This is a genomic window from Eubacterium ramulus ATCC 29099, assembly GCF_000469345.1.
In the GTDB taxonomy this organism is placed as follows: Bacteria; Bacillota; Clostridia; order Lachnospirales; family Lachnospiraceae; genus Eubacterium_I; species Eubacterium_I ramulus.
The window spans coordinates 53,698-98,049 of record NZ_KI271134.1; the positions used below are offsets into that span (position 1 = coordinate 53,698).

Here is a 44,352-nt window from a genome sequence, read left to right on the forward strand (position 1 = left end):
AAGCATTCCCCCGCTTCAAGTGCGCGGAGCACTAAGCGGCGGGTGAGGGGGATGCTTATGTCAGTGGGAGTTGAAAGCTCTCACTGACAGATCGCGAAGCGACTGCGTTCATGAGCAAGTAGCGAAGCGGATTGCGAATGTCCGCTTTACGAGGAAGGTAAATAACGAGAACAAAGATTGTTTCAAGTCAAACGCATGTGAGACGGGTTACGATGGAAGGAGAACGGACCTTTATGAAAAATAAAAAATTACTGGCGAAGCTGATCTTTGTGGCGATTCTGCTCCTGATCATCTGGTATACCTTCAAGGATTCGGCAGAGGACATCGTAGAACAGCTTGGAAAAACATCACTGACTGTGCTGGTGGCCATTATGGCAGCGACAGTGATCTATCATCTGTTCGAGGCATGGATCACCTATTCACTGGCTCGCAGATATAATCCGAAATTCAAATACCGGGAAGCAGTTTACTGTGCTTTCTACTGCTCTTTTTACCGTTTGTCCACATTGGGAAGCGGTTCCGGCGTGGCAGCAATTGTGTATCTGGGAAAAAAGGGCGTGGGATATTCGGAAGCAACCGGACTTTACATGATCCAGTACATGGTGCACAAAGTCAGCGTGGCGCTGTTCAGCGGACTTTTGTTCGTGTTAAACTGGAAAGTAATGTCGTGTAATTATAGAGAATATGGCGTGTACCTTGGTCTGGCATATCTGCTGACTGCTATCATCAGTATTGCGCTGATTATTTTTGCCGTGTCGGCGAAATCACACAAACTGATTCTGGCGATCGTGCGTCATTTCAACAAGGGCGGCAGACTGACACCGGCTTTGACGAAACTGGAGCAGAGTTGTGATATTATGGAGAAATCCACATCAAAATTACTGAAGGACGTGCCATCGTTGATTTCCATGGTGCTGAAAAATATGGCAAAGTTGTGCTTCTGGTACTGTGTTCCATTTTTGATCCTGTTTGGAAGCAATGAAATCTCATTGCTGGATTCCCTTTCCATCACATCTCTGTCTGTCATGACAGCGGCAGTTATTCCGACACCGGCAGGAATCGGAGCCGTAGAGCTGATCATGACGAACCTGTTTGCGGTGCTGGTGGGTGTACACAAAGCGGGAGCGATTACAGTGCTGTACCGTGTGGCAACCTTTATTTTCCCATTTGTGGTAGGTGGTGTGCTGATTCTGATCAGTAAAGTGGTACATCGTCACAAATAAGATGTGTTTTGGAGTTTTCTTTACGAAAAGAATGAAAGTCGGATGGATGGAGATAGAAACAGATAAAAAAGCCGTGTGGAACAGATAAACGTATCTGCGCTACACGGCTCTTTCTTTTTGCAGTGGACTGAGTAAAGCGGGCATTCTTGAATTGAAATTTTTATCTCAGTCGAGAAGACTCCCACTTCTGCAAGTGGTGAGTAATAACAAGTCTTTCTCAGTGGGAGTACAATCTCCGACTGAGATAAACGCTCCGCGAGGATGTGCAGTGATTCTGAGAAGAATATGTCAGCTTTCGCTGACCAGATTCACGCACCAAGTCTCACGTGCGTTCGACTTGAAATAAAATAAGACGAAACAGCGGTCAGGTTCGTGTTATCAGTGAAAGGAGTTAAGGGGGACATGAAGGTACTTACAAAAGAGCAGATGGAAGAAATCTACCGACGCAATTGCGATATGATATACCGTGTCTGTCTGCTTCAGCTGAAACATGAACAGGACGCACTGGATGCGGTGTCGGAGACCTTTGTGCGATTGTTTCAGAAAAAACCGGATTTCGCAGATACGGAACATGAAAAAGCCTGGCTGATTCGCACGGCCATCAATTACTGCAAGGATGTACAGAAAAGTTTCTGGAAGCGAAAGCGCAATGTCTATGATGCAGCGGCAGAGCAGATGCTGCAGTCGGTGCAGACACCTTCAGAGGACAGAGAAGTGCTGCAGGCGATATGGAGACTACCTCCTGCACATGCGGAACTTTTATATCTGCATTATTATGAGGGATACAGTATTGAGGAGATTGCAGTAATCATGCATAAAAATGCGTCAACGCTGCGATCGAGGCTGAGCAGGGCAAAAGAACTGCTGAGAAAGGAGCTGGGAAAAGATGGATAAACGTTGCAGGAATGCTTTTGATACACTCTGTATGTCAGAGGAAAAAAAAGAACAGGTCTTTGAGGATATCTGTGAAAAATGTGAAAAGAGAAAAACGCACCGGTTTCCGAAAATCGCAGTGGCAGCATGTATTCTGGCGGTGGCTGTTCCGACGGTTGGAATTGCGGGAGAGAAGATATCAGCGTATGTTATGTCTTTGAAAAAGGATCAGATGCATGCGGTATTTCAGATATCAGACAGTGCAGATGAGGGCACAGGAGAGCAGAAGGTGGCATTGGAATATGTGAAACTGAATGTGACAGATCTCGTTGGTTATACAAGGGAGCAGGATAAGGGACTGGATGAAATGAAAGTCATTCATTTTCGTTCCGAAGAATATCCGGATACACAGGGACTGTATATTGAAATTTTGCAGATTGACTGCGATACCGATCAGTTTTATGAGCGGAACGTTATGAATACACAGGAGATGGTATGGAACGGACAAAAGGCAGTTTATATGAAACAGAACCATCTGACTGGAAGCCAGTATGAGGCTGGTACAGAAGGAAAAGAAGTGGCGGTCTTTTATGAAGATTATGGTTATGCACTGCTGATTCAGGGCATGGGAATGGAGGAGATGGATGACCAGACATTTCTTACATTGGCGCAGAAATTTACCCTGGTACCTGCCACAGAACAAACTGCGGATGTGGTACAGCCGATGTCAGAGTATATCGCACAGATGAAGCATAGGGAGCAGATTGATGCGGCAGAAAATGAAGAGCTGCGCAGTTTCCCAACAGATAAAATGTGTGATGTGGGGGATACGCAGATATATAATGGTATCAGTTATCGTATAGATGCTGTTGAAGTGCGGGATAATCTGAGAAATCTGGATCAGCATGGATACCAGGATGAAGTATCAGAAAAACTGAAAAAAGGCATTGGGGTAGATGAAAAGCTGAACCTGCAGTCCTATGAGCGCGAAACCATTACATTCGGGAACGGTTATGACCAGCCGCTCACATATGTGGAGAAAACAGAGCATGTGACACCAAAACTGGTGCTTGTAACAATGACGATTCAGAATATATCTTATGAAGATGAAGAGGATATGCTTCCGGTGGCAAATCCACTGACGTACATCAAAAAAACTGCCGATCATACAGAGTTTGACTGGCGGGAGTTTGAGCGTGGCGAGAGGAATCTTTATTACCGGGAGAATATGCCGATATGGATTTCAGACAGCGAAGGCGGAAGCTGGTATTACTGTAAGAAAATGAAAAAGGGAGACTGTGCTACGATTCAGTTTGGCTATCTGGTAGATGAAGATTTGTTAGACGAAATGGTGATGGAACTGAACTTTGGAGATGGATTGCAGGATGGCGCATGGAACTTCATTGAATTGTTTTGAAAACCATTAAAACAAGTGTTTTTTGACTTGAAAAACCATCAAAATAATGGTTTAATAAAAAAGAGGTGGTATGTCATATGAATAATCCAAATTTTGCGATTCAGAAATATGTGACCGGTTCAGATATAAAAAGAGTACGAAAGACATTGCGACTAACGCAGAAGAAATTTGCAGAGTTAGTAGGTGTTTCCAAAGCAACGATGGAACGATGGGAGACGAAAGAAGATAAAATTACAGGACCGGTTGTTTTGCTGTTAAAAATATTAGAAGATCATCCGGAGTATGTTACGAAAATACAGATTCCGGATAAGAAATACGGTTTGCGTATGTGGTATATGCATGAACAGGAAATATGTACGCTGATTGATGTAGATGAACTCAGAAAAAGAGTGAGAATTAAAAATTATACAGATAATATTATGTTCCAGGCATTTGGGAACTTGAAAGAGCCGACTTACGAAGATTATGAGGTTTTTTTGGAGTCACGCTGCTTTCCCAAAAGCCGTGATAAAATGAAACTCATTTTAAAAGATCTGGATCTGCCGTTTTATGATCCGCTGATGATTATTCAGAAGACGGAAGGCAGAATGGCAGAAGATCATTTTTGGATTCAAATAGAGAGGTAACAGACCGATGATTGAGTTGTTTGAACAGAATGAGAGAAAGGCAGACAGACAATCCTCCAAGGGAAATCAGCTGAAGTGGGAAAATAACGGAATCTGGTACAAAGCAGATTGTACCGGATATGAAGGACTTGCTGAGTATATGATCTCGCATTTACTGAAATTCTCTTCTTTACAAAAAGATGAATTTGTTCTGTATGATTATGAACGGATAAAATACAAAAATATATTTTATAATGGTGTAAAGAGTAATAATTTTTTATATGATGACTGGCAGATTATTACGTTGGAGCGTCTGTTCCACAATTTTTTCCAGAAGAGTTTGTATGAGGCTGTATGGCATATACAATCTTCGGTGGAAGATCGGTTCAATTTTCTGGTGACGCAGGTGGAGCGTATTACGGGATTGAAAGATTTTGGAATTTATTTAAATAAATTGATGACGATTGATGCGGTATTTGTAAATGAAGATCGACATATGCATAATGTGGCTGTATTGATGAGTCAGAAGGGTGAATTTTCATATTGCCCCATTTTTGACAATGGAGCTGGATTGCTTTCTGATACAAGTATGGATTATCCGTTGGGAACAGATTTATATGATGCACTTTCGGAAGTGCGGGCAAAAACAATCAGTGGCAGCTTTGAAGAACAAATGGATGTCTCAGAAGATGTATGTGGAATGAATCTGCATTTTAGCTTTACAAAAAAGGATGTGGAACAGATACTAAATGAAATACCGGGTTACTCTGATCAGGAGAAAGAGAGAGTGCGGGATATTTTATTTGAGCAGATGCGTAAGTATAAATATTTGTTTAAAAATTGATTCGCGGTACAAATAGAATATGATACAGCGTAAATTAAAGAATACCGGCTGTTTTTTCCTGTGAAGCGATTATTAGCGCACAGGACAAAACAGCCGGTATTCTTTTTCCATACATCACTTCAACATTTGCCTTTTAAAGTTGCTGGAATTGGTACCTTATCGTGGCAGATTCCACTCAAAATGTTTTGCCAGGTAACGGATGACCAGCACCAGGCAGAATCCGATCAGTGCTGCAGCATTTTCCGGTATGAAATGATACAGAATATAGTATCCGATAATACTGAAGATGCATGCAGTGGCGTAGATGTGTTTTTGCAGAACATACGGAATCTCGCCGGCCAGCAGATCACGCAGAATTCCGCCGCCCACACCCGTGATCAGACCCACAAATGCGATCAGCAGAAACTGATCTGTATTCAGAAAACGGATGGTTGTTTCCATACCGAGGATTGTAAATGCTGCAAGTCCGAGGGTGTCAGACAGAAACAGCAGGTTGTGGTACATAATATCGGTACGGCGGGCAATTTTTTCGGTAACCGTATGGCGGTTGTGGATTTTCCAGATGATAAATACAACCACAGCAGTAATGGATGAAATTACTGTACATTTCGGATTCTGAAACATGGCAGGCGGGGTGTTCCCAATGACGATGTCGCGGATGGCACCGCCACCCACAGATGTGACAATGCCGAGAATTAGAATGCCGAACAGATCCATTTCCTTTTTGATGGCCAGCATGCTTCCGGATATTGCAAATGCTATTGACCCAATGATTTCAAATACAGACATTAAGTTTGTCACGTTAATATTCTCCCCCTCTTGTGTGCATCTGTAAGTGCAATACATTTAACATATCACACTTATTATTTTGCTGTCTACTATAAAATGCAGGCTGTTTTTGTGCCGACGGAAACGAAGTGCAGACTTGCAGAGATGCACAGAAAAAGATGTCATGCATTGCATGACGAGCATCCCGTAGCAAGAATGCCGAGGGCTTTCTTGAATGTTACAGTTTACTCAGAATTGTGTATTTGTAAAAGCGATCATGTATAAGTAAAGGATAAACTGGCATGGTTAAAAATACAAAAACTGGAAGTGTTAAAAATACCAATAGACAGGTAAGATAGACATTAAGTAAATCATCGATGAAAATACAAGTAACAATATAATAATGTACAATCAGTTGTTTTTCTGATCTTTATTGCATTTGTATCTATAAGGAGAAGCAAAGGCAGTGATTGCGAGATAAGGAGTGTTTGTTATGGACAATCATTATAATCATTTTAAAAAGATTGACGTTCATTCCCACATTGGAAAATTTGGCAGTCCGTTCAACATTGACTTTGATCTGCAACGTCTGACAGAGCAGATGGAAGCGTATAATATCGAAAAAACAATTTTATGTCCGGCAGGATGTCATCTGAATGAAGAATTGAAAACAGCTTACCAGGCAGCTCCGGACAAGATCATCCCACTTTGCTGGGTCAATGCCAATGAAGGACAGGAAGCGTATGATATGCTGGAGCATTATCTGCGGGATGAGAATTTTGCAGGTGTGAAGATGCAGCCGTTATTTGATGCGTTTACCGCAGATTCACCGATGGTAGATCCGATCATGGAGCTTGCAGAGGCGTATAAGAAACCAGTATTTATCCACTGTGGACATCCGCCTTTTTCCTTGCCGTGGCAGATCGGCCTGTTGGCAGAGCGGCATCCGCATGTACCAACTGTCATGATCCATATGGGTCACGGACACGGTGTTTATATTGATGGAAGTCTGAATATGGCATATAAATATGACAATCTGTTTCTGGAAGTATCCGGAATGCCGATGGGCTGTCAGATTAAAAACGCCTATGACACCGTTGGCAGTGAGCGTGTGATGTTTGGTATTGATTCGCCATTCCACCATCCGAGCGTGGAAATCCAGCGTGTATATTCCTGTGGTCTGAATGATGCACAGCTGGAAGACGTATTTTATAACAATGCGAAGAAATTTATGGAGTTAAAGACCATTTAACAAAAAATGTGAATTTGGAGAAGTTCCATTTTTGAACCGAATGTAAATGGAGAATGATAAACTGTAATAAGAAAAAGTCAGACATGATTTTTGGGGGTAAATGAGAGGAGAAGACATATGAACGCACAGACAAATGTAAATAATTCCGGACAGAAAATCCGGACCGTAGATATCACAGTGACAGCTGCAATGGCTGCGCTGGTATTTTTAGGAACTTATATTTTTAAAATCCCGACGATCAGTGGTTATGTACATCTGGGAGATTGTATGATCATCCTGACGGTTGCTTTATTCGGTATGAAAAAAGGCGCGGTTGCAGGTGCTATCGGTGGCGGATTATCTGATTTTATCGGGGGATATTTTTACTGGGTAGTTCCGACACTGTTGATCAAATGTATGTGGGCACTGGTTATGGGACTGATCATGCATAAGATTCTGAAAGACAGAAAAGGAGCCTTTCTGATCGGTGCAGTATCAGGCGGTGTCCTTCACATCATTGCCTATACGCTGGTAAGAGCAGCCCTGTATGGCGTACGTACAGCTATTATTGAGATTCCGGCACTGACATTCCAGACAGGTGCAGGTATCGTAATTGGTTTTGTTATTTATATGCTACTGAAAAAATCCGGCGTAGCAGGCCGCTTATCTGGTATGTTAGGTTAAAAAATGTCCGCTTTACCGGATATATGCCCTTTCGAGAAGAAAGGGCATATTTTTTGAAAGAAAAAATACGTTTCGTGTTGCGCGGGCAAGGTTAAGTATGTATAATTACTAAAAGGTAATCAGGGAAAGGTGTGTATTTATGAAAAACGAAATTCAGATTGATTTACAGCCTGTGCAGACAAGAAGGGCGAGTGAAGAAATATATAATCAGATCCGGCAGTTGATCCTGGATGGAGAAATTCATCCGGGGGAGCGGCTTCCGTCTGAGCGAAAGATGATGGATATGATGCATCGCAGTCGGCCGACGATCCGGGAGGCTATGCGTATGCTGGAGCGGGAAGGTTATATTAAGATTTATTCCGGCAGCAGCGGAGCGGTGGTGCAGGAGATTAATGTGGATAATGCGGTGCAGTCTCTTGAGACGATCATCCAGATGAAGCATATGAAGATTGAGGAGATTTTGGAATTTCGTCGTCTGACGGAGTGTGAGGCGGCAAGACTTGCTTCTGAGCGTCGTACTGCAGAAGATCTGGAGAAGATGAAAGAGATTCTGCAGCGTTCCGAGAATGTTCTTGGGGAGTCGGACGCATTCATTGCCTGTGATCTGGAGTTTCATCTGGCATTGGCAGATGCATCCCATAACGCAATGTATTCCATTATGATGCAGGTGTGCAGAAATGTGATCGGAGAATCTTTATCCGATATCCTGATAAAAGGCACAGAGGCAGAACAGAAGATGCGTTACCAGAGAATTCTGGATGTACATAAGGAGACGTATATCGCCATCAAGAATCAGCATGGCGCAGAGGCAGCCCGTCTGCTGACGATACATCTGACAAATGCAGAATCTGATTTTGTGGGAAGGAAGTACTGATTAGATAGAAAATTAGTAGAATAAGTCAAAAAGTAAATATGATAAGGAGAGAAGCATTGATTCTGGCAGAACTGTCAGTTTTGTTGCTTCTCTATTTTTGTGCAAAAGAAGTTGTATTTCTCAGCAAACAGTTCTATAATAGCTATATAACTGGTAAGACCAGACAAAAGGAATCAACACAGAAATAAAGTGCTGCAAAAGTGAGAAATTTTTGAACTACTGTGAAAAACAGTTTCAGCATCTGTCAAGATGATAAGAGGAAATGTTGGTTGAGAGGAGAAGAAGAATGAAGATCGTTGTGTGTATCAAACAGGTTCCGGGTACCAGTCAGGTAGAGATCGATCCGGAAACAGGTGTATTAAAACGTGATGGTGCAGCAGCCAAGATCAATCCGTATGATCTGTATGCATTAGAGACTGCGATGCGTCTGAAAGAGCGCTGCGGGGGAACCGTAACCGCAGTAACGATGGGGCCGCCACAGGCTGAGGCGATGATGAAAGAAGCTTATATGATGGGCGTGGATCAGGCGTATGTATTTACAGACCGTACTTTCGCAGGTGCGGACGTGCTGGCAACCTCCTATACACTGGCTCAGGGAATTACATCCATTTGTGATTATGACATGATCATTTGTGGAAAGCAGACTACGGACGGTGACACTGCTCAGGTAGGACCTGCCATGGCAGAGTACCTTGGAATCCCATGTGCAGCATGGGTTGGTGAAATCACTGATGTAGATGAAGATTTTGTTACTGTCGGACAGGATTTCGTCAATGTACGTCAGCTGGCAAAAATGAAATTGCCATGTCTGATCACTGTGGAAAAAGATATTTACACTCCGCGACTTCCGTCCTATCGCCTGAAAGCAGCAACGAAGGATCGCAAAGTTGAGATGATCACGTTTGCAGACTTTAAGGATCAGGATGTGACACATTATGGATTGAAAGGATCTGCCACTTCCGTAGAACGCATTTTCCCGCCGGAAAGCCACGATGGGCAGATTTTTATGAAAGGATCTGCCGAGCAGACAGCCGGTGAACTGGCAGATATTTTTGCAGAGAGAAAATACATATAATTGTTCAGGCAGAAGCGAAAAATTTGTTATTGCTCATCACTTGCAGAAGTGGGAGCATGTCACGATGTATTCTCGGAAACGGAGGAAAAAGATGGCAACATTAAATTTTAACCAGGAGCAGTGCATCCTTTGCGGGCAGTGTGTAGAAAAATGTCCCTTCGGAGCATTGGAGATCCTAGACAATAAGATAGAAATCAATGCATCCTGTAAGATGTGTAAACTGTGCGTGAAATCATGTCCGGTACAGGCAGTTTCGCTGGTAGAGGATGCAGTGAAACAGACAGTGGACAAAGACGCATGGAAGGGCGTTATGGTTTTTGTAGAGCAGGAGGAGAGCGGTATCCATCCGGTAGCGTTCGAGCTGATCGGAAAAGCGAGAGAGCTTGCTGCAAAGATCAATCATCCGGTGTATGCGGTGCTGATCGGCGGCGGGCAGGCAAAGGAACAGGCGCAGACGTTGCTGGAGTACGGTGTGGATAAAGTATATGTCTATGCACATGAAGCATTGGCACATTTCCGCGGGGATGTGTATACAAACATCATGGAAGATTGCATCAAAACTGTAAAACCGACGGTTGTTCTGGTCGGAGCAACTTCTCTGGGACGTTCCCTGGCACCGGCCTGTGCCACACGTTTCCGTACCGGTCTGACCGCAGACTGTACGGTACTGGATATGAAAGAAAATACCGATCTGGTGCAGATCCGTCCGGCGTTTGGCGGAAATATCATGGCACAGATCATTACAACAAATACCAGACCGCAGTTCGCAACCGTTCGTTATAAAGTAATGAATGTTGCAGAAAAAACAGAACCGAACGGTGAGGTCGTAACCTGCGAAGTAACTGATGAAATGCTGGAATCCGGTATGGAAGTTATCAGTACAGAAATTGTGGAAAAAATAAAAGGGATTGAGGAAGAAGATGTGCTGGTTGTTGCAGGCCGTGGTGTGAAAAAACAGGAAGATTTAGGCCTGCTGCAGGAGCTGGCAGATGCCCTTGGCGGACAGCTGGCAACTACGCGCCCGTTGGTGGAAAAAGGATGGAACGATGTGACAAAGCAGATCGGACTTTCCGGACGTACCGTAAAACCGAAACTGATCATTACCTGTGGCGTTTCCGGAGCGGTACAGTTTGCCGCAGGTATGGATGGAGCGGAGTGCATCGTAGCCATTAATACCGATACGGAAGCGCCGATCTTCAAGATCGCAAATTATTGTATTACCGAAGATTTATACCGTGTGGTACCGGCGCTGACAGCAGCAGTGCGGGCAAAACAGCAGTAAAGGGGGATGTCGAAAATGGAATATCAGGTAATTACACCGGAAGGTGTGGAATATTTAAAAAGTGTGACAGCCCCGGACCGTGTTTTTTACGGGGACGAGATCGAATATGATTATGCGCATGACGAGATGCCGGATTTCGGAACCCATGCGCCGGATGTACTGGTGGAAGTTCTGAGCACTGAGGAAGTGTCCAAAGTGATGCGTTATGCCTACGAGCATTGTATTCCGGTAACTCCACGGGGAGCCGGAACTGGTCTGTCCGGTGGTGCTGTGCCGATTTACGGAGGCATCCTGCTCTGTACGGAAAAAATGAACAAGATCCTGGAGTGGGATCTGGATACAATGACGGTTGTCATTGAGCCGGGTGTGCTGGTTATGGAACTGGCAAATGCCGCACAGGAAAAAGGTGTGTTTTATCCGCCGGAGCCGGGGGAAAAGACAGCTTCCGTTGGTGGAAATGTTATGACAAATGCCGGTGGTATGAAAGCCGTAGGCTATGGCGTTACGAGAAACTATGTGGTTTCCATGGAATGTGTGATGCCAAACGGTGACGTGATGCAGTTTGGAAGCAACGTAGCGAAAAATACATCCGGATATGATATTAAGGATCTGGTGATCGGTTCCGAGGGAACCTTATGTATCGCAACAAAACTGCGCATGCGCGTTATCCCGCAGCCGAAAGTATCTTATACCTTACTTGTACCGTATCCTTCACTGGAGCAGTGTGTGGGAACGGTGCCGAAATTCATCAATTCTGATCTGAATCCGACTGCCATTGAGTATATGCCAAAGTCTCTGCTGGATGAAGCAGCAGAGTATCTGAACAAGATCATGCCGCACCGTACGGCAGATTCTTATCTGATCTTGATGTTTGACGGAAGTACCGTGGAAGATGTGGAGCGCAGATGTGATGCAGCAGCACAGATTTGTCTGGACAACGGAGCAGAAGACGTGTTCCTGTGCAATACCGATGAGCGAAAAGAAGCAGTATGGACCGTGCGAGGAGCATCTCTTGAAGCACTGAAAGCATCCACAACGGATATGGATGAATGCGATATCGTTGTCCCGAGAAACCGTATTGCAGATTTCTCCAAATTTGCCGGAACCAAGATGAAAGAGACCGGGATCCGTATTTCCATCCAGGGTCATGCCGGTGACGGAAACATGCATATCCAGCTGATGCGTGATGATATGGACAAAAAACTGTTCGGGGAGCGCTGCCCGAAACTGATGGAAGAACTGTATGCACAGGCAAAGATCATGGGTGGTCAGGTGTCCGGTGAGCACGGAATCGGCCACGCCCGTGTCGGCGCACTGGAAACATTCATGGGACCGCAGATGATCGCGTTGTATCAGGCGATTAAAAACGCGTTTGATGAGAAGCACATTCTGAATCCGGGTAAGGTCATCCGTTAAGTATGCGGCATGGCAGCTATGTAAAAAATTGTGTTCGTAAAATTAAAAAGAAATGCAGGAATTTCCAATTATGGGGTTCCTGTTTTTTCTATTCACGGAAGATTAAATGGAACGCATAAAAACCATATTTCAATGATTTGTGTAATATTCATTATGGTAAAATAATACATACGAAATACAGGAGAAAGATGAGTGCAAAAATAAGGTTTGAAAAAAAGCACCAATCTGACTTTGAGCGGGAGAAGGAGTGACGGAAATGCCAAAAGGGAGAAATCATCTGAACACAATCTACATATCGGAGCGTCTGCAGGAATGTCTGCGCCCGATTTCGCAGTGTGCGCTGACTACAGTAACTGCGCCGATGGGTTATGGGAAAACCACAGCAGTGAACTGGTATCTGAGCAGACAGTTGAAGGCAGAACAGGCGGTGCAGGTACGCATCAGCATTTATTCGGATAATCTGCCGATTTTCTGGAAAAGTGTACAGCAGGCCTTTGCATTTGCGGGACTGGATTTTCTGGATGGATGTGAATGCCCGGATGATGTGGCATCTGCGGGATTCCTCATAGATACTATCTGTTATGCACTGAGGGGAAGTTCCGTGTATTATATTTTCATTGATGATTTTCATCTGCTGACGGATGCGCGGGTGGCAGATTTCCTGTGTGATCTGGCAAATCGTCTGCCGGAGAATGTGCATCTCATCACAGCCAGCAGGGGACGGCTGCTGTCAGGGGAAGCAGTGCTGCGTCTGGGTGGAAAACTATGTCAGATTGAAATGGAGAACCTCTGTCTGAATCATACAGAACTGTCGGTGTACACCCATCGGTGCGGCATGGAACTGAGTGAACAGCAGATCGACAGGTTGCTACACACCAGTGAGGGATGGTTTTCCGCGGTGTATCTGAATCTGTGCGCTTTTTCAAAATACGGACAGCTACCGGATCGGAAATCAGATATTTATGAAATGTTTGCAACTGCAATGATCGATCCGCTGCCGGAAGAATACCGGGAGTTTCTGACGGTCATGGGGCTGGCGGATGAGTTTACGCTGGAGATGGCCCGCCGGATTACCGGGTTGGCAGGTGCGGAGGAAATTCTGGTGACACTGACGGAGCAGAATGCTTTTGTGACCCGTCTGCCGGATAACCGCAGTTTCCGGTTTCATCATATGATGAAGGAGTGTACAGAACGCGCATTTGCGACATTGGAGAAAGGAAAACAGAGGCGCTACCGGAACCGTTACGGAGCATGGTATGAGGCAGAGCACTTGTATCTGCATGCGTTGAAGTTTTACTGGAAAAACCGGGATTATGATGCAATTCTCCGGGTAATCCAGAATGATGCTGGAATTTTGCTGGCCTCTATGAAACCGGCAGAGGTGTCAGAATTTCTGGAACAGTGTCCGGAACCGGTGTTGAAGCAGCATCCGCTGGCGCTGCTGGTGCTGATGCGCCGGATGTTTACCTGGCGGCAGATTCCAACGATGATGAAACTGAAAGAATTGCTGATGGCAGCCATTGCAGAACAGCCGGAGATGACTGCACAGGAGCGAGGCAATCTATTGGGCGAATGTGACCTGATCATGAGTTTCCTGATGTATAACGATATCACAAAAATGAGTCAGTTTCACCGCAGCGCAAGTGCCCGGATGTCGCGGCCGGCGATCAGTATCCGCAACGAGGGAGGATGGACGTTTGGCTCACCGTCTGTATTGATGATGTTTCACCGGACACCGGGAGACCTGGAGAAAGAACTGGTGGAGATGAATGACTGTATGCCGCACTATTACCGGATTACCAATGGGCACGGGCAGGGTGCGGAGCGCATTATGAATGCAGAGGCGGAATTTTTGCAGGGTCGCTTTGTGGATGCACAGATCTGCCTGGAAAATACTTATGTGCACATTGCGGAAAACGGACAGGAAAATATGGTACTCTGCTGTGATTTCCTGGCGCTTCGTCTGGCGTTGTGTACGGAATTAAGTCTCAGTTACACGATCGCGGAACGGCGGAAGGAACTGCTGCGCAGACACAACATCACATGGGTGACACTGTTTGACAGTGTCTGTGCATATTATTATGCGCTGTCCGGACAAATCACACAGATACCGGTGCTGTTTCGGGAACATCAGCTGTCCACGGTAAATTTCCTGGCACCGGGAAAACCAATGATGGAGCTGATCGAGAATCAGGTTTATCTGGCGCAGCAGGAGTATGCGAAAGTTATCGGCAGAAGCGAAGGGCTCCTGGCAGTATGTGAAGCGATGCATTATGCACTGGTGGCATTGCATGTACAGATCCAGACAGCAGCTGCGTATGAATGTCTGGGAAAACGCACGGAGGCCAGAAACTGTTTGAAACGGCCCTTCAAATTGCTTTGCCGGATCAGTTTTATCTTCCATTTGTGGAAAATTATGAATATCTGGAAGAACTTCTGCAACGGGAAATACAGACAGCGGATGCGGCAGAGCATGTATTTCTGACGAAGGTTACAGAACTGGGGAAAAACTGTCAGAAACGATATGGTGCGCTTCGGAAAACGCATATGTTTCCGAAAATCGCTGCCGAGCTGACAGAGCAGGAACAGCGGATCATCGAATTGTTGGCAGAGCGGCTCAGTAACCGGGAGATTGCAGAGAAACTGTTTTTGTCTGAAGGAACCATAAAACAGTACATTAACCGGATTTACGCCAAACTGCAGATCAGTGGAGATGTCCGGACAAAACGCAGACAGCTGATCGAATTGCTGACAGCAGAGTGACCAATCAGGAATGAATTATTAACCTTTCGTTAATATCATTTTGGAATAATCCATCGTACAGTATTACTACAAAGTAAATGTGCGATGGATTTTTTGATGTGCACTTGCACGAGAAAAAGTTATTACTTTGTAATCGTGCTTGGCGAATGTAAATTAAATGGAGGGAGAGGTTATGGAAGAGCGAAACGCAAAAGTATATTCTGATGAGCAGCTTGCGTCAGAACTGAAAAACAAACGTGCAGCAGGCGGTGGTGCGAAAGCACTGAGCATAGCAGGGGTTATTCTGGTGGTGGCCGGGCTGATGACTACTTTGATCTCTGTGGCGATTTTCGGGGTAATACTCTGTCTGATTGGAGCACTGGTGATGAACAGTCATGAGAAATCCATGAAACAGCAGATCGGGGATCAACTGGTGCGGGGGTTACTGGAAAGCGTGTTTGAAGAGGTGGATTATCAGCCGACGGGACATATTTCCGGAAGTGTCATGGATGCGGCAGTGCTGCCGGTAGAATTTCACACCGTGGAAGGCAGTCATGATGTCAAAGCCGTTTATAAGGGAATGCACATTGAAATGAGCGGTGTGACACTGATTCAGGAAAATGATTATTATAACGACGATGCCGGAATGTGGGAGACCGTCAAAGGGGAAGCGTTCAAAGGACAGTGGCTGGTCTGCGATTTTGGTCATGAGCTTTCCACAGAACTGCGGGTCGTAGCACGCACCGGGATCAAGCGACTGTTTTCCGGTTCTGTGGTAAAAACAGACAATGAGGAATTCAATAAAAAGTTTATTATTCAACCGGAAGAAGAACAGAATGTCCGGGATATTCTGACACCGCATATTGTGGACTGTATTGTGGCAATGTCGTCCGGATATGGTGGGAAAATCTATATGAGTTTTTTGAAAAAAGGACAGCTGCATATTGCAATACAGACGGAGCAGCCATTTTTTACACTGAGCAGAGGAAAAATAGAAGTGGAGGAATTGCGTCGGAGGTATCAGAGTGAACTTCGATGGTTTACCGATTTTCTGGATGAATTAATGTGGGTGGATACCCTCTATCTTGGCCGGGAAAGTTCCGTCTGTGTTCAGTTTGAGCAGGCATCAGAGGAAGAGGAGGAGTTATGATGAAAAATGCAGAAAGAGTAACAGGGACAAAGAAAATGTTTCGGGAAAAACGATTCTTACAGAAAAAGAGACTGCTGGCGGTATTGCTGCTGACGGTACTCAGTATCTGTCTGGTCGGAGGATGTGGAAGCAAGCCTGTATCGACACAGGATGCGGATATCCTGTCTTCTTATATAGGATTTTGGCGCTATGAAGGCACACCGACATATGTGACCATCAATGACCAGTACCAGTGGGCGACCACAGATTTTTACGGCAATCAGCTGGATAGCGGTGTGATCACCACGGACGAGAACGGTCTGAACCTGAGCCGGGCAGACGGATCCTTTGTATCTACACTGGCAGTGACAGATACCGGACTGGTGGATGGAGGAGGGAATACGCTGGTGCCCAGCGAAGGGTTGGTATTTTTGCCGACGGCAGCAGATGCCCTGAATCAGACCATTGCATTTCCGGGAAATTTTGGAAATGTGATCATCAATTATCCGGCGCAGATGAATGCCTATCCATATGTGTCTTATACAGACTCTCTGGGATTTGATGCACTGGTGAAAAATGGAACGGACGATTACTATACGAATATTATGATTGGTTTTCAGCCGATCGCAGGCTATGACGACAACATGACCAAAGGACTGGCATCCGCACAGCCATATCTGGAAAATATGATGCAAACGTTACTTCAGAATATGTATGGTGCAAATATGACACAGTTCATTGGCGCCAACTGTATCGACGGTGGTGATCATTACAGTATTGTTGGTTCCATGTGGATGAGCAGTGGTATTTTCGGGGATGGATCATCTGTTCCGCTGCGGGCAAATATGGAAGTCCGTTACTATGGTCCGACAGGATATGCCATGGTGATCATGGTAATCGCACCGGAAAGCCGCCTTCAGAACTATGTGGATATTGCAAACAATATGCTGACTACCTGTGCCTATACTGCGGGATGGAGTACCGCACCGAAGGAAGTACCGCAGGCACCGCCGCAGGATGCAAAGAAATCTGACAGCGCCAGTGATGACGGAGTCTCATATTACTGGTATGACAGCGACGGTGATGTCTGGTACTGGGACGGATATGAGAATCATTTTATCGGATACGGAGATTCCGGTTATATCGATGATGATGGTTTCTATGATTATTACGATGACGGCTATTATGATGACTATGATCCATGGTCAGATCCGGGTGACTATTATGACGATGATGACTGGGATTATTACGACTACGATGATGATTATGCCTATGACGATGAAGGATGGGGCGATTATTTTGACTGAAACAGGCAGAGATGTGAGCCGGGTATCCTGTCTTTGATATGTGATGACAGAAAACAATGATAGAGCAGATTTTAGAAAGCAGAAAAGCAGGGAAGAGAAAACGGATGTACGGAAACGGCACATCCGTTTTCTTTTCGGGCTAGTTCACGAATTGCAAATTGCCTGAATGACTGCTTCATGGTATGATAATCATATTGAGTAAGAGAAGGAATTTATTGGTTGTTACACACTGTGAAACAGGAGGCTGTTGAGATGAAGGAAATAAATATTCCGGTTGGAATTTCTGATTTTAAAGAGATTTGCAAAAATGGTTATTACTATGTAGATAAAACCTTTTTGATCAAAGAATTACTGAAGACAACAGCGACCAAAGTTACATTGATCACTAGACCGCGTCGCTTTGGAAAAACCATGGCAATGAGTATGTTGGCGACTTATTTTGATATAAGAGAAAACAGCCAGGATCTGTTTGATGGTCTTGAAATTTCAAAAGAAACAGATTTATGCAAAGAATGGATGAATCAGTGGCCGGTAGTATTTTTATCTTTAAAAGATATTGATGGATTGAATTTTGAAGATGCATATGAACGATTGGTTGTTCAGATTTCCAACTTGTATAAAAATTACACATATCTGCTTGAATATGACAAAATTGATCCGGATGACAGACAGATTTTTCTTGATCTGAAAGCTGGAAAAGCAGAAAAAGCACAGGTTTTTCAGGCACTTCGCACGCTGATGCGAATGTTGCAGATTTATCATCAGAAGAAGGTGATTTTGCTGTTGGATGAATACGATGTGCCAATCGCAAAGGCAAGCAGTAATGGGTACTACAATCAGATGCTGGATGTAATGAAAGGCATTATGAGTACGGCGTTAAAAGATAATACGTCATTACAGTTTTCTGTTGTGACAGGATGTCTGCGGATTGCGAAAGAAAGTGTTTTTACCGGGACGAATAATTTTGTGACAGACAGTATTACGGATTCCCGCTATAATGAATTTTTTGGATTTACACAGGCAGAGGTAGATCAAATCTTAGAAGATGCAGATGCAGGAAAACATGCGGAAAGTGTAAAATACTGGTATGATGGATATCATTTTGGAAATGTGGATGTTTATTGTCCGTGGGATCTGATGAATTATCTGTGTGATCTGCAGCGTAATCCGGAAGCAAAACCGGATAGCTATTGGAAAAACACAAGTGATAATGCAATCATCCGTTCCTTTATTGATTATGCAGGAAGCAGTATTACAAAAAAATTGGAGACACTGCTTGCAGGAGGCTATATCATAGAGCAGATTGAGGAGAGTCTGACATATGATTATCTGCATTCTTCAGAGGAAAATCTGTGGAGTATTTTGTATCTGACCGGTTATCTGACAACGGTACGAGAAGAAGATTTGTCAACTTCTGTACCGGATGGATTATCGGCACTGGCGATTCCAAATGCAGAGATTCAGGAAATTTTTGAAACTACGGTAATGAAATGGTTCAGTGACAGTGCAAAAACATGGAGCCGACAGATTTTATTCGATGCTGTATGGAAAAATGACTGCGAATTGCTGACACAGGAAATGAATAAACTGTTGCGAAAAACAATCAGTTATCACGACTATAAAGAGGATTTTTATCATGCGTTTCTTGCCGGTATTTTTGCAGGAGCAGGGTATTCGGTGGAATCCAATAAGGAACATGGGGAAGGGCGCAGTGATATCGTAGTCAGCGATATTGTCAATGGGCGCGTGGCAGTGTTTGAAGTTAAAAAATCAAATGCGCTGGCAGATTTAGTATCAGATTGTGAAGCAGCACTTGCACAGATTGATGATCGGATGTATGCGAAAGAATTTGAGGATGATTACGATGAGGTGTTGTGTTATGGGATTTCATTTTTCAAGAAACGTTGTCTGGTGAAAGGGATAAACTGTCAGCAATAATAAGATTTGTAACATAGATGATAGAACGATTTAGACAGGAGGAAATCATGTCAAAAGTATTCAATACAACTGCTGTATGTATACCAGAAGAACATTATATGGTAAACATTGCACAGCGTTTACAAGAGATAAAAGCACTTGTAGATGATGGGAAATACTTTACAATCAATAAAGCGCGTCAGTATGGAAAGACTACGACATTGATCGCATTAAAGCGATTGCTGGAATCAGAATATTATGTTGTATTGATGGATTTTCAGACATTTGGCAGCGCTGATTTTGCAAACGAAAACGTTTTTGCACTTTCTTTCTGTCATTCATTTTTACGGCTGTTCAAAAAATGCAAACCGACATTAAATGACGATTTAAAAGAAACGTTGAATGATTTGAAAAATCATGTAGACAACAGATATGATTATTTTACATTAAAACCATTGTTTGAGGGGCTTGGAGATATCTGTCAATTTTCTGATAAGCCGATTGTTTTGATGATCGATGAGGTAGACAGTGCATCGAATAATCAGGTTTTTTTGGATTTTTTAGGACAGCTTCGTGCCCAGTATATCAATCGTTTTCAACAGCCGGCATTCAAATCGGTTATTTTAGCCGGAGTGTATGATGTGAAAAATCTCCGACACAAGATCAGACCGGATGAAGAGCATAAATATAACAGCCCATGGAATATTGCGGCAGATTTTAAAATCGATATGAGCTTTTCGAAAACAGAGATTGCTGGTATGCTTCAGGAATATGAAAAAGATCATCATACTGGAATGAATGTTGATGAAATAGCAATTCTGCTGTATCAGCATACATCAGGATATCCGTTTCTTGTTTCGCGATTATGTCAGATTATGGATGAAGATATTGCTATAAATTATGACGAAAACGGATTGAAAAGTGTGTGGACCAGACAGGGATTTTTTACGGCAGTTCGTATGCTGCTGGCAGAGAAGAATACATTGTTCGAATCATTGAGTGAGAAGCTGAATCGTTACCCGGAATTAAATGATATGTTACAGTCATTATTATTTACCGGAAAAGCAATTGCTTACAATTATTATGAACCGGCGATCAGTGTGGCAACTATGTTTGGATTTGTGAAAAATAATCATGGCGTGCTGGCGATTGCAAATCGTATTTTTGAGACATGGTTATATAATTTATATCTGTCAACTTCAGAAATGCAAAAGCAACAGATTTATTCGGATGCTTTGTTAGATAAAAATCAGTTTATTGTAAATGGACATTTGAATATGCGTCAGATTCTGGAACGTTTTGTAATACATTTTAATGACTTATACGGAGATAGTGATGAGACGTTTATCGAACAGGAAGGTAGAAAATATTTCTTGCTGTATTTACGTCCAATTATCAATGGCACTGGAAATTATTACATTGAAGCGGAAACCCGCGAACAGAAACGGACGGATGTGATTGTGGATTATCGTGGAGAACAGTATATCATTGAAATGAAGATATGGCATGGTCAGGAATATAATACCAGAGGGGAGAAACAGCTGGCAGAATATCTGGATGCCTATCATGTGAACCAGGGATATATGATCAGTTTCAATTTCAATCAGAAAAAAGAAATCGGAGTACATGAGATTCTGATTGATGATAAAAAAATTATTGAAGCAGTGGTATAAAAAATATCGCAAAACCAATTTGTTCAGGTTTTGCGATATTTTTTTGCAACCAACCGGTAAGTTATGACAATATAAAGGTGTAAGGGTAATTAAGATTACCCAGGGAAGACGTCAGAAATGGGAGTTTTAATTAAAAATGGAGAAACAACAGCTGGAAAAATATATCAACGAATATGGCAGAGATATCTACCTGTTTTGCAAACGGCTGACGCAAAATAAAAATACGGCAGATGATCTGTATCAGGAGACATTTTTAAAATTGTGGGAATTGGATAACGTTAACGATACGGAGAATCCCAAAAGCTATCTGCTTGGTATTGCTGTGAATTTGTGGAAAAATCAGTGCCGCAAGCAAATGTGGCGAAAACAGATTGCAGACATTGTACCGGCTTCGCAATCGTGCTCGGCGCGGTCAAGAAAGATCTGTTATTCGTAATAGTAAGCGCGTAAGTGTGCGAGAGCACACTTTCTTGTAAAACAGTTATTTCATTTAACCATCTTCGTCCACATGGCGGCACGGGTCGTCTCTGCCCAGGGGTATTCCCCCATATAATCGCCCTGAAACAGTTCCGTCTGTCCCTGGAGATAATCATAATAATCACAGGTGAACTGTTCAGTATGTACACGCATTTTACCGTAGGCAGACTCCACGATCTGTTCCAGATGATAAGGTGCAAGCGCCTGTTTCAGCCGATAGAGGATCGTGCGGCTGTAATTTTTGGAGGAATGTTCCTCGCAGTTTTCCAGCAGACAGAATGTGATTTTATCAATCGGAACCCAGTTTCCTTCATAATGAACGAGAAGTGCAAGAAGTTCTTTTGCTTTCCTGCTCTTGAAGGAGACTGGGGTTTTATTTATAAACAGTTCAAAATCCGGGAAGCAGCGGATATGCGGGAGACTGTTGGAGTGCATTTGTGTATTCCTCTTTTCAGCTGTTGCATCTGGAGGGGTATGGCCATGATTTTCTGTGCCAAAACCGGTTTTTCCCTCAATAGATGCAGCAGATGTAATAGATTCAGCCGCGGCGGCATGGTATTTGAGGACTCTGTTTAATACCGCACTGATCTGCTTGGGGTCATATGGTTTCAGGATGTAGCCAAAGGCACCGATATCCCAGGCATCCAGCGAATATTCCGGAAATGCCGTTACATAAATGATTTCCGGTGGCGCAGGCAGTTCCTCACTGATCTGTTTTCCAAGAGTGATGCCGTTTAACATCGGCATTTCGATGTCGAGAAATACAACGTCCACAAGTGTCCTGCGGATAAAATCCAGTGCCTCGACAGGCTGGGTAAAGGTATAAATATGGTCATTTTCTTTTGAAAATCCATCAAAGCGGGTGAGCATGATCCTTAGCAGATTTAATGCTCTTTCTTCATCGTCTGCAAGTACATAATTCATATGAAAAGCCTCCAACATACAGGTCGCAAAGCGACTGCGTTCATGAGCAAGTAGCGAAAGCGGATTGCGAATGTCCGCTTTACAAGATTTCGGGAAAATACCGGGTATCTTATGTTTGATTCTGATAGGGAAGCAACAGTTCCATGACAGTTCCCTCTACTCCCTCCTGCGAGTGAATAATCAGTGTTCCATGTAGCAGATAATCCATGCGGGAGCGGATGTTCTGGATACTGTGATGGGGATTGATCTTCTGTTCGTCAAAACCGGGACCGCTGTTTTTTACCAGAATACAGATGCCTTCAGCAGTTTGTTTCGTCTCCAGCCGGATTGTGCCGTGATTGCCATTTTTGCGGATGCCGTATTTTATGGCATTTTCAATCAACGGCTGGACGGAGAGTGGTGGAATCTGAAACTCTGTCACGGTGATATCTTTTTCAAATACCAGTGCATTGCCAAACCGGGTATTCTGTATATAAAGATAATTTTCGATATGTTCCAGTTCTTTTTCAAAAGGAATCAGGTCTGTGTAATCCATAAAATCAATATTGGTGCGCAGATATCTCGAAAAATGAACGATAAGATCTGCGGCCTGCTCCGGATCCGTATAGCACATTTCTTGAATTGTCGTCAGTGTGTTGTACAGAAAATGCGGCTGGATCTGGCTCGAAAGCATGGCGGTCTGGATGCGGGAAGCTTCTTTTTCCAGGGTCAGCAGGTTCTGGGTATGCGTCAGCAGCTGTTTCTGATAGAGTTTGCTTGCCGTAAAGATCAGAAAGCCGAAAGTGATGATGCACACCGGAAGCAGAAACAATGTTTTTCCGGGCAGACCAAAAGAGTTGTAAATATAATTTGCAAACATTCCAGTTAGCAGGTACAGGTAGCCCAGATGGAATAAAAATCCGTCAATAGAGAGCGCATCAAGTCCCTGCCAGGTTTTGATCAGCCAGCTGATCCCGAGGAACCGCAGAAGGATCTGTCCGGTTACGACGAAAACACCGGAAACCGGGAGGAACAGTGCCAGCGTAAAACAGAGGGCAGCGCCAAGGAGCAGCCCGGTAAACATGCGGTAGATTTTTCGGGAAAACCTTTGGGGACCGGTATGGTGGGAGATCAGGATGGCGAGTCCCCAGCAGGCCAGTACCAGAAGCCGTGAAATATAGGTCAGCAAAAACATTGGGATCACATTGGTGATGCGTTCCATATAGCCGATAATCCAGCAGTTGTTGATGAAAAAGTAAGCAGTAAAGAGCAGACCGGTCAGAAAATATCCCCGGAACCGTCTGGGGTCAATGCTGAAAATGGAAAACAGCAAAATCGCAAAGGTGGCGAACAAAATGGATGACAGGATGATAAAACTGTTTTTGTATGTATCAAAATAAGTCATCGTAAGGCCGAGGCTGGTCAGTCGTGGACAGATATTCAGAATTTCAGAAGTGTTGGACACTTCAATGACGACTTCAATTACCGAACTGTTGTCGATGCGGTACAGAGGATAAGACCATGGTGATACCATAAAGGCTTTTCCTGGTTTTCCGTTGATGTAGACACGGTAGTTGCCGGAGGGAAGACCTGGCAGACTGATAGCCATTTTATCTTCATCAATGTTAATATAGCGGTCTACCTGTATAATGGTGCGGTAGGAAGCACAGGTTCCTATCATGCGCTGGCGTTTCCAGGGCTGCGCGTAGGACGAAGGAATAAATATTTTATCTGCATCAGAGTTTGGCAGAGTAGAGGTAAGTGTTTTGGCATATTCTTCTGACGGAGCAACAGAAAGGCGGTTGTGATACCAGTCAGTAAATATTGTCAGGGGATTGGCGGATTCTATATTTCCCGGAACATTTCCATCAGAATTCGCCGAAAAAATCAACTTGTCCGGATAAAATTCCCATTCCCCAGCCAGTTCGTAATCGGCATAAAAAGGATTATCAGAGCGTTCAAAAGAAAAAACGCCGTCTGATGTCTGCCCCATTGCATTTTGTCTGCAGTTCAGGAAAAAGTAAATTGATAAGGTGCTAAGTAATAGGATACAACAAATAGCAGATATCAGAAAAGTAAGCTTTCGTTTCATAAATTACCTCAGTGTTTTTATCAGTATAAAAAAATATTTTTATACAGGTGGCTGTCATTTAGAGATCAATGTATGGGACCTGCATTTTTGCAGATACAAAAATCCAAGTCTATTGTAGAAAATTAGTAAAACTGTGTCAAGAAAAGTGACGGTTCTGTGACGGTCTGTTTTGTATAATGAGGATACAGTTTGCGAAACATATTTTCAGACAAAATTATGTTGGTAAAAATGGTAAAGAGTTTAGGTAAACTGAAGAAATGGAGGAGAATGAAATGTTGCGAAAAAAGATTACAGCATGGGTACTGACCGCAGCGATGCTGACTGGTCTGGGTGCAGCAGCACCGGTTACTGCATTTGCACAGACAGCTGAAGATGTACAGCAGAATCGCTGTTATATCAATGGTGATGAAGTGCGTGCGTATGATGTGGAGGATACGATCTATGTGGTAGTAGATGATTTGTCCGCATATGGATTTAACGTTCAGAAAAGCAAAAAATCTGTTACGATCACAAGTGGAACAAATGGTTATTACTTTGATGAGTCATTTAGTCCTAATACAGAAAGCAGTACCATGGGTACCGGCAGCGTAAAGACAAGTACCATCAAAGGCAAGGTGGCAGATCAGGCAGTTACCCTGTATACCATTGACAACAAACTCTGCATCAAGGCAGAAGATCTGGGTGGACTTGGTTATACAAAATATGACAGCGACAAAAATATTATGAATATCTATTCCACACAGGCCGGTTATACAGAAAATACAGAGCATTACAGAAATATCACGGTTAATGCGGGTGATCAGACCGGAACGATTAAATCTTTCCAGGGCGCACATTATGATCCGGGCGAAGCCGGAAGTGCAACATCCAAAGCTTATATCGAACTGGGTGTAGATATGGTGCGTACACATGATATCGACGGCACACAGGGCGATGGCCGCGGAATCATTTACAATCTGGTACCGAAATATTTTGATACAGATGACGAAGTGGATCTGAATGATCCGTCCAGCTATGATTTTGAAGAACTGGATAAAGTCATCGACAATATTCTTGCAACCGGTTCAGAGGTATATTTCCGTTTTGGTGCCAGCCAGAATGATGACAATAAGTTCCCGGAGGAAGGAACCGAGGAGTGGACACAGTTCTTACAGGATTTGACTACTATGGCAGAGCATATCGTAATGCATTACGATTTCGGCTGGGACGACGGATATTACAATACACTGGATTATTTTGAAATCTGGAACGAGCCGGATTTACAGGATTTCTGGCCAAATACAGCAAATCAGTATTATGAGATGTACAACAGTGTATCCAAAGCAGTAGAAAAACTGGATCCAACCCTTCCAATCGGTGGTCCGACACTGACAACTTTAAATGATGATGACGGAATCGAAGAGAGCTTTATCAAATATGTAAAAGAAAATGACTGTCCGTTGGATTTCTACGCATATCATTTCTATCCGTCCAATAACTGTGATCCGTATGATTATTCCCGCTGGGCATATCATCTCCACAGCATTCTGGAAGATTACGGATACGGTGATGTACCGATGATGCTTTCCGAGTATGGTACTGTATTATTCAACCCGAATGCGTTCAGCATGGCTGACAGTGCAGAGGCATCCTATCTGGCCTCTTTGATGATGTATCTGCAGGATACACCGGTAGAGAAAGCCAATATCTACAATCGTCTGATCCAGACAAATGAGGACGGAAGTGCAACGATTACAAAGACCGGTTATGGCTACAAAGCAATGGGTCAGATGAACCAGACAGAAAACCGTCTGGCTGTAACAGGCGGCGATAAAAATGGTATGGCTGTTATGGCTGGTATCAACGATACAGAGGATCAGATCAATGTCCTGATCAGTAACTATGAGATTCCGACTTCCCAGATGCTGGCAAACTCCGAATCCCATAACCCGATGATCAAAGATAACAAACTCTGCATCCCGGGTGTTGCAAACTGGTCACTTCCGATTGCACGTGTACTTACTTATGAAAACAATGCAGGTTACAATCTGACTGTTACAGATGTTCCATATGACACAGCAAATGTTGTAGTAGAGCAGTATCGTATCGATAATGACAACAACCTGGATCTGATTAATACTATAAAAGTACCGGTCAGTGAAGACGGAAGTGTAGTATTATCCAATGCGTTAAATACATACAGTGTAGATCTGCTTTCCATCAAACCGGGTGACGCAAAAGTGACCGTAGACACATCCAAAAACGGTCTGGCACAGGATGAAAACGGAAACTGGTACTACTATAAAAACGGTGTTATAGACACTTCCTACACCGGAATTGCACCAAATGCATATGGCTGGTGGAGAGTCGTAAACGGAGCCGTAGACTTCAACTGTAACAGCGTGGAGGCAAATGAGTATGGTTGGTTCTGCATCCGCGGAGGAAAAGTGGATTTTGACTATACCGGAATTGCACAGAATGCATATGGCTGGTGGAGAATCGTAAACGGAGCCGTAGACTTCAACTGCAACAGTGTAGAAGCAAACGAGTACGGCTGGTTCTATCTGCGCGGAGGAAAAGTAGACTTTAACTACAACGGACTTGCCGCAAACGCATATGGCTGGTGGAAGATTACCGGTGGAGCCGTAGATTTCAATTATACTGGAATGGCTCAGAACGAATACGGTTTGTGGCATGTCGTAAACGGAATGGTAGATTTTTCCAGATAACAGTATTGAATGCAAACTAAACGTTACAATTCACATGATTGATTCTGATGTATAATCAAAGAAAATAATTAAGGCTACCGCAGTAAAGACATATCCGCCACCGACACGATTTACCTGGTCATTGAAGATAATTTTCCAAATGGAAGACCGAAGCTGGAGCGTGCGGGTATTCTGTTTGCAGATTGCCGGATCGTAGAATGCGTCAAACAGATGAATGTTTGCACATGTCTGAATCCGTTTCATACAAGACTTGCTATATTCACTCCTATTGTATTTGGGCAGGATCTTTCAAAGACGGAGTTGGCAGAGCCGGTGATCGGATTTTTGAAAGAAATGCTGACGGGTCCTCATGCAGTACGGAAAACATTGGAAAAATATTTGGGACAGTAAATTACCGGAATTTTCGAAATAGATAGGAATCAGATAACATCTACACTTTTATAATCCACATAACTCATTCAGGTGTATAATAAACAGGCAACTGTATACGACAGCTGCAGAAAGCGGGGATGAAGTTATGTGGATTTTATTTGCATTTGGCTCTGCCGTTTTTGCAGGATTGACATCGATTCTTGCAAAATGCGGAATTCGAAAGACGGATTCGGATGCGGCGACTGCCATTCGAACAATCGTTGTATTGATTTTTTCCTGGATCATGATGCTGATCACAGGATCCATCGGAACAATCAGTTCATTAAGCAGCAAGACATGGATGTTTTTAATTTTATCCGGAATCGCGACTGGAGTATCCTGGCTGTGCTATTTCAAAGCATTACAGCTGGGAGATGTCAATAAAGTTGTGCCGATCGACAAATCAAGTACGATTCTGACGATCATACTTGCTTTTATTTTCCTTGGAGAGCCGATCACGCTGGTGAAAGGTATCGCAGTGGTTCTAATCGGTATCGGTACGTTTATGATGATTCAGAAAAAAGAGACGGTGGATGAGCCTAAGAAGCCCAAGGGAGGTTCCTGGTTGATCTATGCATTGCTTTCTACAGTGTTTGCCAGCCTGACCGCTATCCTTGGAAAAGTCGGCATCGAAGGTGTGGAGTCAAACCTTGGAACTGCCATCAGAACCTGCGTTGTCCTGGTGATGGCATGGGTGGTTGTATTTGTCAAAGGCAAACAGCATACAATCCGGGAAATTCCGAAAAACGAGCTTGGCTTTATCTGCTTATCAGGCCTGGCAACCGGCGGATCCTGGCTGTGTTATTACAGGGCACTGCATGACGGAATGGCGAGCGTAGTTGTTCCAATCGATAAGCTGAGCATTTTGGTATCAATCGCATTTTCCTATATCGTGTTCAGGGAGCGTCTGACGAAGAAAGCAGTGGTTGGCTTATGTCTGAACGTGGCGGGAACGCTGATCATGTTATTGTAAAACTTTACATTGACATTTCCAAATACAACTTTTATAATAATGGACATGTGAAGACAATTGCAAACAGCAACAGCAATGACTGAAAGAAGTAAGTATGAGCGGAACATACAGAGAGCTGCCGGGTGGTGAGAGGCGCATGGAAAACTGATACCGAATACATTCACAAGCTGCGCATTGAACGTTATCAGAAATGATTTTGATGATCAGTAGGCTGCGCCGGGAGCAACCGTTATATTGCAGAAGTATTGTCAGATACTTGGTGAGGCGGATCGTGTGAGCGGTCTGTGAATTAAGGTGGTAACACGAGATTTTATCCCGTCCTTATGCATGTGCATTAGGATGGGTTTTTTTATTATGAAGAAGGAGAGTACATTATGACAGTTTATGACGAACTCGTAGCCCGTGGTCTGATTGCCCAGGTTACAGACGAAGAAGAAATCAAAGAATTAATCAATAACGGAAAAGCAACATTTTACATCGGATTTGATCCGACCGCAGACAGTCTTCATGTAGGACATTTCATGGCACTGTGTCTGATGAAGAGACTGCAGATGGCAGGAAACAAACCGATCGCACTGATCGGCGGCGGTACAGCTATGATCGGTGACCCGTCCGGACGTACTGACATGCGTCAGATGATGACAAAGGAAACAATCAACCACAACTGCGAATGCTTCAAAAAACAGATGTCCCGTTTTATCGATTTTTCCGAGGGAAAAGCATTAATGGTAAACAATGCAGACTGGCTGCTTGACTTAAATTACGTAGAAGTACTGCGTGATATCGGACCGCATTTTTCTGTAAACCGTATGCTTTCTGCTGAGTGCTACAAACAGCGTATGGAGCGTGGATTAAGCTTCCTGGAGTTTAACTACATGATCATGCAGAGTTATGATTTCTATGAGTTATTCCAGAGATACGGCTGTAACATGCAGTTCGGTGGTGATGATCAGTGGTCCAATATGCTTGGCGGTACAGAGCTGATCCGTCGTAAACTTGGTAAAAATGCATGCGCGATGACGATCACACTGCTTCTGAATTCTGAAGGTAAAAAAATGGGTAAAACCCAGTCCGGTGCTGTATGGCTTGACCCGGAGAAAACATCTCCTTTTGAGTTCTACCAGTACTGGAGAAACGTTGGCGATGCCGATGTATTAAAATGCCTGCGTATGCTGACTTTCCTTCCGTTAGAGCAGATCGACGAGATGGATAAATGGGAAGGAAGTCAGTTAAATACGGCAAAAGAAATTCTTGCATTTGAGCTGACCAAACTGGTTCACGGAGAGGAAGAAGCTGCAAAAGCACAGGAGAGTGCACGTGCACTGTTCTCCGGCGGAAATGCAGCAAATATGCCGACTGCAGCTATCACAGAAGAAAATCTGCGTGACGGTGAGATCGACATCATGGGTCTGCTGGTTGCTTCCGGATTATGTGCATCCCGTTCTGAGGCACGTCGTGCGGTACAGCAGGGCGGAGTTGCTGTAAACGGTGAAAAAGTAGGATCAATTGAAGCTTCTTACAAACCGGAAGACATCAATAAAGAGGACTTTGTATTACGCCGTGGTAAAAAGAACTATCGTAAAATTATTTTTGAGTAAAATTTAAGAGAGGTCGCTGCTTTCCGATGATTTATCGAAAGGCGGCGGCCTCTTTTTCTGCTTCACAGCTTACGTTATTACAATATCTTTCGGATTGGTGGGATTTTTCGCAGTGCGAAGATCGCCAGAAAGTACAGCAGTAACTGCAGTACAATGGATAACAGACTGCACAGGTAGGGACCTGCGGAATGCGGAAACCAGGATGCTACAAAGTCAAAAATCTGTTCTGAAAATCCGGTGTGTGTCTCAATCAGGAACATGCCGAACGTAGCTGCTGAGAATTCTGCCAGCACTTTTCCTGAGAAAGGCAGCCGGATGGATTTTCCGGAAAAACCTTCGTATAAACCATAAAAAATAAAGCAGCAGGGAAACAAAACAGCATGCTGTGCGATCAGTTCCATATGTTTACCGTGCTTTGCGGTCAGATCATAATTCATCAGAAGCATGGCGATGACCAGGCTGGCGATGGTACCGATCAGAAGTATCAGAAGCATCCGCTTTTTTCGGGCCGGGTTTTCTTCGTGTTTGGAAAAACTGACCAGACAGTAGGCAAGTACCGGAAATGCCAGGTTCCAGCAGCTGCTTCCGAAGGGTGAACTGAAAATAGGAAGGAATCCGGTAAATGCTTCTTCCACACCTCGAAAAGGAATCAGGATGCCGCTGACGGAGTATGCAATGGCTGTCAGAATAAAAAACAGCCGCATATCTTTTCTTGTCATATGGTTTACCAGAATCCGCAGAAACGGGAGCATCAACAGGTAACCTATATAGGCATACAGATACCAGTTCAGTCCGGAAAAAAATGTTTTGAGAAAGGAATCCGAATCCGGGATCAGTGTCACGATCAGGATGCTTAGGATCACCATTACGATTAAAATCCGTAAAATACGGTGCTGAAAAATCCGTCGGAAAGATTCTTTTTTGTGAAGGATCAGGGCACCGGATACCATAAAGAAAAGCGGTGGTCCGCATTTGCAGAAAGCTGCTCCGCACATGGAAAGAATGTAGCGCAGTCCCATGTGTGGCACATGATGATAAAAGATATAAGTTTCGCGATGATTGTACATGACAAGAAAAATTGCCAGAATACGAATCAGATCGAAGCTGATGTTGCGTTCCGAATGTCCGGCGGTGGCCGGATGCGGCGTTTTTGCCGTGTTTGTCATAATGTGATTTCCCCCAAATAATAGATTTTATAACCCCATGCAGTTATTTGTTTAAGGTAACACCATTCTAACACAATGCGAAAAATTCGGAAAGATATATTGCAATTAAAAAAGTGCAGTGCTATAATGTCGTCAGTTAATGAGAGTGTCTGAGATGAAACATCAGATAATAATTGACCGTATGTTTTGCAGGAATTGTTCTGTGAAACCTGACAAGAGAATAAATGGGGAGCTTGCCGACAGCAGGCTGAGAGCAGACTAAGTGGTCTGGACCCGTAACCTGATTTGGATAATGCCAACGTAGGGATACAGCGGATGCAGTATTTTTTGTATTGTTTATTAAGCGGATATGCCGATTTTGGTGTATCCGCTTTTGTGTTCATCTCAGTCTGAGTTGAGACTCCCACTTCTGCAAGTGGTGAGTAATAACAAGTCTTTCTCAGTGGGAGTACAATCTCCGACTGAGATAAACGCTCCGCGAGGATGTGCAGTGATTCTGAGAAGAATATGTCAGCTTTCGCTGACCAGATTCACGCACCAAGTCTCACGTGCGTTCGACTTGAATGCTTAAAATGATGATTATAAAATCATACTGATCGTGTGTTTTTTTGATGATAAATTGCTTTTAAGGAGAAAAATAAAATGTTAGGAACATGTCTGGAAAATGTGAGAACGCAGGTACCTCTGGTACACAATATCACAAATTATGTAACCGTAAATGATGTGGCAAACGTACTGCTTGCCTGTGGCGGAAGCCCGATCATGGCAGATGAGGCAGAGGAAGTGGAAGATATCACCAGCATCTGCGGCGGCCTGAATATCAATATCGGGACGTTAAATAAACGAACGATCGCAGGAATGTTGCTTGCAGGAAAACGGGCAAAAGAGATGGGACATCCGGTTTTACTGGATCCGGTAGGAGCAGGTGCATCCGCACTTCGCACCGGAACCGCCATTGAGCTGATGGATACCTTACATCCGACTGTGATCCGTGGCAATATTTCTGAGATTAAGACACTGGCATCCGGAAGCGGCACCACAAAAGGTGTCGATGCAGATGTGGCAGATGCTGTGACAGAAGAAACTTTGGATCAGGCAGTTGCATTTGTGAAAGAGTTTGCGAAAAAGAGCGGTTCTATCGTAGCCATTACCGGAGCCATTGATCTGGTCAGTGACGGAGAAACATGTTATGTCATCCGGAATGGCAGACCGGAAATGGGAAAAATCACAGGAACCGGTTGTCAGTTATCCGGCGTGATGACCGCATATATTACCGCAAATCCGGATAATCAGCTGGAGGCGGCAGCGGCAGCAGTGTGTGTCATGGGACTTGCCGGTGAGATTGGCTGGGGCAACATGCAGGAAGGGGATGGCAATGCTACATATCGTAATCGTATCATCGATGCCATTTACAACATGAGCGCACAGACGTTAGATCAGGGGGCAAAATATGAAATTCGATAGAGATATATTGACAAAGGATCAGTTACTTTTATATGCAGTGACAGACAGTCACTGGTTGAATGGAAGAACGTTGCATTCTGTGGTAAAAGAAAGTCTGGAGGGCGGCGTAACCTTTGTACAGTTAAGAGAAAAACAACTGGATGAGGCGCATTTTATGGAAGAAGCAAAGGATTTGCAGGTGCTTTGCAGAGAATATAACGTACCGTTCATTATCAATGACAATGTGGATATTGCACTGGCCATGGATGCAGATGGTGTGCATGTGGGACAAAGTGATATGGAAGCCGGGGATGTCCGTGCAAAATTAGGTCCGGATAAGATCATCGGTGTGTCAGCTCAGACAGTAGAGCAGGCGATTCTGGCAGAAAAGCATGGGGCAGATTATCTGGGAGTCGGTGCGGTATTCCCGACCGGTTCTAAGGATGATGCCACAGAGGTGCCGCATGAGACATTAAAAGCAATCTGCGAAGCGGTATCTATTCCGGTTATTGCCATCGGAGGCATTACACAGGAAAATGTGTCCACACTGGCTGGAAGCGGTATTTGCGGTATCGCGGTGATCAGTGCGATCTATGCGCAGCCGGATATCAGAAAAGCAGCACAAGATCTGAAAATTGCTACGGCAGAAATGGTGAAGGCATGATTCAGAAAGAAGTAATGCAGGAGAATTTGACTCAGAAAGATATCACACGGAAAGGTGGAATTCCAGAAACAGAAATTTGCGGTGCAATTTTTGACCTGGATGGTGTATTACTGGATTCCATGGCAGTCTGGAATGACCTTGGAGTTCGGTATCTGCAAAAACGTGGTATTCAACCGGAAGCAGGTTTGAGTCAGATCCTGTTTTCCATGAGCATGGAGCAGGGTGCGGATTATTTGAAAGAACAGTATCAGCTTCCGGATACATCTCAGGAAATTTTAAATGGAATTGAACAGATGATCCAGGACTTCTATTTTTATGAAGTACAGCCCAAAGAAGGGGCGAAAGAACTGTTGCACTTTTTGCAGGATCAAAATGTAAAAATGATCGCAGCAACTTCCAGTCCGCGGGAGCATGTGACAAAGGCATTGCAGCGAAATGGTCTGTATGGGTATCTGCAGCAGATTTATACCACCGGGGAAGTGGGAATCAGCAAGCATGAACCGCTGATTTATCAGCTGGCAGCAAAAAGTCTTGGCACAAAACCAGAAGAAACACTGGTTTTTGAAGATTCTCTCTATGCGTTGAAAACCGCAAAAAATGCAGGGTTTCGGACAATTGGCGTATACGATGCGGACGGTGAGACCGATCAGGAAGGCGTGCGTGAGACCGGGGAGCTGTATTTGACTTCATTGCTGGATTTCCGGCAATACTGGATGAAACAGTAAATCGTTGTGACAGATCAGAGGAGGTGAAGTATATGAAAACAGCAGTAACAATTGCCGGAAGTGATTCCAGCGGAGGTGCCGGCATTCAGGCGGATATCAAGACAATGATGGCAAATGGTGTATATGCCATGAGCGCGATCACAGCCCTGACTGCCCAGAACACGACTGGTGTCATGGGAATCTTAAATGCAACGCCGGAGTTTCTGGGACAGGAACTGGATAGTATTTTTACGGATATTTTTCCGGATGCAGTCAAGATCGGAATGGTTTCCGAGAAAGGGCTGATCTGTGTGATCGCAGAAAAACTGGAGCAGTATAAAGCAAAAAATATCGTAGTGGATCCGGTGATGGTGGCGACCAGTGGGGCGCGGCTTATCAGTGAGGATGCCACGGATACGTTAAAACAGAAATTATTTCCACTGGCCACTGTTCTGACACCAAACATTCCGGAGGCAGAAGTGCTGACCGGAATGAAAATCAAAAGCGCAGAGGATATGATCCGGGCAGCAGAGCAGATTTCAAAGGAGTATGACTGTGCGGTGCTTTGCAAAGGCGGACATCAGATACATACGGCCAATGACCTGCTTTTTGCAGATGGCACGTATCACTGGTTTGAAGGAAAACGTATTGACAATCCGAATACCCATGGAACCGGATGCACTTTATCCTCAGCCATTGCTTCTAATCTGGCAAAAGGTTATGATCTGCAGACGGCAGTAGAACGTGCAAAGGAATATATTTCTGGTGCGTTGGCAGCCATGCTGGATCTGGGATCCGGCAGTGGACCGATGGATCATGGATTTGCGATAAAAAATGAATTTACGTCAGTAAATTAAGTGATGAAAATAAAAGATTTTTACCGCCCAATATACTTTATGATAAATGAGAGCTGTATTCAGGTGGATAAAATAAATAAAAAAAGCATGAAAAGGAGGTTAAGAGAAAATGAAACAGAGTGACACAGTGAAAAAACTTGCGATGGCGGGTGTTCTGACAGCGGTTGCTGTGGTAGGAAGCCTGCTCAGTTTTCCGATTTTTGGCAGCAAATGTGCACCGGTGCAGCATATGGTAAATATTCTGGCGGCGGTTGTACTTGGACCGGGATGGGGGGTCGGCATTGCATTTTGCGCAAGCCTGCTTCGTAATCTGCTGGGACTGGGAAGCCTGATGGCATTCCCGGGAAGTATGATCGGTGCATTATGCTGTGGTCTGGCTTATATGGCATTCCGAAAACTGTGGCTGACCTGTATCGCAGAGGCATCCGGAACAGGAATCCTTGGCGGTCTGGCTGCTTATCCGGTTGCAAAACTGATGATGGGATTAAATCCGGGAGGTTTGTTTGTATACATTGTGCCATTTCTTGTTTCCACAGTAGTAGGAAGTATCCTTGCATATTTTCTTGTAACTGCGCTGCAGAAAGGCGGCGTGATCAGTATGTACAGACATCCGGCGAAAAAAGAAATGAAAATGAGCCAATAAAAATAAGAAAATACGCATGCAAGCGTGATCAAGTAGCGAGAGTGGATTGCGAATGTCCGCTTTACTACATGTGATCAATGAACTGTAACGTAAAAAAAGGTAATGCATAGCGGCAGATTGGGAGCACCACCTTCTGTCGCATAAGAAAAATGTTGTGAAAACGACTCTGTGTGAAAATGCAAGTCAAACGTACGTGAGACCTGGTGCGTGATTCTGGTCAGCATAAGCTGACATATCTGTTTCAGAATCACTGCACGTCCTCGCTCACCGGAGTTGTTATGAAAATCCATAAAATGGAAGAAGGAGAACAAGATGAGAAATTACACAACACAGATGGACGCAGCAAGAAAAGGAATCGTGACACCGGAGATTGAGGCTGTTGCGAAGAAAGAACATATGACGTCCGAGGCGCTGATGAAGCTGGTAGCAGAGGGTAAAGTAGCCATTTGCGCAAACAGGAATCATACCTGCTTGAATCCGGAGGGAGTCGGCAGCATGCTGCGTACCAAGATCAATGTAAATCTGGGAGTATCCAGAGATTGTAAAGATTACGATATTGAGATGCAGAAAGTAATGAGCGCAGTAAATCTGGGCGCTGAGGCAATCATGGATCTGTCCAGCCACGGAAATACCCAGCCATTCAGAAGAAAGCTGACAAGCGAATGTCCGGCCATGATCGGTACCGTTCCGGTTTATGACAGCGTCATCCATTATCAGAGAGACCTGGCTACATTGACAGCCAGAGATTTTATTGATGTCATTCGGATGCATGCCGAAGATGGAGTGGATTTTGTGACACTCCACTGTGGAATTACAAGAAAGACCATTGAACAGATCAAAAAACATAAACGTAAAATGAACATCGTAAGCCGTGGCGGAAGTCTGGTATTTGCATGGATGAGCATGACCGGAGAGGAAAATCCGTTTTACGAGTATTATGATGAAATCCTTGATATCTGCGAAGAGTATGATGTGACCGTTTCTCTGGGTGATGCCTGCAGACCGGGTTGTCTGGCAGATGCCACAGATGTATGTCAGATTGAAGAGCTGGTAAGACTTGGAGAACTGACCAAGAGAGCATGGGATCACAACGTACAGGTTATGGTAGAAGGCCCGGGCCATGTGCCGCTTGATCAGGTAGCTGCAAATATGAAAGTACAGCAGAGTATCTGTATGGGCGCACCGTTCTATGTATTAGGACCGATCGTAACTGATATCGCACCTGGATATGACCATATCACAAGTGCCATCGGTGGTGCTGTGGCAGCAATGAATGGAGCAGCTTTCCTGTGTTATGTTACACCGGCAGAGCATCTGGCACTTCCAAACGTAGAAGATGTAAAACAGGGAATTATCGCATCTAAAATTGCAGCTCATGCAGCAGATATTGCAAAAGGTGTTCCGGGAGCCCGTGATATCGACGACAAGATGGCAGAGGCTCGTCAGAAACTTGACTGGGATGCCCAGTATGCATGTGCACTGGATCCGGAGACTGCAAAAGCAATCCGCGACAGCAGAAGCCCGGAAGAAGATCACAGTGACACATGTAGTATGTGTGGAAAATTCTGTGCAGTGCGCAGTATGAATAAGGCACTTGCAGGGGAGTATATTGATATTTTATAATCAAAATTTAGAAAAAATAAGAGAAGCTGTCTTTCGAATGAGAGACAGCTTCTTTCAAAGTTTACACTCTATATTTCCATGAACAGGATTATTTATTCGCACTGTCTGCATCAATGACAGACTGAATCTGTTTCATCAAAGTATCATAGTTCTTCTGATCATCAATTCCGCCGAGCATAGGCTCACCTACAATATTGCCGTTTCTGTCGACCAGGATTGTTGTAGGAAAGGCCATGATATTGGAAGCGTATTTACCTGCATCGGAAGAAGAATCAACGGAAAGATTGCGATATTTAGCGCCCTGGCTTTTCAGGATATCTGCAGCTTCTTTTATGGCTGTTTCATTTCCGTCGAAGGTTTCTGTGTTGATTCCTATTACTTCACCACCGGCTGCTTTGATAGCATCGTTCAGTTCATTCAGTTTAGATAATTCAGCAACACAAGGTTTGCATCCGGTAAACCAGAAATTAACAGCGGTTACGGCATTTTTGGAAAACAGGCTTTCATCAACAGAATTGCCATCAAAATCCTTTGCGGAAAAATCTTTGAAAGGAGATACATCATCGGAATTGTTTTTCTCGCTGTTGCTGTCAGATGCAGCATTTTTCTTTTCGATTGCGGCGATTTTTTCTTCAATTTTTCTAATCGTTTCAATATCATCATTAAGTGTTTTCAACTCATCCTCTGTGAAGGAGTCTTTGTTTGATTCCACAGTGCCTGCCAGATAATCGGCATAATTTCCGCTTGGATCAGCAGTGCTTTTGCTCATCATGCCAAATACCTTGTCCCATACGTCTTTATGATCTGCAAAAAGCTGGTTTTCCTGCTGATATAAATCATCCAGTTCAGAACTGGAATCATCAGAAGAAGCTGTACTGGATTCTGTCTGGGTATCCTGCGGTTTTTCTGTGTTAGCAGGTTGTTTTCCGTTACATGCAGTAAGCGATAATGCTGCGCAGAGTGTAAAAATAAGTAAGAAAGATCTTTTTGTTTTCATGAGTAATTGCTCCTTTTCGTAATGATATGATGTGCAGTGATTCTGCAAAAAATAAATAGTTACCGGTTGTCTGTTACTGACTGCTGTGCTTCTTTTTCTTACAGGGTTTTCCCATAAACTGATAGTGGATGGCATCTTTCGGACAAGCCTTTATGCAGGCACCGCATCGTATGCATTCCGGATGATCTGGCGTCTTACATACATCCACATCCATTTTACATGCGGTTACACATTGATTACATCCGACACATTTGCTGTTCTCAACTTTGATCGTGAGAAAGCTTATCTTATTAAACAATGAGTAGATTGCGCCAAGAGGACAGATCCATTTACAGAAAGGTCTGTAAAACAAAATACTTAACACAACAACCGTAATTAAAATAAGGCATTTAAAGGAAAAAAGAGTTCCCAGTGCAGATCGTATCGCAGCGTTTCCAAGTGAAAGTGGGATAGCCCCTTCCAGAACACCTTGCGGACAAATATATTTACAGAAGAACGGGTCTCCCATTCCGATTGAGTTCGTTATAAGCATCGGCAGAAGGATAACGAAAACAACAAGGATGATGTATTTCAGGTATCTGAGTGGCTTCAGTCGGGCTGTTGAAAACTTTTTCCCGGGGATTTTATGAAGTAAATCCTGAAACCATCCAAAGGGACACAAAAAACCACATATAAATCTTCCAAGTGTTACACCAAGTAAAATAAAAAAACCGGTGATGTAGTAGGAAAATTTAAATCTGGATGATCCGACGACCGCCTGAAAGGCACCGATCGGACATGCTCCCGTTGCAGCGGGACAGGAATAACAGTTTAAGCCCGGTACACATACTGCTTTTGCGTTCCCTTGATATATTTTGCCCTTAAATAAATTGGGGATGTGGATATTGGTGAGCAGCGTGGCAACTGCCTGTATCCATCCACGAATTCCGGCTATTTTTTTTGATGGTGATTTCTTTTTCTTATCCAATTCCGACACACTCCAGACATAATTTTATTGCTTTAGCAAGCACAGTAGCCGCTTCCCCCCGGATCGCACCATAGCTCACCATAGTGATCCCTGCGATGAGCACAAATGCCTGACTTATTTTTTTGTACTTCAAGATATTGTTGCTCCTTTGTTTGTTGTATTTATTGACCAGCTGACTTTGGTATTATACAATAACTGTTGTAAAATTTTTGTTAAGAAACAGGTGAAAACATTTTGAGATTATTAATAGTTGAAGATGAAAAACAAATATGTGATACAGTTGCAAAAAGCCTGTATGCTGCCGGATATGAAGTGGATACCTGCTATGATGGGGAAGAGGCTTTTGAATGTATTCTGGCAGAGAATTATGATCTGATCGTTCTGGATCTGAATCTGCCCGGGATGGATGGGATGGAGATCCTGAAGGAACTCAGACAGAGAAATGAGGAGACAAAGGTTCTTATATTATCAGCAAGAGGACAGATCGCAGATAAAGTAGAAGGACTGGATGCAGGAGCAAATGATTATATGGAAAAACCGTTCCATTTACAGGAACTTGAGGCACGCATCAGAAGCCTGACAAGAAGAAAATTTGTGCAGAAGAATGTATGTCTGGAAAGTGGCGAGATAAGGTTTGATACAGTAAAACGTGAGGCATATGCAAAAGGGCAACTGGTTTCTTTGACAAGAAAAGAAAGTGGTATTTTAGAATATTTGCTTCTTAATCAGGGCCGACCGGTAAGCCAGGAGGAACTGATCGAGCATGTCTGGGATGCAACTGCGGACAGTTTTAGTGGATCCATCCGGGTGCATATGTCTTCCCTTAGAAGAAAACTTAAGGCTGTGCTGGAATATGACCCGATTTTGAACAAAGTGGGTGAGGGCTATAAAATACGAGAGGAGTTCAATCAATGAAAAAAATGTCGCTGCAGTGGAGACTGACCTGTATCATTACATTATATATTGCAGTCATATGTGGCTGCCTGACAATGTTTGTCTATAAAAATGGTGTGTATTATATCGACTCCCTGCAAGAGACCGTTGATGCCCGGGAAGGTGATAATGAGAATAATTCGAATGAAATATATATCAGCATTCCTGAGGATAAGTGGGATGAGTTTGCAAATGACTTTTCTTTGCAGGTGTACAATAATAAGGCTGACTATAAAAGAAACAGTTTTATAATCTCAACTGTACTGGCGCTTATGGGTGGGGTAGTGACCTATTTTATAAGCGGGCATGCACTCAGACCAATCCGGGAGTTTTCTGATAAAATCGAAGAGGTAGAGGCACAGAATCTGGCAGATTCACAAATAGAAGAAAACAAAGTGAAAGAACTCAACCAGCTTAGTATTTCGTACAACAAGATGCTTACGCGTCTCTCGGATGCATTTGAGATACAGAGACAATTTACTGCAAATGCAGCGCATGAGCTCAGAACGCCGTTGTCTCTGATGCAGCTACAGCTTGATTTATATAATGCAACCCGGCATCCGGGAAATGATGCAGATACTATTCAAACGATAAAAATGGTTACCGAACAGAACGACAGACTCAACAAAATGGTAAAGACGCTTCTCGACATGAGTGAACTTCAGACTGTGGGACGGGATGAGGTAATTGCAGTGGATGCTCTTGTAGATGAGGTATTGGCGGATTTGGAACCTCTCGCACAGGAAAAAAATATAAAATTAATTGGAAAATGCAAAGATATAACGCTGCGAGGAAGTGATATCCTTATTTACAGGATGGTATACAATCTTGTTGAGAATGCCATAAAATATAATCATTTGGATGGACAGGTTACCGTAACTGCATATCAGGAGGAAAATCAGGTGCATCTGTCCGTGGAGGATACAGGAAGCGGAATCCCGGAGGAACTTAAGGAGCGTGTGTTTGAACCGTTCTTTCGCGTAGATAAATCCAGAAGCCGGGAACTTGGCGGTGTAGGGCTTGGACTTGCCCTGGTCCGGGAAATTGTGAGGGGGCATGAGGGCAGTATTACCGTCAGATCCAATCCGTCCGGAGGGACAGTTTTTGAAGTCATTTTATGATGAGTTTGTATGATGAAACGGATAAAAACATTGACAAATCCTCCTCATTACGATATAGTTGAAAGAACTTCGTGAGGGAGTAGTTTGCACAGTAAGAATTGTGTGATTTGTCAACAACCTGTTTATCATTTTTAGGATAATCTGGCAAATCTTAATGAATGAGACTCATGTATGTCAATAAGGATTATTATTTAATTCTATGGCATACCTGGGTCTCTTTTTTCGCTTGAGAGAAAATTGTGTCAAAGTTCCTGTCAATGATATTCCCTGATGCGAGCTGTTAAATCATACATTATGGAGGAAATTGAATTATGGGTTACTTGGAACTGGCACTGATCGGTGTCGGACTTTCCATGGATGCCTTTGCGGTATCTGTCTGTAAAGGCTTGAGCATGCGAAAAGTAGATAAAAAGTATATGTTTGTGCTGGCAGCATTTTTTGGAGGATTTCAGGCGTTGATGCCGGCATTGGGATGGCTTCTTGGAAGTCAGTTCCAGTCTTATATTACAGCCATTGATCATTGGATCGCATTTATACTGCTTGTACTGATCGGTGGAAAAATGATCCTGGATGTGGTCAAAGAAAAAGGAGAAAATGAAGAAGTCTGTCCGGAGGGTAGCGTGCGGATCGATCTGAGAGAATTTTTTCTGCTGGCAATTGCCACAAGTATCGATGCACTGGCAATCGGTATCACATTTGCTTTTCTGCAGGTGAGACTGATCACATCGGTAACAATCATCGGATGTATTACTTTTTGTTTTTCGATTGCAGGTGTGTTGATCGGAAATGTATTTGGAAGTAAATTCAAGGATAAGGCAACGATTCTGGGCGGCATTATCCTGATCGGAATCGGTGTGAAAATCTTAATCGAACATCTTGGACTTTTCGGATGATCAGAAGCTGGATGAAAAGGAATATTGTGAAAAACGATATGGAATATAGAATCAGCAGAAACGTGATAGAATAGATAAGATACAGTATGTAGTGAAATAAGTGGAAGCAAGAAAGGAAGATAGATATGATATTAGCAATTATAGGTGTCATTATTGGATTTGTACTGTTGGTTAAGGGCGCAGATTTTTTTGTGGAAGGCAGTGGTTCTGTTGCAAAGAAATTTAACGTGCCGGTGTTTATCATCGGTATGACCATTGTGGCAATGGGAACAAGTGCACCGGAATGTGCGGTCAGTATTTCCGCATCCTTACATGGAAGTAATGGAATGGCCATCAGTAACGTCATCGGGTCAAATATTTTTAACCTGCTGGTAGTATGCGGTGTCTGCGCTTTATTTCAGCCGCTGGAGATTAAAAAAGAGACATTAAAAAGAGAGTTTCCGTTTTCTGTACTGGTTGCTGTGATTATCGGAATTATGGGATTGATCGGAATGAAAGTCGGACATGTGGAAGGTATCATTCTGGTTGTGCTTTTTGCAGTATTTTTGTATGGTATGGTTCGGATTGCCAGAAATACGAGAAAAGCCGGAGAATTGGTTGAGGAGGAAGAAATCAAAGATCTTCCGTTATGGAAATGTCTTGTCTTTATTGGCGGAGGTCTGGTAGCGATTGTGATTGGCGGACAGGTCGTTGTAAATTGCTCGGAAACAATTGCCCGCGGATTTGGACTGAGTGAGACGTTGATAGGTCTGACGATCTGTTCCATTGGAACATCTCTTCCGGAACTTGTGACATCTGTGGTTGCGGCAAAGAAAAATCAGGCTGGAATGGCACTTGGAAACGTTATTGGTTCCAATATTTTCAATATTTTGCTGGTAGGTGGACTCGCATCCGCAATCAGCCCGATTGCAATGAACATGAACAATCTGATCGATATTGTGATATTGGTGATTGTCAGTGTATATATTATGGCTCTTGTATGGAAAAAACAGCTTCTGACACGGGCAGGTGGTGTGAGTATGCTTGCTGTTTATGCAGCTTATATGGTTTACATTTGCGTCAGAGAAGTACTGTAATCCTGGGTTTTACGGATCACAGCCTGCATTCCGTGAAAACGATCCGTAGAGATCTGTTCTTTTAACGGAGTTTTTTCAAGAAAATCAATATGTGCCCCGCAGATTTCCTGCGGGGTACGTTTGTCAAAGAGAGCAGCAATGACATAAGACATTCGCAGGTTTCCGGTTGCATTTAATACATTTCCATTGACACAGAAGCCGAAGGAAGATACCAGCGCCTGAATCGGGAAAAGTACAGAGTTTACTTTTTTGAATCCGTGACGTCCGAATACAGCTGCAGGCAGGGAAGTTGTAAAGTTTGCGGAACCGCCCAGAGCCAGTGCGAACATGATCAGGAAAACGATGACCAGCGGACGTTTTTCGGTGACTTCCAGAAGCAGGGCAACTGCATACCAGATACCAAAGAAAATCATGGTTTTTTTTGTGACGAGTTTCTGATCCATAGCACCGATGATCCAGGAACCGACGATACCGGCGAAGGCAAGGATTGTCATAATAGTAAGTGCCTGAGCCTGTGTAAATCCTACTTCCTGGTTACGAACAACAAGCTGTGTAATAATGATGGTGGATACAAACTGGAATCCACCGGAAGCAACTGCTGGAAGATTTTGAAATAAGGCTACCGCAATCCCACTGGCTTTAGACAGTGGGTTAAGGTAGCTAAAAATCAGAAATTATTATATACTCATGGCATGGGAACATGGAAATCTAAAAACAGACACAAATACCTATTACAATATCACATTATTTTCGTCTGCAAATATAGGAAGAAATTACTGGTTTCGAGACAGATATCAGATGATATAAAGCAGTATTCATATGAGATATGTTAAAGGCACAGTGTTATTATCAAATATATGGAAACGGATAAAGACCATATTCATTACATGATAGAGACAGGACCAACAATGTCTATTAGTAAATTGTAAACCTGATGAAGAGCTATACAACATACCATATATGGAAAAGATATCCCCAATATTTACGAAAACAATTTTGGAAAGAACATACCTTTTGGACAGATGGATATTTTGCATGTAGTG

Annotated in this window: 40 protein-coding genes, 1 pseudogene and 1 riboswitch; of the genes and pseudogenes, 32 read left to right on the forward strand and 9 right to left on the reverse strand. The window is 43.6% G+C overall.

Features of this window, described 5'->3' with window-relative positions:
- Window positions 1–233 precede the first annotated feature (233 nt).
- From HMPREF0373_RS09175 to HMPREF0373_RS09195, 5 genes are all read left to right on the forward strand, one after another.
- Window positions 234–1,223: a lysylphosphatidylglycerol synthase transmembrane domain-containing protein gene (locus tag HMPREF0373_RS09175; RefSeq protein ID WP_022035182.1), complete on the forward strand. Its 990-nt coding sequence runs from the start codon at window positions 234–236 to the stop codon at window positions 1,221–1,223.
- A 402-nt stretch (window positions 1,224–1,625) separates the two neighbouring features.
- The gene (locus tag HMPREF0373_RS09180; RefSeq protein ID WP_022035183.1) at window positions 1,626–2,117 is read left to right on the forward strand and encodes an RNA polymerase sigma factor; all 492 of its coding nucleotides are present in this window, start codon (window positions 1,626–1,628) and stop codon (window positions 2,115–2,117) included.
- Window positions 2,110–3,513: a hypothetical protein gene (locus HMPREF0373_RS09185; protein ID WP_021739416.1), complete on the forward strand. Its 1,404-nt coding sequence runs from the start codon at window positions 2,110–2,112 to the stop codon at window positions 3,511–3,513. Before HMPREF0373_RS09180 ends, HMPREF0373_RS09185 begins: the two co-directional genes overlap by 8 nt.
- A 77-nt stretch (window positions 3,514–3,590) precedes the next feature.
- On the forward strand, window positions 3,591–4,139 hold the full coding sequence (locus HMPREF0373_RS09190; RefSeq protein ID WP_021739417.1) for a helix-turn-helix domain-containing protein: 549 nt from the start codon (window positions 3,591–3,593) through the stop codon (window positions 4,137–4,139).
- Window positions 4,140–4,146: 7 nt separating this feature from the next.
- The gene (locus tag HMPREF0373_RS09195; RefSeq protein WP_021739418.1) at window positions 4,147–4,962 is read left to right on the forward strand and encodes a hypothetical protein; all 816 of its coding nucleotides are present in this window, start codon (window positions 4,147–4,149) and stop codon (window positions 4,960–4,962) included.
- Between the two features lie 156 nt (window positions 4,963–5,118).
- Here HMPREF0373_RS09195 and HMPREF0373_RS09200 read toward each other — a convergent pair whose 3' ends face one another.
- Complete coding sequence (locus HMPREF0373_RS09200) at window positions 5,119–5,763, reverse strand: trimeric intracellular cation channel family protein (protein ID WP_167618674.1); 645 nt, start codon at window positions 5,761–5,763, stop codon at window positions 5,119–5,121.
- Between the two features lie 460 nt (window positions 5,764–6,223).
- Here HMPREF0373_RS09200 and HMPREF0373_RS09205 point away from each other — a divergent pair, with 460 nt between their 5' ends.
- The 13 genes from HMPREF0373_RS09205 (at window position 6,224) to HMPREF0373_RS09260 (ending at window position 21,496) form a co-directional block, all read left to right on the forward strand.
- Window positions 6,224–6,982 carry an amidohydrolase family protein gene (locus HMPREF0373_RS09205; protein WP_021739421.1) on the forward strand — a complete coding sequence of 253 codons (759 nt, stop codon included), beginning with the start codon at window positions 6,224–6,226 and terminating at the stop codon, window positions 6,980–6,982.
- 117 nt (window positions 6,983–7,099) lie between these two features.
- Entirely contained in the window at window positions 7,100–7,645 is a 546-nt protein-coding gene (locus HMPREF0373_RS09210; RefSeq protein WP_021739422.1) for an ECF transporter S component, read from the forward strand.
- Between the two features lie 139 nt (window positions 7,646–7,784).
- On the forward strand, window positions 7,785–8,519 hold the full coding sequence (locus tag HMPREF0373_RS09215) for a FadR/GntR family transcriptional regulator (RefSeq protein WP_021739423.1): 735 nt from the start codon (window positions 7,785–7,787) through the stop codon (window positions 8,517–8,519).
- A 286-nt stretch (window positions 8,520–8,805) separates the two neighbouring features.
- On the forward strand, window positions 8,806–9,594 hold the full coding sequence (locus HMPREF0373_RS09220; protein WP_021739425.1) for an electron transfer flavoprotein subunit beta/FixA family protein: 789 nt from the start codon (window positions 8,806–8,808) through the stop codon (window positions 9,592–9,594).
- Between the two features lie 64 nt (window positions 9,595–9,658).
- Window positions 9,659–10,876 (forward strand): FAD-binding protein, encoded by a 1,218-nt coding sequence (locus HMPREF0373_RS09225; protein WP_409337767.1) that lies wholly within the window; start codon window positions 9,659–9,661, stop codon window positions 10,874–10,876.
- A 15-nt stretch (window positions 10,877–10,891) separates the two neighbouring features.
- Window positions 10,892–12,292, forward strand: coding sequence for an FAD-binding oxidoreductase (locus HMPREF0373_RS09230; RefSeq protein WP_044963657.1), 1,401 nt, complete (start codon window positions 10,892–10,894; stop codon window positions 12,290–12,292).
- Between the two features lie 256 nt (window positions 12,293–12,548).
- Complete coding sequence (locus tag HMPREF0373_RS09235) at window positions 12,549–14,777, forward strand: MalT transcriptional regulator family protein (RefSeq protein ID WP_242831201.1); 2,229 nt, start codon at window positions 12,549–12,551, stop codon at window positions 14,775–14,777.
- Window positions 14,699–15,055 (forward strand): response regulator transcription factor, encoded by a 357-nt coding sequence (locus HMPREF0373_RS17335; protein WP_242831202.1) that lies wholly within the window; start codon window positions 14,699–14,701, stop codon window positions 15,053–15,055. Before HMPREF0373_RS09235 ends, HMPREF0373_RS17335 begins: the two co-directional genes overlap by 79 nt.
- Before the next feature lie 172 nt (window positions 15,056–15,227).
- Window positions 15,228–16,184, forward strand: coding sequence for a DUF3137 domain-containing protein (locus tag HMPREF0373_RS09240; RefSeq protein ID WP_044963659.1), 957 nt, complete (start codon window positions 15,228–15,230; stop codon window positions 16,182–16,184).
- Window positions 16,184–17,470: a hypothetical protein gene (locus tag HMPREF0373_RS09245; RefSeq protein ID WP_044963662.1), complete on the forward strand. Its 1,287-nt coding sequence runs from the start codon at window positions 16,184–16,186 to the stop codon at window positions 17,468–17,470. The genes HMPREF0373_RS09240 and HMPREF0373_RS09245 overlap by 1 nt, the downstream gene beginning before the upstream one ends.
- A gap of 252 nt (window positions 17,471–17,722) precedes the next feature.
- Window positions 17,723–19,408, forward strand: coding sequence for an AAA family ATPase (locus HMPREF0373_RS09250; protein WP_044963665.1), 1,686 nt, complete (start codon window positions 17,723–17,725; stop codon window positions 19,406–19,408).
- A gap of 47 nt (window positions 19,409–19,455) precedes the next feature.
- Window positions 19,456–21,060, forward strand: a complete 1,605-nt coding sequence (locus HMPREF0373_RS09255) for an AAA-like domain-containing protein (RefSeq protein WP_044963668.1) — start codon at window positions 19,456–19,458, stop codon at window positions 21,058–21,060.
- A gap of 136 nt (window positions 21,061–21,196) precedes the next feature.
- A complete protein-coding gene (locus HMPREF0373_RS09260; RefSeq protein WP_021739436.1) occupies window positions 21,197–21,496 on the forward strand; it encodes an RNA polymerase sigma factor in 300 nt (99 codons plus the stop codon).
- Window positions 21,497–21,546: 50 nt separating this feature from the next.
- Here the strand turns inward: HMPREF0373_RS09260 and HMPREF0373_RS16060 are convergent, their stop codons facing one another.
- A complete protein-coding gene (locus HMPREF0373_RS16060; RefSeq protein WP_049946828.1) occupies window positions 21,547–22,461 on the reverse strand; it encodes a LytR/AlgR family response regulator transcription factor in 915 nt (304 codons plus the stop codon).
- A gap of 109 nt (window positions 22,462–22,570) precedes the next feature.
- Window positions 22,571–24,433, reverse strand: a complete 1,863-nt coding sequence (locus HMPREF0373_RS09270; RefSeq protein WP_021739438.1) for a sensor histidine kinase — start codon at window positions 24,431–24,433, stop codon at window positions 22,571–22,573.
- 371 nt (window positions 24,434–24,804) lie between these two features.
- On the opposite strand from HMPREF0373_RS09270, the gene HMPREF0373_RS09275 reads away from it, so the two are divergent.
- On the forward strand, window positions 24,805–27,240 hold the full coding sequence (locus HMPREF0373_RS09275; RefSeq protein ID WP_044963670.1) for a GH39 family glycosyl hydrolase: 2,436 nt from the start codon (window positions 24,805–24,807) through the stop codon (window positions 27,238–27,240).
- Between the two features lie 30 nt (window positions 27,241–27,270).
- On the opposite strand, the gene HMPREF0373_RS09280 is transcribed toward HMPREF0373_RS09275, so the two are convergent.
- Complete coding sequence (locus tag HMPREF0373_RS09280; RefSeq protein ID WP_021739441.1) at window positions 27,271–27,483, reverse strand: hypothetical protein; 213 nt, start codon at window positions 27,481–27,483, stop codon at window positions 27,271–27,273.
- Window positions 27,484–27,757: 274 nt separating this feature from the next.
- Here HMPREF0373_RS09280 and HMPREF0373_RS09285 point away from each other — a divergent pair, with 274 nt between their 5' ends.
- Entirely contained in the window at window positions 27,758–28,624 is an 867-nt protein-coding gene (locus HMPREF0373_RS09285; protein WP_021739442.1) for an EamA family transporter, read from the forward strand.
- 374 nt (window positions 28,625–28,998) lie between these two features.
- Window positions 28,999–30,222: a tyrosine--tRNA ligase gene (gene tyrS / locus HMPREF0373_RS09290; protein WP_021739443.1), complete on the forward strand. Its 1,224-nt coding sequence runs from the start codon at window positions 28,999–29,001 to the stop codon at window positions 30,220–30,222.
- Between the two features lie 77 nt (window positions 30,223–30,299).
- On the opposite strand, the gene HMPREF0373_RS16065 is transcribed toward tyrS, so the two are convergent.
- Complete coding sequence (locus tag HMPREF0373_RS16065) at window positions 30,300–31,388, reverse strand: acyltransferase (RefSeq protein ID WP_021739444.1); 1,089 nt, start codon at window positions 31,386–31,388, stop codon at window positions 30,300–30,302.
- Between the two features lie 215 nt (window positions 31,389–31,603).
- A riboswitch (TPP riboswitch) is annotated at window positions 31,604–31,712 on the forward strand.
- A gap of 318 nt (window positions 31,713–32,030) precedes the next feature.
- On the opposite strand from HMPREF0373_RS16065, the gene thiM reads away from it, so the two are divergent.
- The 6 genes from thiM (at window position 32,031) to thiC (ending at window position 37,322) form a co-directional block, all read left to right on the forward strand.
- Window positions 32,031–32,852 carry a hydroxyethylthiazole kinase gene (gene thiM, locus HMPREF0373_RS09300; RefSeq protein WP_021739445.1) on the forward strand — a complete coding sequence of 274 codons (822 nt, stop codon included), beginning with the start codon at window positions 32,031–32,033 and terminating at the stop codon, window positions 32,850–32,852.
- On the forward strand, window positions 32,839–33,495 hold the full coding sequence (gene thiE / locus HMPREF0373_RS09305) for a thiamine phosphate synthase (protein ID WP_021739446.1): 657 nt from the start codon (window positions 32,839–32,841) through the stop codon (window positions 33,493–33,495). Before thiM ends, thiE begins: the two co-directional genes overlap by 14 nt.
- Complete coding sequence (locus HMPREF0373_RS09310) at window positions 33,492–34,220, forward strand: HAD family hydrolase (protein ID WP_021739447.1); 729 nt, start codon at window positions 33,492–33,494, stop codon at window positions 34,218–34,220. The genes thiE and HMPREF0373_RS09310 overlap by 4 nt, the downstream gene beginning before the upstream one ends.
- Window positions 34,221–34,252: 32 nt before the next feature.
- Window positions 34,253–35,056: a bifunctional hydroxymethylpyrimidine kinase/phosphomethylpyrimidine kinase gene (gene thiD / locus HMPREF0373_RS09315; RefSeq protein WP_021739448.1), complete on the forward strand. Its 804-nt coding sequence runs from the start codon at window positions 34,253–34,255 to the stop codon at window positions 35,054–35,056.
- A gap of 109 nt (window positions 35,057–35,165) precedes the next feature.
- On the forward strand, window positions 35,166–35,699 hold the full coding sequence (gene thiW, locus HMPREF0373_RS09320) for an energy coupling factor transporter S component ThiW (RefSeq protein WP_021739450.1): 534 nt from the start codon (window positions 35,166–35,168) through the stop codon (window positions 35,697–35,699).
- A gap of 312 nt (window positions 35,700–36,011) precedes the next feature.
- A complete protein-coding gene (gene thiC, locus HMPREF0373_RS09325; protein WP_021739452.1) occupies window positions 36,012–37,322 on the forward strand; it encodes a phosphomethylpyrimidine synthase ThiC in 1,311 nt (436 codons plus the stop codon).
- Between the two features lie 88 nt (window positions 37,323–37,410).
- Here the strand turns inward: thiC and HMPREF0373_RS09330 are convergent, their stop codons facing one another.
- The 3 genes from HMPREF0373_RS09330 to HMPREF0373_RS09340 all read right to left on the reverse strand — a co-directional run bounded on the left by HMPREF0373_RS09330 (window position 37,411) and on the right by HMPREF0373_RS09340 (window position 39,422).
- A complete protein-coding gene (locus HMPREF0373_RS09330) occupies window positions 37,411–38,319 on the reverse strand; it encodes a TlpA disulfide reductase family protein (protein WP_021739453.1) in 909 nt (302 codons plus the stop codon).
- 73 nt (window positions 38,320–38,392) lie between these two features.
- A complete protein-coding gene (locus tag HMPREF0373_RS09335) occupies window positions 38,393–39,286 on the reverse strand; it encodes a 4Fe-4S binding protein (protein ID WP_044963673.1) in 894 nt (297 codons plus the stop codon).
- A complete protein-coding gene (locus HMPREF0373_RS09340) occupies window positions 39,279–39,422 on the reverse strand; it encodes a CD1871A family CXXC motif-containing protein (RefSeq protein WP_044963675.1) in 144 nt (47 codons plus the stop codon). The genes HMPREF0373_RS09335 and HMPREF0373_RS09340 overlap by 8 nt, the downstream gene beginning before the upstream one ends.
- 98 nt (window positions 39,423–39,520) lie before the next feature.
- Here HMPREF0373_RS09340 and HMPREF0373_RS09345 point away from each other — a divergent pair, with 98 nt between their 5' ends.
- From HMPREF0373_RS09345 to HMPREF0373_RS09360, 4 genes are all read left to right on the forward strand, one after another.
- Entirely contained in the window at window positions 39,521–40,201 is a 681-nt protein-coding gene (locus tag HMPREF0373_RS09345) for a response regulator transcription factor (RefSeq protein WP_021739456.1), read from the forward strand.
- Complete coding sequence (locus HMPREF0373_RS09350) at window positions 40,198–41,340, forward strand: sensor histidine kinase (RefSeq protein WP_021739457.1); 1,143 nt, start codon at window positions 40,198–40,200, stop codon at window positions 41,338–41,340. The genes HMPREF0373_RS09345 and HMPREF0373_RS09350 overlap by 4 nt, the downstream gene beginning before the upstream one ends.
- A 311-nt stretch (window positions 41,341–41,651) precedes the next feature.
- Entirely contained in the window at window positions 41,652–42,233 is a 582-nt protein-coding gene (locus HMPREF0373_RS09355) for a manganese efflux pump MntP (RefSeq protein WP_021739458.1), read from the forward strand.
- A 125-nt stretch (window positions 42,234–42,358) separates the two neighbouring features.
- Window positions 42,359–43,309 (forward strand): calcium/sodium antiporter, encoded by a 951-nt coding sequence (locus tag HMPREF0373_RS09360; protein ID WP_021739459.1) that lies wholly within the window; start codon window positions 42,359–42,361, stop codon window positions 43,307–43,309.
- Here the strand turns inward: HMPREF0373_RS09360 and HMPREF0373_RS09365 are convergent.
- Window positions 43,282–43,803: a SufE family protein gene (locus HMPREF0373_RS09365; protein ID WP_021739460.1), complete on the reverse strand. Its 522-nt coding sequence runs from the start codon at window positions 43,801–43,803 to the stop codon at window positions 43,282–43,284. The genes HMPREF0373_RS09360 and HMPREF0373_RS09365 overlap by 28 nt on opposite strands.
- A 198-nt stretch (window positions 43,804–44,001) precedes the next feature.
- On the opposite strand from HMPREF0373_RS09365, the pseudogene tnpA reads away from it, so the two are divergent.
- Window positions 44,002–44,352: pseudogene (gene tnpA, locus HMPREF0373_RS16475) on the forward strand (IS200/IS605 family transposase); the annotation flags it as partial.

Bases quoted from the DNA above. Each gene is read 5' to 3' on its own strand.
- HMPREF0373_RS09175 (WP_022035182.1), top strand. From the start codon at position 234: ATGAAAAATAAAAAATTACTGGCGAAGCTGATCTTTGTGGCGATTCTG.
- HMPREF0373_RS09180 (WP_022035183.1), top strand. From the start codon at position 1,626: ATGAAGGTACTTACAAAAGAGCAGATGGAAGAAATCTACCGACGCAAT.
- HMPREF0373_RS09185 (WP_021739416.1), top strand. From the start codon at position 2,110: ATGGATAAACGTTGCAGGAATGCTTTTGATACACTCTGTATGTCAGAG.
- HMPREF0373_RS09190 (WP_021739417.1), top strand. From the start codon at position 3,591: ATGAATAATCCAAATTTTGCGATTCAGAAATATGTGACCGGTTCAGAT.
- HMPREF0373_RS09195 (WP_021739418.1), top strand. From the start codon at position 4,147: ATGATTGAGTTGTTTGAACAGAATGAGAGAAAGGCAGACAGACAATCC.
- HMPREF0373_RS09205 (WP_021739421.1), top strand. From the start codon at position 6,224: ATGGACAATCATTATAATCATTTTAAAAAGATTGACGTTCATTCCCAC.
- HMPREF0373_RS09210 (WP_021739422.1), top strand. From the start codon at position 7,100: ATGAACGCACAGACAAATGTAAATAATTCCGGACAGAAAATCCGGACC.
- HMPREF0373_RS09215 (WP_021739423.1), top strand. From the start codon at position 7,785: ATGAAAAACGAAATTCAGATTGATTTACAGCCTGTGCAGACAAGAAGG.
- HMPREF0373_RS09220 (WP_021739425.1), top strand. From the start codon at position 8,806: ATGAAGATCGTTGTGTGTATCAAACAGGTTCCGGGTACCAGTCAGGTA.
- HMPREF0373_RS09225 (WP_409337767.1), top strand. From the start codon at position 9,659: ATGTATTCTCGGAAACGGAGGAAAAAGATGGCAACATTAAATTTTAAC.
- HMPREF0373_RS09230 (WP_044963657.1), top strand. From the start codon at position 10,892: ATGGAATATCAGGTAATTACACCGGAAGGTGTGGAATATTTAAAAAGT.
- HMPREF0373_RS09235 (WP_242831201.1), top strand. From the start codon at position 12,549: ATGCCAAAAGGGAGAAATCATCTGAACACAATCTACATATCGGAGCGT.
- HMPREF0373_RS09240 (WP_044963659.1), top strand. From the start codon at position 15,228: ATGGAAGAGCGAAACGCAAAAGTATATTCTGATGAGCAGCTTGCGTCA.
- HMPREF0373_RS09245 (WP_044963662.1), top strand. From the start codon at position 16,184: ATGAAAAATGCAGAAAGAGTAACAGGGACAAAGAAAATGTTTCGGGAA.
- HMPREF0373_RS09250 (WP_044963665.1), top strand. From the start codon at position 17,723: ATGAAGGAAATAAATATTCCGGTTGGAATTTCTGATTTTAAAGAGATT.
- HMPREF0373_RS09255 (WP_044963668.1), top strand. From the start codon at position 19,456: ATGTCAAAAGTATTCAATACAACTGCTGTATGTATACCAGAAGAACAT.
- HMPREF0373_RS09260 (WP_021739436.1), top strand. From the start codon at position 21,197: ATGGAGAAACAACAGCTGGAAAAATATATCAACGAATATGGCAGAGAT.
- HMPREF0373_RS16060 (WP_049946828.1), bottom strand. From the start codon at position 22,461: ATGAATTATGTACTTGCAGACGATGAAGAAAGAGCATTAAATCTGCTA.
- HMPREF0373_RS09270 (WP_021739438.1), bottom strand. From the start codon at position 24,433: ATGGGGCAGACATCAGACGGCGTTTTTTCTTTTGAACGCTCTGATAAT.
- HMPREF0373_RS09275 (WP_044963670.1), top strand. From the start codon at position 24,805: ATGTTGCGAAAAAAGATTACAGCATGGGTACTGACCGCAGCGATGCTG.
- HMPREF0373_RS09280 (WP_021739441.1), bottom strand. From the start codon at position 27,483: ATGAAACGGATTCAGACATGTGCAAACATTCATCTGTTTGACGCATTC.
- HMPREF0373_RS09285 (WP_021739442.1), top strand. From the start codon at position 27,758: ATGTGGATTTTATTTGCATTTGGCTCTGCCGTTTTTGCAGGATTGACA.
- tyrS (WP_021739443.1), top strand. From the start codon at position 28,999: ATGACAGTTTATGACGAACTCGTAGCCCGTGGTCTGATTGCCCAGGTT.
- HMPREF0373_RS16065 (WP_021739444.1), bottom strand. From the start codon at position 31,388: ATGACAAACACGGCAAAAACGCCGCATCCGGCCACCGCCGGACATTCG.
- thiM (WP_021739445.1), top strand. From the start codon at position 32,031: ATGTTAGGAACATGTCTGGAAAATGTGAGAACGCAGGTACCTCTGGTA.
- thiE (WP_021739446.1), top strand. From the start codon at position 32,839: ATGAAATTCGATAGAGATATATTGACAAAGGATCAGTTACTTTTATAT.
- HMPREF0373_RS09310 (WP_021739447.1), top strand. From the start codon at position 33,492: ATGATTCAGAAAGAAGTAATGCAGGAGAATTTGACTCAGAAAGATATC.
- thiD (WP_021739448.1), top strand. From the start codon at position 34,253: ATGAAAACAGCAGTAACAATTGCCGGAAGTGATTCCAGCGGAGGTGCC.
- thiW (WP_021739450.1), top strand. From the start codon at position 35,166: ATGAAACAGAGTGACACAGTGAAAAAACTTGCGATGGCGGGTGTTCTG.
- thiC (WP_021739452.1), top strand. From the start codon at position 36,012: ATGAGAAATTACACAACACAGATGGACGCAGCAAGAAAAGGAATCGTG.
- HMPREF0373_RS09330 (WP_021739453.1), bottom strand. From the start codon at position 38,319: ATGAAAACAAAAAGATCTTTCTTACTTATTTTTACACTCTGCGCAGCA.
- HMPREF0373_RS09350 (WP_021739457.1), top strand. From the start codon at position 40,198: ATGAAAAAAATGTCGCTGCAGTGGAGACTGACCTGTATCATTACATTA.
- HMPREF0373_RS09355 (WP_021739458.1), top strand. From the start codon at position 41,652: ATGGGTTACTTGGAACTGGCACTGATCGGTGTCGGACTTTCCATGGAT.
- HMPREF0373_RS09360 (WP_021739459.1), top strand. From the start codon at position 42,359: ATGATATTAGCAATTATAGGTGTCATTATTGGATTTGTACTGTTGGTT.
- HMPREF0373_RS09365 (WP_021739460.1), bottom strand. From the start codon at position 43,803: ATGACAATCCTTGCCTTCGCCGGTATCGTCGGTTCCTGGATCATCGGT.